Raw genomic sequence first — 57,671 nt, 5'->3', positions numbered from 1 at the left:
AATACTTGCTGAAGCTCTTCACGCAATAAAGGAAAGTGCGTACATCCCAACACAACCGTATCTGGCGGTTCAGACATTCTTAGCCAAGGCTGAACAATATGTCGCACCTCGTCTAAAGATACTTCATCACCATGCAGCTTCGCTTCAGCCAACTCCACCAGCTCCGCCGACCCCAACATTTCGATTTTGCATGAGGTCGCAAATTGCTGCACCAACTCATGTGTATAAGGACGGCGTACTGTCGCTCGCGTAGCCAGTAAGCCCACCACACCATTACGCGTTAAACGCGCCGCCGGTTTAATCGCTGGCACGACGCCAACAACCGGAAAGGCAAAACGCTCACGTAACGCCGGTAGAGAGATGGTACTCGCTGTATTGCAGGCGATGATCACTAAAGAAAGAGGATATCGCTGAGTGATCGCTTCGACGATAGCAACGACACGTTCAATAATGAACGTTTCGGTTTTCTCGCCATAAGGAAAGCCCGCATTGTCGAAGGCGTAGAGATAATGAAGATCCGGCAAAAGCTGCCGAACCTCATCATAGACGGAAAGCCCACCGACGCCAGAGTCAAATACCAGCACGGTGGGACGCAGATTAGAAGCTGTAGCTCCCGTTGAGGTAATACTCTCGTCCTGGAGTTTGATAGCCATACGCTGTCTCGTAGTCTTTATCGAACAGATTGGCAATTCTACCACGAACGGTGAGATGCGAAGTGACCGGATACGACACAGCAAGATCTACTGTGCTGTAGCTTGATAGACGACGCTGCACATTTGCGTATTCACTGGTGTTATTGTCATAACGCTTACCGAAGTATTGGTATATGACATCAACATCGAAATCATACACTGTCGCACCTAACTGATATTTTGCCTGCTCACGAGCGCGTCGAGCCAGTGTTTCACCGTCTGAATCACGACGTGCATCAAGGTAGCCCAACGTAATTTGATGGTGAACAAAACTGGTATCAAAATCTGCTGTTGCCTCAATCCCTTTCAGCGTCGCAGCTTTTACATTGTAATAACCGCCCTCATAAGTAACAGGATCGCTGGCATAATCAATCAGGTCATTGATCTGATTATGATATGCAGCAATGCGCCAATTAACTGGGCCTGTCAGACCTTCGAGTCCAGCTTCCCATTGCTTCGATTTTTCAGGTGCTAAATCTGGGTTTGAACTGATACCAAAGCGTTTTTGCCCGTAGAGTTGACCAAGCGTAGGCGCCTGGAAGCCTGTACCATAAGACAGGGTAGCTTTATAACCAGGAACAAATTCCCATCCGGCTGCAGTTTGCCAGGTGCCATGACGGCCATAATCTTCGTTGTCGTCTCCGCGCACAGAGCCTTCAAGCGTTACCGTACCCAACTGCTGCTGAGCAGTAACGTAAGCACCGGTATTATCTTGTTTATAGCTATCCGACTCACGTGGCGCACCTGAATAAAGCTGCCCAGTCGATACCAGCTGCTGCTGCTGCCAGTCCAGCCCGGCGCTAACCGTTCCATGCCCAACCGCTAAGGTATTACCCCACTGAAGATTTCGCTGCTCCATATCATCCAAACTGTTGGAGTCGGCGTAGCGGCCATCAATGCTGGCATAGTTATAGCTTTTGTACTTTTGGTAACTGGCGGAGAGTTGCGATGAGAAGTCGTCTTTATTAAAGCGTAGGCCCGTGTCAAACGAGTGATTATAGATCTGCTGCTCATCCTGGCCGCCACTATAATTCGCATCGTAATCCGAATTTGCCGAATAACCATAGCCACGAGCAAAGCCAGAAAACATGTCGTTGAACTGATGTTCCACACCCGCCCAAAACGCTTTATTACGCCAACCATCGCGATCGCGATCAATAGAATAGCCAGAATCCGGTTGAACGTTGTAGCCGTTTGTTCCCTGATAGGAACCGGCAACCGTGATACGTGTGCTATCAGTAATGTTCTGATTCACGCTGCCGCTGTATTCTTGATATTGCTTAGACCCCAAGCCAGCTGAAAGGGTGTTTTGATTTTCTGGGTTTTGCGTAATAACGTTGACGACACCGCCAATAGCATCGGCACCATATACTGCCGAGCGCGGGCCCCGGATAAACTCAATACGTTGAATAATAGAAATTGGGATCTGATTAAAATCAGAGACACCGGTAATTCCCGGCTTTGCAATCGGAACACCGTCAATCAGCACCAGCGTATGACGAGCTTCAGAACCGCGTACATACATAGAAGCGCTTTGCCCAATGCCACCACTTTGCGCAATATCTACGCCCGGCAAGCGACGCATCACCTCGACAAGGTTCTTAGATTGCCACTGCTCAATTTCTTCACGCGTTACTACGGTGGTTGAAGCCAGTACCGAAGATACCGGCTGTGCAAAACGGTTTGCGGTCACAATTTGCGTATCATCATTCTCCTGAGCGAAACCGTTTTGCGCCCAGAGAGAAATCGCCGTTGCACTGAAGGCGAACAGCGATGCTGTAGTTTTATTCATTTTTAATAGCATCCAAAAGACCAAGCAGGATGCCGCAGGCATACAATCAATAGCACGCGATGATCGTACGAGTTGCGACGTCACACCGGCAGGTCTTCGGGCTGGGAACCATAAATGGTGAAGACTTCCCATCCCGCGGGACAGTGTCTGCAAATGCAATCACCACGACATTCCTTACCGCTGCGCGTCAGCTCCAGATTTCCACTGGATTCCCTATTAACTCAGGTTGAGGCCGGCGCACGCAGTCTACGGAGTGGCGATACGGAAGTCCAGACTTCCAAACATCTTATCAGCACAACACTGGACAACAGATATTGAATGCCTACAATCGCCCGGCAAGTTTGCTATTAACCAGGATTGATCATGACGCCCGAACATCTCCCCATTGAAGAATATGACGCGCAACTGGCGGAAAAAGTCAGCCGTTTAACCACGATGATGACGCCTTTTGCTGCGCCCGAAGTGGAGGTGTTCCGTTCGCCGGTCAGCCACTATCGCATGCGCGCAGAATTTCGCTTGTGGCACGATGGTGATGACATCTATCACATCATCTTTGATCAACAGACGCGCGAACGTATCCGTGTCGATCAGTTTCCGGCGGCCAGCGAATTAATCAATCTGGTCATGCCAAAAATGATCGCCGCGATCCGTGACAATCGTACGCTTCGCCACAAGCTGTTTCAGATCGATTACCTGTCGACAATGAGTCATCAGATCGTGATTTCACTGCTTTACCATCGCAAGCTGGATGATGTCTGGCAGCAGGCGGCAAGCGAACTCCGCGATCAATTGCGCGCAGAAGGTATTGATGTTCAGCTCATTGGCCGCGCAACCAAAACCAAAATTTGCCTCGACCACGATTACGTTGATGAGCGCTTGCCGGTCGCAGGCCGCGAACTCATCTACCGTCAGGTTGAAAATAGCTTCACCCAACCCAACGCGGCGATGAATATTCAAATGCTGGAATGGGCGCTGGATGTCACAAAAGAATCGCAAGGCGATTTGCTGGAACTTTACTGCGGCAACGGCAACTTCTCGCTGGCGCTGGCGCGCAATTTCCGTCGGGTGCTAGCCACTGAGATTGCTAAACCCTCTGTAGCCTCTGCGCAATTCAATATTGCGGCCAACCAGATTGACAACGTGCAGATCATTCGCATGGCGGCGGAAGAATTTACGCAGGCGATGAACGGTGTACGCAGTTTTAATCGTCTGGAAGGTATCGATCTGAAAAGCTATGAATGCGAGACAATTTTTGTCGATCCGCCGCGCAGCGGATTAGATGATGAAACAGTGAAGATGGTGCAGGCTTATCCGCGCATCCTTTATATATCCTGTAATCCGCAAACGCTGAGCGACAATCTGCACATTTTGGCGCAAACCCATGTTGTTACGCGTTTAGCGCTGTTTGACCAGTTTCCCTATACCCATCATATGGAATGCGGCGTGCTGCTCACGCGCAAAGCCTAAAAAAACGGGAACCGCTGGGTTCCCGCTTTTACTTTTACTGATTGCGCTTCCGCTTGATACGCGTGGCAATCCAGAACACCAGCGCGACCATCAAAATAGTCGGGATAAAGTTCGATCCCATATCAGGATATTCAGCCCGTACTAATGCGCTGTAAACCAAAATTCCCAACAGAAAAAACGCGGCCGCTAAGCCGGGCATGCCATCCGGCATATTGCAGTTCAGATAGCGCTGATGCAAACACCACGCCGCTAAACCCAACGCAATAATGGGAAATATAGAGAACGGCACAAAAGCGCTGAACAGCACCGAAAACGAGCCGTTAATCGCTAAACCGGTAATAAAAGCCAATAACAGTGTGCCTTTATCGCGGGGAACCTGTTGGGTCATGGCATTATCCTTGTTTGATTACTCTTCAGTTTTATCCAATGTGACCGCCAGACGTTCTTGTTCACGGCGGTACCAGTAATAGGCGCCTTTAGCGATCATGCGTAATTGCAGCACCAGGCGATCTTCCAGCTTGCTGCGCTGATCGGCATCGATATCCAGCGCTTCCGCGCCCGCACTAAATACAATGGTGACCATTGCTTCAGCCTGGGCTTCAGTAAAGCTGCGCGGCATGCGATTTTCGACCTCAAGATAATCAGCCAGTTCAGCGATAAAATGCTGAATTTCGCGCGCAACCGCAGCACGGAAAGCGGCAGAAGTGCCAGAACGTTCGCGCAGTAACAGGCGGAATGCATTGGGGTTGTTCCCGATAAACTCCATAAAGGTGGCGACCGAGGTTTTAATGATGCTGCCGCCTTTGGCAATGCGCTGTCGCGCCTGGCGCATCAGCTGACGTAGCATTAATCCGCTCTCATCAACCATGGTTAAACCGAGTTCATCGACATCTTTAAAGTGGCGATAAAAGGAGGTCGGCGCAATGCCGGCTTCGCGGGCAACCTCACGCAAACTCAAACTGGTAAAACTGCGTTCGGCGCTGAGCTGACTGAAGGCTGCTTCAATCAGTGTACGTCGTGTACGTTCTTTCTGTTGCGCTCTGACGCCCATTCTATCGGCCTTTTGCGGTGTTGAATGGGCACTATAACAAAATTTTCAGCGTACATGAGCGCAAACTTTGTGAACGGCTGTGAACCTCACTCTTTGTCAAACTGCGTTGAAAATCGCTGTTAGAATTCAGATGTGCGCGGCGAGATGTTAGAATCCCGTTGTAAAAATGTATAAATAATAGGACGTATTGGTATGCAAAAGTCTTACGATTACGATGCCATTGTGATTGGCTCAGGACCCGGCGGTGAAGGTGCGGCGATGGGGCTAGTGAAGCAAGGTGCGCGCATCGCGGTGATCGAACGCTACCACAACATCGGCGGCGGTTGTACGCACTGGGGCACCATCCCCTCAAAAGCGCTTCGTCATGCAGTGAGTCGCATTATCGAGTTCAACCAAAACCCGCTCTACAGTGATCAGACCCGACTTCTTCGCTCCTCCTTTGCTGATATTCTTAACCACACCGAAAGCGTCATCAGCCAGCAAACGGCCATGCGCCAAGGCTTTTACGAACGTAATCGTTGTGAACTTTACCAAGGCGATGCACAGTTTGTTGATGCCAACACCATTGAAATCGAACAGCCTGACGGTTCACGCGAGCGTTTGACCGCAGAAAAATTTGTCATTGCCTGCGGTTCCCGACCTTATCACCCAACAGACGTCGATTTTACCCATCCTCGCGTTTATGATTCCGATTCCATCCTCAACCTACACCACGAACCTGGCCACGTGATTATTTATGGTGCCGGTGTCATTGGCTGCGAATACGCGTCAATTTTTCGGGGTCTTAACGTCAAGGTTGATCTGATCAACACCCGCGATCGTCTGCTGGCCTTTCTGGATCAGGAGATGTCAGATTCATTGTCTTATCACTTCTGGAACAGCGGTGTGGTGATTCGTCACAACGAAGAGTTTGAGAAAATTGAAGGCGTAAGCGATGGCGTAATCATGCATTTGAAATCAGGTAAAAAGGTGAAAGCCGATTGCCTGCTTTACGCGAATGGACGTACCGGGAACACCGATTCGCTGGCGCTGGAAAACGTTGGACTGGAAGCCGATGGCCGCGGTCTGCTGAAAGTGAACAGCATGTATCAAACTGCGCAACCGCATATTTATGCGGTCGGTGACGTTATTGGTTATCCAAGTCTTGCTTCTGCTGCTTACGATCAGGGCCGCATTGCGGCACAAGCGCTGATCAAAGGAGAAGCCTCCGCGCACTTGATTGAAGATATCCCAACCGGAATTTACACCATTCCTGAAATCAGTTCTGTGGGTAAAACCGAGCAGCAGCTGACAGCGATGAAAGTGCCTTATGAAGTCGGTCGTGCGCAGTTTAAGCATCTGGCGCGTGCACAGATCGTTGGCATGAATGTGGGAAGCCTGAAGATTTTGTTCCACCGCGAGACCAAAGAAATTCTCGGCATTCACTGCTTTGGTGAACGTGCCGCCGAGATTATTCACATTGGTCAAGCGATCATGGAGCAAAAAAACGGTGGCAACACGATTGAGTATTTCGTGAATACCACCTTCAACTACCCCACCATGGCTGAGGCTTATCGCGTCGCCGCGTTAAATGGCTTAAACCGCCTGTTTTAACGTGGTATCGAAATAGCCTTGCATGTGAGTGCGAATAGCCTCTGCCAGCTGTTCATAACGGCTGCGCAGAGGTGAACCCGGACGGTATACCAGCGCAATCGTGCGCTGAGGCACCGGCTTGTAACAAGGCAAATAACAGACGCCATCACGAATACGTTCATTTGGCACAGCCAGCGCAGGTAACAGCGTAATACCGCTGCCGGCTGCTACCATATTGCGCAGCGTTTCGAGGCTGGTCGCACGGAAATGGGTATCTTCATCAGCGCCCGCTTCAAAGCAGAAACCCATCGCCTGATCGCGTAAGCAATGACCATCTTCCAGCATCAGCAGCTTCTCACCAGCCAGATCGGACATCGGAACGCGATCACGATCGTGCCACGGATGATCCTGATACACTGCCAGCTTCATTGGCTCATCAAACAGCGGCACCTCAATAAAGGCTTCGCTCTCTTTCACCAATGCCAGAATAGCGCAATCAAGTTTGCCGCTGTCGAGCTGGGCCAACAGCTGCTGGGTTTGCGCTTCATGCAGATACATTTCTAGCTTCGGAAACGTTTTATGCAGCATAGGAATAACTTGCGGCAACAAATAGGGGCCGGTGGTTGGAATCAGTCCAATATGCAATGGACCTGACATCGCTTCACCCTGCTGGCTCGCCATCTCTTTCAGCACTTTAACTTCACGCAGCACGGTACGAGCCTGATCCACCAGCAACAAACCAGCCTGAGTGAATAAGACCTTACGGCTGGTACGCTCAAGCAGCATTACGCCCAGTTCATCTTCTAACTTACGAATCTGTCCGCTTAGCGTCGGCTGACTAACATGACATGCATCCGCAGCACGGCGGAAATGACGGTGCTCAGCAAGCGAAACCAGGTATTCCAAATCACGAATATTCATTGTTACCCTCCAAACCACGATAGCCCGTGGCGATAGATAGAATAGCAATGAACGATTAGCCCTATCAAGCTGCGATGGGAATAATGCACCCATCAAATTGAAGACCATCGCTCACGAGGAGAAAATATGTATACCAGTCAGGAAGGTAAATCGATCCCAGACGTTACTTTTCACACCCGTCAGGGCGATCGCTGGGTCGATATCACCACCGATGAGTTGTTCAAAGACAAAACTGTAATTGTGTTTTCTCTGCCGGGCGCGTTTACGCCCACCTGCTCATCCAGCCATCTGCCGCGCTACAACGAATTGCATAGCGTATTTGCACAGCATGGTGTTGACAGCATCCTGTGCGTGTCAGTGAATGACACCTTTGTGATGAACGCGTGGAAAGCAGAGCAGCGTGCTGAACATATTACCTTTATTCCTGATGGTAATGGCGAGTTCACCCGCGGCATGGATATGTTGGTTGAGAAAGCCGATCTGGGTTTTGGCCCACGCTCATGGCGTTACTCAATGCTGGTACGAAATGGCGTAATTGAAAAGATGTTTGTTGAGCCAAACAAGCCAGGCGACCCGTTTGAAGTGTCAGATGCCGACACTATGCTGCGTTATCTGGCACCAGAATTTAAAGTGCAGGAATCCGTCTCGGTATTTACTAAGCCAGGCTGCCCATTCTGTACTAAAGCCAAGCAGATGCTGCTGGATCGCGGTATTCAGTATGAAGAAATCGTGCTGGGACAAGATGCTACCACCGTGAGCCTGCGTGCCGTTTCTGGTCGCGCCACTGTGCCACAAGTGTTTATTGGCGGTCGCCACATCGGCGGGAGCGATGATCTGGAGCAGTTCCTGCTTTCAGCGTAAAAAATCTCTGTGTCAGCCGGGAGTGCTGGCCTCTGATGATGTGCCTATAAAAAAGATGTAATTCTGAAGCTAGAGGTTGGCGGGCATTTTATGTGCCCGCTTTTTTTTATCTGCGATTTACGCTAAACGCTGCTTTGCTTCCGTAATGGCGCGAGCGACCTGCTGCGGTGAAACGCCACCTTGCGCATTACGCTTGTCGAGGCAGGATTGCAGTGCAAGAATCGGATAAACATCCTCTTCAATGGTCGCACTGAACTGCTTCAGCTGTGCCAGTGACAACGCTTCTAACGCCACACCTTGCTTGATCGCCTCAACAACGGCTTCACCGACGATATGGTGCGCCTCACGGAACGGCACGCCTTTAGCCACTAAATAGTCCGCCAGCTCGGTGGAGTTTGCATAACCTTGCTCGGCCGCTTCCTGGCAACGTGGGCGTTTTATCTGAATACCGTCCAACACCAGCACAGACATATGCAGGCAGTCGATCCAGGTATCCAATGCGTCAAACAATCCCTCTTTGTCTTCCTGCATGTCTTTGTTGTACGCCAGCGGTAACCCTTTCAGGGTCATCATCATGCCCGTTAAAGCGCCCTGCACGCGGCCACATTTGCCACGAATCAATTCCAGCGCATCCGGATTTTTCTTCTGTGGCATCAGCGATGAGCCGGAGGTAACTTTGTCTGCCAGTTCAATGAAGCCAGCTTCACCGGTATTAAAGAAAATCAGGTCTTCGGCGAAGCGCGATAAGTGCACCATACCAATTGCAGCGTCAGATAAGAGTTCCAGCACGTGATCGCGATCCGAAACCGTATCCAGGCTGTTACGTGTCGCGGAGGCAAAACCTAACCAACCCGCCAACTGCTGACGATCAATTTCATACGCGGTGCCCGCCAACGCGCCACAGCCCAGCGGGCTAACGTCCAGACGCTTCAGCGTATCCTGCAAACGGCTTTCATCACGTGCCAGCATTTCTACATAAGCCAGACACCAGTGAGCAAACGTTACCGGCTGAGCACGCTGTAAATGGGTATAACCCGGCATCACAGCGTCTTGATTCGCTTCTGCCGTCACCACCAGCGCTTGCTGTAATTCACGCGTGGCGCCCAGCAGCGCTTCAACCTGCATTTTGCACCACAGTTTCAGGTCAGTTGCGACCTGATCATTACGGCTGCGGCCGGTGTGCAGTTTTTTGCCCAGCGCACCGACTTTCTCAATCAATTGACCTTCAACCCAGCTATGAATGTCTTCGGCATCGCTCTGCAAAATCTGCTCAGGATTCGCGCGTACATCCTCCAGCAACGTATTCAACGCGGCTTCTAGCTGCTGCTGTTCGTCACTGCTCAGCACGTTCACCGTCACCAACGCTTTGGACCAGGCGATTGAGCCGATGATGTCCTGCTCTGCCAGGCGATAGTCGAAGCGCAGCGAGTCGTTAAACTGTTTGAAACGTTGATCTGCTGCCTGGGTAAACCGTCCACCCCAAAGTGCCATGTGGAAATCTCCTTCAAATCGTTAAACGAAGGGCGGCATAAATGCCGCCCCTGATGTCATGCTGTGAGGCGAGGCTGACCTCGCCTGCGAATTACTTCTTCTGCTCGTTCAGGGCACGGATGCGTGAAGAGAGCGAGAACAGACGGATGAAGCCGCCGGCATGACGGTGATCGTACACTTCGTCTTCGCCGAAGGTCGCAAACTCTTCTGAATAGAGGCTGTTTGCAGAACGCTTCTGCGTGGCAGTCGCCTGGCCTTTGTAAAGCTGCAGAACCACTTCGCCATTCACTTCTTCCGCCAGCGATTCGGCTGCGGCTTGAATTGATTTACGCAGCGGTGCGAACCAGCGACCATCGTAAACAACATAAGACATTTCATGACCCAGCTGTTCACGCCATTTGAAGCTGTCGCGATCCAGAACCAGCTGCTCAATCGCACGCAGCGCGTTAACCATAATGGTGCCGCCTGGGGTTTCGTAGCAGCCGCGAGATTTAATGCCCACCAAGCGGTTTTCTACGATATCGATACGTCCCACGCCATGTTTCGCGCCAAGCACATTCAGTTTTTCCAGGCACTGGAACGGGCTCAGTTTCTCGCCGTTTACGGCGACCACACGCCCTTTTTCTACGGTCACGGTCACTTCTTCTGGCTGATCTGGCGCTTCCAGTGGATCAACAGTCCATACCCAGCAATCTTTGTTTGGTGCGTTTGCCGGGCTTTCCAGCACGCCACCTTCAGTAGAGATGTGCCACGCGTTTTCGTCACGGCTGTAGATCTTTTCCAGTGACGCGGTGGTTGGAATGTTGCGCTCTTTCAGGTAATCCAGCAGCGCTTCACGTGAACGCAGGTCCCACTCACGCCATGGCGCAACCACTTTCAACTGTGGGGCCAGCGCGGTATAGGTGGTTTCGAAACGCACCTGGTCATTACCTTTACCAGTAGCGCCGTGGCACAGCGCATCAGCACCCACTTTCAGCGCCAGCTCCACCTGTGCTTTCGCGATGATTGGACGTGCCATTGAGGTGCCCAGTAGATAAGTGCCTTCGTACAATGCGCCAGTTTGCAGCACGGGATAGACATAATCACTGATAAATTCTTCACGCAGATCAACAACGTGACATTCTGAGGCACCCGACTGTAGCGCTTTCTTCTCAACGCCTTCCAGATCGCTGCGTTCCTGACCGATATCTGCCACGAACGCGACCACTTCACAGCCGCCATAGTTCTCTTTCAGCCATGGAATGATGGCTGAAGTATCAAGGCCACCGGAGTAAGCCAGAACGATTTTTTTGATGCCTTGCGTTTGCATTTCGTAATCCTTGAATCAGAGTCGTTAAGCGAGAATCCGGGTGCCAATCGACACGCCGTTAAAAAGAGTAGGCAGTTGCTCAGCGTGACGCCAGCTGGCGATATCCACTGGGCGGCCCAGCGTGCGGGCGGCATCAAGCGCCGCGTGCACTTTAACAATCATGCCATCAGTAATGATGCCTTGGGCAATTAACTGTTCAGCTTTTTCAGCGGTCATCTCTTCGATGCGCTGACCTTTGCCGTCCAGAATACCGCTGACATCTGATAGCAAGACTAAATCGGCACCGATAGTTGCAGCCAGCGCGGTCGCGGCTTGGTCGGCATTGACGTTCATCAGCTCGCCGCTGTCGGTAATACCGATTGAACTGACAACGGGCATATATCCCGCATTCAGCAAGGTATTGAGTAACGCAGGATTGCCTGGCGTGGCATTGCCAACATGTCCTAGCTCTTCATCGAACTGCGCCACATTCACTAAACCGGCATCACCCAAACAGAGGCCCACAGAATTAATGCCATATTTTTTCGCCCACGCCAGCAGCGTTTTGTTGGCGGTTCCTGCCAACGCACCGGTGATGATGTCGATTTGGTCGGCAGGCGTGACGCGCAAACCGTCTTTTTTCTTTACCGGCAACGCGAGTTTTTTCATCAGCTCATCCACCAGGCAACCGCCACCGTGAACGATGATCAACGGGCGCTGATGCGCGGTGCGGTAAGTCAACAGCGCATCGAACAAACGGGCCAGCGCTTCTTCGCTGTCCAACAACACGCCGCCAAGCTTGATAATTAAGGGATTGCTCATCGTTAATTCACTCGTCCGTTAAATCAGTGACTGCGTTTCAGGGAAGCCGAAACGAATGTTCATGCATTGCACCGCCTGCGACGCAGCACCTTTCAGCAAATTGTCTTCGGCTGCGACCACAATTAAATGCTCGCCCTGTACGGCAAAACCAATATCACAATAAGGCAGACCAACCACCGCTTTCAACGCCGGAACGCCTTCTTCGTAAACCCGCACCAGCGGTTTGTCGTGATAGGCGTTATGGAACGCTTCCGCGATATCTTCGCGGCTCACGCCTGCTTTCAGGCGGCAGGTAATTGTGGCCAAAATTCCACGCGGGAAACTGCCGAGATGTGGGGTAAAAATCACCGGCGTACCAAGATGCGCCACGATTTCGGGGTGATGACGATGATTAAACAGTCCGTAAGGCTGCAAACTCACTTCGCAAAAGCTGGTGCCCACGTTGGCTTTACGCCCTGCACCGCTCACGCCGCTGGTCGCGTTGATCACTGGCCATTGCGCCTCATTCAGCAGGCCTGCATCCAATAGCGGTTTCAACGCCAGCTGAGATGCCGTTGGGTAACAACCCGGCACGGCGACCAGCTGCGCTTCTTTAATTTTCTCGTGCTGAAATTCAGCCAGGCCGTAAACTGCTTTATCCAGCCAGTCGCCATGCTGATGAGTAAAACCGTAATATTGGGTATAGAAGTTGCCATCGTTAACGCGGAAAGCGCCTGACAAATCGAATACCACGCAGCCGGCCTTAAGGAATTCCGGCGCCAGATCATGGCTAACTTCGTGGGCAGTCGCCAGGAACACCACATCGACTTTATCTGCCCACTCAGCTGCACTGCTGAGCGGTTGCAGCGGCAGATCAACCACACCTTTTAGCTGTGGATGAAGTTCAGATAAGCGCTTTCCGGCGTCAGGGCTTTGCGCTGAAACCGCCAAAGCGGTTATGTTCATATGTGGATGGCGATTCAGGAAGGTGGCAAGCTCTACGCCAGCGTAACCACTGGCACCAACGATCAGCGTATTCAACATCAGGCTGTATACCTTTTTACAGTCACACGTTCCGGGTCGCGGCCTTGCCCCGTTGCCCACGATGTCGTTTGCAGAAAATTTAGGTTCACATGCAGACGACGTTTATGTATTTTTATTCACTATTAATGCATGAATATTGATACATCCTAACTCAAGGACCGTCAACAGTGAAGTCAAAATTACCGCCTTTTATCGAACTGTACCGCCAGTTGATCGCTACGCCATCAATCAGCGCAACCGACGCTGCGCTGGATCAGAGTAATGAAACTTTAATCAATTTGTTGGCCGGCTGGTTCCGTGACCTCGGCTTCAGCGTTGAAGTGCAGCCGGTACCCGGCACGCGCAATAAATTCAACATGCTGGCCCGCACCGGAAGTGGGGCTGGCGGGCTGCTGCTCGCCGGTCACACCGACACCGTCCCCTTCGACGATGGGCGCTGGACGCGCGATCCCTTCACGCTAACTGAGCATGACAACAAGCTCTACGGTTTAGGGACTGCCGATATGAAAGGCTTTTTTGCTTTCATTCTCGATACGCTGCGTGATGTGGACGTGACCACTCTAAGCAAACCGCTCTACATTCTGGCCACCGCTGACGAAGAAACCACCATGGCGGGCGCTAAGTATTTTTCTGAGTCGACTCAGTTGCGTCCAGATTGCGCGATCATCGGCGAGCCGACTTCGCTGAAACCCGTACGCGCTCACAAAGGCCATCTTTCCAATGCGATTCGTGTTCAGGGCCAGTCGGGCCACTCCAGCGATCCTTCTCGCGGCGTGAATGCGATTGAGCTGATGCATGATGCCATTGGTCATTTAATGCAGCTGCGTAACACGTTGAAAGAGCGTTATCACCATGACGCATTTGCGATTCCCTATCCAACCATGAACTTTGGCCATATTCATGGTGGTGATGCGGCAAACCGCATTTGTGCCTGCTGTGAACTGCACATGGATATTCGTCCGCTGCCGGGCCTGACACTGAGTGATTTAGACGAATTACTTAACGACGCGCTGGCACCCGTAAGTGCGCGCTGGCCGGGTCGCATTACGGTAGGCGAACTGCATCCGCCGATTCCCGGATATGAGTGCCCTGCCAATCATGAACTGGTGAAAGTGGTGGAAAAATTGCTGGGTACGCCGACTGAAGTGGTGAACTACTGCACCGAAGCGCCTTTTATTCAGCAATTGTGCCCAACCCTGGTTTTAGGCCCAGGATCAATTAATCAGGCACACCAGCCAGATGAATTTATTGATACTGCATTTATTAAGCCGACTCGTGAGTTGATAAATCAGGTCGTGCAGCATTTTTGTCACTGATTAACATCAAATGGGGCATTTCACTGTATTAACAGCAAAATGCCCCGTCATTCTGTGGGATTTAGCAATAAGAATAACTTATCCCGCTTCCTGTCAGTTAAATTCTATGAATTTCCGTCATTTAGCTGCACGTTTGCTTCACTTTAAGTCAATTGACGAATGAAGCATTACGTGGCTAGATAAAAGACGATGTTATGCCCATTGGGTGATTATCCAAACAATTTCAGATTGCAGAAAGGCAGCAACTGAGCGAATCCTCAGAAGCGACACGCGGTTGTGACTGAGAAAAGTAAAAGTTGTCTGCTTTTTTTTGCGGCCTGAAAACGGCTGGGTGTAGAAGTTTATTAAGACGATAAGGGTGTCAGGGTCAAATGAACGAACAATATTCCGCAATGCGAAGTAATGTCAGTATGCTCGGCAAACTGCTCGGGGATACGATTAAGGATGCGCTTGGAGAGAACATCCTCGACCGGGTGGAAACCATCCGCAAACTGTCCAAGTCATCCCGTGCAGGAAATGACACTCATCGCAAGGAACTGCTGAACACGCTGCAAAATTTGTCTAATGACGAACTTCTGCCCGTCGCGCGTGCGTTTAGTCAGTTCCTTAACCTCACCAATGTGGCTGAACAGTATCAAACTATTTCTCACAGCGGCGAAGGGGCGAACCACCCAGAACTGCTGAAAAAAACTTTTGAAAGCCTCAAGCAGCAGAAAGACATTAGCGAAAGCGCTATCCGTGAAGCCATTGAATCGCTGTCGCTGGAATTGGTGCTGACAGCGCATCCAACCGAAATTACGCGCCGCACGCTGATTCACAAGCTGGTGGAAGTGAACAGCTGTTTAAAGCAGCTTGATCACAGCGACATTTCCGATTACGAGCGCAACCAAATCATGCGCCGCCTGCGCCAACTGGTCGCGCAGGCATGGCATACTGATGAAATTCGTAAATATCGCCCAACGCCTATCGATGAGGCCAAATGGGGCTTTGCGGTGGTGGAAAACAGCTTATGGGAAGGCGTACCGGCTTTCCTGCGCGAGTTGAATGAACAGGTTGAAGAAGCGTTCGGCATCAAACTTCCGGTGGATTTTGTGCCGGTGCAGTTTACGTCGTGGATGGGTGGCGATCGTGATGGTAACCCTAACGTTACCGCCGCAATTACGCGTCATGCCATGCAGCTAAGTCGCTGGAAAGCTGCGGATCTGTTCCTGCGTGATATTGGTGTGCTGATTTCCGAACTGTCGATGTCAGAATGCAGCGATGAAGTGCGCGACCTGTGTGGCGATCCCGAAGCGATTGAGCCCTATCGCATGATTCTGAAGCGCATCCGCAGCCAGTTGATGTCGACGCAATCCTTTCTTGAACGTCGCCTGAAAGGCGAACGTCTGCCGCGCCCGGCTGATTTGCTGGTTTCCAACGATCAACTCTGGCAACCGCTGTTCGCCATTTATCAATCGCTACAGCAATGCGGCATGGGCATTATCGCCAACGGTCAGTTGCTGGATACGCTGCGCCGCGTGAAATGTTTTGGCGTGCCGCTGGTACGTATCGATCTGCGTCAGGAAAGCACGCGCCACACTGAAGCGATTGCTGAAGTTACGCGCTACCTCGGCCTTGGTGATTATGAAAATTGGTCAGAAGCGGACAAACAAGCGTTCCTGATCCGTGAACTCAACTCCAAGCGTCCGCTGCTGCCACGAAGCTGGGAGCCAAGTGACGACACGCGTGAAGTGCTGGAAACCTGCCGCGTTGCCGCTGAAGCGCCGCAAGGTTCAATTGCTGCTTACGTGATTTCAATGGCGAAAACGCCCTCTGACGTGCTGGCCGTGCACCTTCTGTTGAAGGAAGCAGGTATCAATTACGCCATGCCGGTTGCACCGCTGTTTGAAACGCTTGATGACCTGAATAACGCCAATGATGTCATGAGCCAGCTGCTCAGCATTGACTGGTATCGCGGCTTCATTCAGGGCAAGCAGATGGTGATGATTGGTTATTCCGACTCGGCGAAAGATGCCGGCGTAATGGCCGCCAGCTGGGCGCAATATCAGGCGCAAGATGCCTTAATCAAAACCTGTGAAAAAGCCGGCATTTCGCTGACGCTGTTCCACGGACGCGGCGGCACGATTGGCCGTGGTGGTGCACCAGCGCATGCTGCCTTGCTGTCACAGCCGCCGGGCAGCCTGAAAGGTGGCCTGCGCGTGACTGAACAGGGCGAGATGATCCGTTTTAAATACGGTTTGCCGGAAGTGACTATCGCCAGTCTTTCGCTCTACACCGGTGCCATTCTGGAAGCGAACCTGATGCCGCCGCCAGAACCAAAAACGGAGTGGCGTAACATTATGAATCAGCTCTCTGCTGACTCTTGCGCCATGTACCGCGGTTACGTGCGGGAAAACCCAGATTTTGTCCCGTACTTCCGTTCGGCAACACCGGAACAAGAATTGGGCAAGCTGCCGCTGGGTTCGCGCCCGGCGAAACGCCGTCCAACCGGCGGCGTCGAGTCGCTGCGTGCAATTCCATGGATTTTTGCCTGGACACAGAACCGCTTGATGCTACCCGCCTGGCTGGGTGCTGGCGCGGCGCTGCAACAGGCGATGGAAGCGGGCCATCAAGATCAGCTGGAAGCGATGTGCCGTGACTGGCCTTTCTTCTCAACGCGTCTCGGCATGTTGGAAATGGTGTTCTCTAAAGCTGACTTATGGCTGGCGGAATATTACGATCAACGTCTGGTCGACAAATCGCTGTGGCCGCTGGGTAAACAGCTGCGCGATCAACTCGATTCTGATATCAAAGCGGTGCTGACCATCGCCAACGATGCGCATCTGATGGCGGACCAACCGTGGATTGCCGAATCCATTGCGCTGCGTAACGTCTACACCGATCCACTCAACGTTCTGCAAGCTGAACTGCTACATCGCTCACGTGCGCAGGAAGCGCGCGGTGATGAATCGGATGCTCGCGTTGAACAGGCGCTAATGGTGACTATTGCAGGTGTGGCGGCAGGTATGCGCAATACCGGTTAATGATGATGGAACGGGGATTGCGATTCGTCGCTCCCCTTCTTCGCTATTCCCTCTTGTAGGTAATCTGCTGAGATTAAGAAACAAAAAAGCCGGGCAATCTTATTGCCCGGCTTTTTTATAACAGAAAAGTTATACCGCGATGGCTGGACGCACACCCAAGGTATGGCAGATCGCATAACTCATTTCGGCACGGTTCAGCGTATAGAAGTGGAAATCTTTCACGCCTTCGCGTGACAAGATCTTCACCATGTCCATGGCGATGTTGGCACCCACCATTTTGCGCGTTTCAGCGTCATCCTCCAGACCCGCAAACATGGCACTCATCCAACCCGGTACACGCACGTTAGTCATCGTGGCGAAACGCTGTAACTGCTTGAAGTTAGAAACAGGCAGAATGCCCGGTACGATTTCAACGTCAATACCGGTTGATACGCAGCGGTCGCGGAAGCGCAGATAACTTTCAACGTCGAAGAAAAATTGCGTAATCGCACGGTTCGCACCCGCATCGATTTTACGCTTCAGGTTGATCAAATCAGCCTGCGCACTCTTGGCTTCCGGATGCACTTCCGGGTAAGCCGCAACAGAAATATCGAAATCACCGACTTCTTTTAGCAGCGATACCAGATCGCAGCCATACATTTCTGGCTTGCCACCGCCAGGCGGCAGGTCACCGCGCAATGCCACAATATGACGAATACCGTTGTTCCAGTAATCCTGCGCAATAGCGCGTAACTCATCACGCGTAGCATCAACGCAAGTCAGATGCGGGGCCGCTTCCAGGCCGGTGCGATCTTTGATGCCTTTAATAATGCTGTGAGTACGATCGCGTTCGCCCGAATTCGCGCCATACGTTACCGAAACGAATTTCGGTTTCAAGCTGCTCAGACGATCGATAGAGTTCCACAGCGTCTCTTCCATTTCGCTGGTACGAGGCGGAAAGAATTCAAAAGAGACATTAATTTGCCCGTTCAGCTCTGCCAGGCTTTGATTTAGCGCTTCGCGCTGATTGGCATGAAAGAAACTCATCCTGCTACCTCATCGATCACTTCGGTTAACTATCGGACTGCGAACATCCATACGTTTAGACGTCCAGATGCTCAAAATGAACGATTCCTGGCGAAGCGTCAACTTATAAATGATTTAAAACGGTGACAAATATTCAAACAACATGAGTGAAATTCATCTGGAGGCGGCAACATGAAGTGAAGGCAGGCGACGAATGCGCCTGCCTTAAAGATTAAAGCAGTTGAGAAAGGCGGTTGATATCAGACTGAATTGCGCCCGCAGTAACGTCGCGTCCTGCGCCGGGTCCACGAATCACCAGCGGATTATCACGATACCAGCGACTTTCGATGGCAAAGACATTGTCACATGGCAGCAGCGAAGCCAGCGGATGCTCTGGGCGCACCGCTTCGACGCCCACGCGCGCCTTGCCATTCGCGTCGAAACGCGCCACATAGCGCAGCACTAAACCCATCTCCTGTGCGGCTTCAAACCGCTGCAGCATCTGCTCATTCAGTTCTTCGCCATTCTCAAAGAAATGGTCGATTGAATCTTTTTCACAGTTGCGCGGCACCAGGGACTCCACTCGAACCTGATCGGGTTCGATGTTATACCCCGCTTCGCGCGCCAGAATCACCAGTTTGCGCATCACGTCCTGACCAGAAAGATCAACGCGTGGATCGGGTTCGGTTAAACCTTGCTGCCAGGCCTGATCCACCAGATCGGTAAACGGAACCGTGCCGTCAAACTGCAGAAACAGCCAGGACAGGGTGCCAGAGAAGATACCGCTTATCGATAAAATAGTATCGCCGCTGTCGCGCAAGTCGCGCACCGTATAGTTAATCGGTAAACCCGCGCCGACAGTCGCGTTGTAAAGCCAGTGGCGACCCGTTTTGGTAAAAGCATCACGAATTTGACGCCAGGTTTGACTGTCAGATGCACCTGCCACTTTGTTTGCGCTAATCACGTGAAAACCGTGGCTGGCAAAATCAAGATACTGCTGCGCCAACGGTATGCTGGCGGTGACATCTAACACCACCAAGTCATCAAACGGGTGCGCGCGCATCCACAAGAATAAGGACTCTTCATCGCGCTCTTCCGCTTCGTCGTCAAAGAAAGCCAATGCGCGGCTGGCATCAAGCCCTTCATAACTCAGCAGGCTGCGGCGGCTGTCTGCCACTCCCGCCAAAACAAATTCAAAGCCGGTACGCGCAGAAAGCGTTTCTTGATCGCGCGCGAACAACTCTAGCCAGCGTGAACCGATATTACCTTTACCAAACAAAATCAGGCCGATGCGTTTCTCTGCCCTAAACAGCGACTGATGCAGGCCTTGGATCAGATGTTGGGTTGGGCCCACGCGCAATACCGCGACCACACTGATGTGATCTTCTGATTGCCAGACGAATTCAACCGGCTGATCTTTCAGTTGCTGCCAGAAGCGATGCGTATGCAGCGGGTTACGCGTCACGCCTGCGCCTACCAACGCCACCAATGCTAAGCCATCACGCAGCTGCAAATGACCCGGTAAACCGGCATCTTGCAAAAGCATAAAGGCGCTATTGACCACTTCTGAGGTATAGCAAAGCTGTAACAGCTGACGATCGGGATGCACACCAACCGCCAACGGGCGCAATTGCGCACGCTTCAGCAGCAGATCGATTTCTTTGTGCAGAATGGCAAAATCATGTTGTTCTGGCAGTTGAATTTCAACCAAACAAACATCGTCATGGCTGGTGACAATACGAGCACCTGTGCCGGATGCCAGCACGCGCTCAATACGTGTGGAACCTTGTTCGGGTTGATAGCTACAGCGTAATTGCAGGTCGATATCGCTACCGGAAACGGGCTGCAAGGTGCGAGTGTGCAATACCGGCGCGGCAAGACGTGCCAGTTCGCTGGCTTCATCGAGACGTAATAGCGGCAGCAAGCAGGCATCAGAAACTTTACGAGGATCCGCACTGTAAACACCGGCGACATCGCTCCAGATGGTGACGCGACCCACACCCGCTAGCGCACCGATTTGGGTGGCGGAATAGTCGGAGCCGTTACGGCCCAGCAGCACCGTTTCACCCGCCTCGTTACGACAGATAAACCCGGTCACGACGATGCGCTTATGCGGATGCTGCGCCAGCAACGATTGCAGCAGCGGCCACGATTTACCTTCATCTACTTGCGGTTGTGCTGCACGCTCTGCACGCAGAAAATCACGCGCATCCAGCCAGCAGGCTTCAATGTCATGCTGACTCAGCACCGCCGCCATTAACCGCGCTGACCAAACTTCACCGTGGCCCACTACTTCTGCGTAGACCGCTTCGGTGATGTTGCCATCCAGCAGCCCGGCGAGTTTTTCTAAATCACGAATGAACCGGGTAATAAGGGATGCGGCAATTTCAACAGGCAGCAGCGCGCTAATCAGTTCGCTTTGATAACGTCGTAAAGCCTGTTGCACTTGATGCGCCGACAGCCGATCGCTTTGGCTCAGCTTCAGCCAACTGATCAACTGGTTGGTGGTTGAACCTGCCGCCGAAACCACCATCAAGTCGCCCGCCTGGCTGTAGTCCGCCATAATATTGGCTACACGCTGATAGCAACGCGCATCCGCCAGGCTACTGCCACCAAATTTGTGCAACTGCTTACTGTTCGGCGTTCCCGCGCCTGCTGAAATCGTCATGCTTAACCCTCGGCAGCGATCCGGAATGCATTATCCAAATCGGCGATTAAATCTTCGTGATCCTCGATACCCACAGAAACACGCAGCAGCGTTTCGGAAATACCCGCTGCTGCACGCGCTTCCGCTGACATGCCGGCGTGCGTCATGGTCGCGGTGTGAGAAATTAAACTTTCTACGCCGCCAAGTGATTCTGCCAGCGTAAACAACTGTAATGCTTTTAGAAAACGGCGCAGCAATACTTCGTCACCGTCAATTTCAAAACTTAGCATGGCGCCAAAACCGCGCTGTTGACGTACCGCATGTTCGTGCCCGGCGTTTTCCGGCAGCGAAGGATGATACAGCTTTTTCACTAATTTCTGTTGCTTTAGGTAATCAACAATTGCGAGTGCATTACGTTGTGCCGCAGCAATGCGTGGCGATAATGTGCGCAGGCCACGCAATAATAAATAGCTGTCAAAAGCAGCGCCGGTAACGCCAATATTGTTCGCCCACCAGGCAAGATCGGTTGCCAGTTGTGGCTCTTTGGCAATCACCGCGCCCGCCACCACATCGGAGTGGCCATTCAGGTATTTAGTACAGGAATGCACCACCAAATCTGCGCCCAACGCCAACGGATTTTGTAATGCAGGACTCAGGAAGGTGTTATCGACCACGCTGAGGGCACCCGCTTCACGCGCGGCTTCGCAAATAGCAGCAATATCGACCACGCGCAGCAGCGGGTTGCTCGGGCTTTCTATCAACACCAGTTTTGGTTTTTCATCCAGCGCAGCCTGTAAGGCGGCTTTATCGCCTTGATCAACAAACTTCACGCGATAAGCACCGCGTTTGCTCAGGCTATCGAACAAGCGGTAGCTGCCACCGTAACAATCGTGTGGTGCGACTAACAGATCGCCTGGCTTCAGGAACACCGTTGTCACCAAATGAATCGCTGACATACCGGTATTGGTTAATACCGCGCCTGCGCCCCCTTCCAGTTCGGCTAACGCGCGCTGCACTACATCACGCGTAGGATTTCCACGGCGTGAATAGTCATGAGCGCGTGGCTCGTTAAAATCAAGGAAGTTATAAGTGCTGGAGAGGTGAATCGGGGGGACAACGCAGCCATATTGCTCGTCATCATTCAAACCGCTGCGAACTGCGATGGTTGCCTGTTTACGCGTCATGGTGCTAACTGTTCCTGAAGTGTGGAATAAGAAGGCAACAGGATAGCACTCCTTAATTAGACGTCAATACATCTGGACATCTAAATGTCTTTGCGTATAGATTGAGCAAAATCGCAATACCCGCTAAAATTACGCGTCATTGCCTGGCGTTCAAGATTGATTTACACCGGTTGAACGGAGAAAAACCCGCCATTAAGGGGTCAGGCATTAAAAAATCAGGCATAATTCACTGATTTCCTAACATTTAACTTTTATTGATTAAGGTAACCCATGGCTGAATGGAACGGCGAATATATCAGCCCGTACGCTGAGCACGGTAAAAAGAGTGAGCAGGTTAAAAAGATTACAGTGTCTATCCCGTTGAGCGTGCTGAAGATTCTGACGGATGAACGTACCCGTCGTCAGGTGAATAACCTGCGTCACGCCACCAATAGTGAACTGCTGTGCGAAGCCTTTTTACATGCCTTTACCGGGCAACCGCTGCCGGACGACGTGGATTTGCGCAAAGAACGCAGTGATGAAATTCCAGAAGAAGCGAAAAAGATCATGCGCGATATGGGTATCAATCCAGACACCTGGGAATACTAAATCGTTACGCATAAAAAAACCCAGCCGAAGCTGGGTTTTTTCTTGCCGTCGAATCGAACAGATTCGAATGCCGTAATCTTATTTTTTGCTGCCTGGTACGCTGAAGCGCTTGTTAAAGCGGTCAACACGTCCACCAGTGGTCACTTCACGCTGCTTACCGGTATAGAACGGGTGGCATTGGCCACAAACGTCCAGGTTCAGCTCGTGAGTCAGCGTAGAACGGGTGTGGATCACGTTACCGCAAGTACAGTTGATGGTAACTGCTTCGTATTTTGGGTGAATACCTTTTTTCATGGGAAACCTCATTTAAGGCCGTGTCGCTCTCCGCGCCAGGTTTTAAACCCGCGCAGCACCACACGCTGTTGAACAATTAATGGTGTACCCCGACGAGTACTTTCTCATCGAAGGCGGCATATTATACAGAACATTATGACTTGCTGCAAATATCACCTGATATACCCGCCTAATCTCCCAGCTGGTACACTACGTTTCCTCAATGATTGAACCGGAAAGAGATTGCTATGCCCGTTGTTCAGGTTGCCCTGCCCGTTCCTTTACCCCGCCTGTTTGATTATCTGCCGCCGCAAGGTACGCAGCCCGTCATCGGTGGGCGGGTGAGCGTGCCGTTTGGCAATCGGAAAATGATTGGCATCGTAGTCGCGCTGCGTGAAACCAGCGATCTGCCTGAAGCACAATTGAAAAAAGTGGCGGAGGTGTTGGATAGCGAATCGCTGTTCCCGCCTTCGTTATGGCGCATCCTTAACTGGGCGGCAGGATATTATCATTCTCCGCTCGGTGAAGTATTAAGCCATGCGCTGCCGGTTTTGCTGCGTCAGGGCAAACCTGCACAGGAGACGCCGCTGTGGCAATGGCAACTTACTGAACAAGGTCGTGCAACATCGCCCGAAAGCCTGAAGCGTGCGCCAAAACAGCAGCAGGCGCTGGCGTCTTTACGCCAAAAACCGCTTTATCGTCATCAGGTCAGTGAACACGATCTGACTGATGCCGTGTTGCAGGCCTTACGCGCTAAAGGATTGTGTGATTTGCATGAGCACCAGCCGCAAATGCGGGACTGGCGTGAAAGCTTTGCCATTAAAGGTGAACGTCTGCGGCTTAATACCGATCAGGCCACCGCCGTTGGCGCTATACGTGGCGAAGATGAACACTACGCTGCCTGGTTATTGGCGGGTATTACCGGCTCCGGTAAAACGGAAGTTTATCTCAGCATATTGGAAAACGTACTGGCACGCGGCAAGCAGGCGCTGGTGCTGGTGCCGGAAATCGGTTTAACACCCCAAACCATTGCCCGCTTTCGTGAGCGTTTTGACGCGCCAATTGACGTCCTGCATTCCGCCCTGAATGACAGCGAGCGTCTGGCAGTGTGGTTGCGCGCGCGCAGTGGGGAGACGGCGATTGTGATTGGCACGCGCTCGGCGCTGTTTACGCCATTGGCCAGGCCGGGTGTGATCATTATTGATGAAGAGCACGACAGTTCCTATAAACAGCAAGAAGGCTGGCGTTATCAGGCGCGTGATTTAGCGGTATTTCGTGCCCATGAAGAAGATATTCCGATTGTCATGGGTTCCGCGACGCCCGCGCTGGAAACGCTGCACAACGTGCGTAACGGTAAATATCGTCAGCTTGATTTAACCAAGCGCGCCGGTAATGCCAAACCTGCACTGCAGCAGTTGATCGATTTAAAAGGCGTGCAACTGATTGGCGGGCTGTCGCCTGCGCTGATTGGTAAAATGCGCCAGCATCTTCAGGCCAATAATCAGGTTTTACTTTTTTTAAATCGACGCGGCTTTTCGCCTGCCCTTTTGTGTCACGACTGCGGCTGGATTGCGGAATGCCAGCGCTGCGACCGTTATTACACGTTGCATCAGCATCAACGCCAATTGCGTTGTCACCACTGCGACAGCCAGCGCCCGCTGCCCAATCAATGTCCACAATGTGGATCGACCCATTTGATGCCGGTTGGTGTCGGTACTGAACAGCTTGAACAGCAGCTTGGCACGCTGTTCCCGGGCGTTGCGATTTCGCGTATTGATCGTGATACCACCAGCCGCAAAGGGGCGTTAGAGCAACATCTTGCCGATGTGCATCGAGGTGGCGCACGCATTCTGGTCGGCACACAAATGCTGGCTAAAGGGCATCACTTCCCAGACGTCACACTGGTCTCGCTGTTGGATGTCGATGGTGCGCTGTTCTCAGCCGATTTTCGTGCCGCCGAACGCTTTGCTCAGCTTTATACCCAAGTCGCCGGGCGTGCCGGTCGCGCAGGCAAACAGGGCGAAGTGCTGCTGCAAACTCACCATCCAGAGCATCCGCTGCTGCAAATTTTGCTGCATCAAGGCTATTTTGCTTTTGCCCAGCAGACGCTTCTTGAGCGCCAGTCGGTATTTCTGCCCCCGTGGACCAGCCATGCGCTGTTCCGCGCGGAAGATCATGATAATCAACAGGCTGCTGAATTTCTCCAGCAGTTGCGAAATTTGCTGGAAGCCAGCCCGTTAAATGATAAATCGACGTGGTTGATGGGGCCGCTACCGGCGCTGCAACCTAAACGCAGCGGGCGCTGGCGCTGGCAGCTGTTAGTGCAGCATCCTTCGCGCAAGCGTTTACAGCAGTTGCTAAGCAGTTCAATGCCGCTGATTTCCACTTTACCCGCTGGGCGCAAAGTAAAATGGACGCTGGATATCGACCCAACGGAAAGCTAAGCCGCGCAGGTCTGCGAGCCAGATCGAAAAAAGTCGCATAAGTCACAATTTTTATGCAAATTAAGTAACAACCTGGCCGGGCAATCGTTAACAATGTTGCCCGGCTTGCTTTTCAGGCCAGACCAAATAAACATTCGAACGCGCATAACGCGTCAGGAGCATGTGTTGGAGCAGAATCAACAACAGCCCGCCGCCACTATGAAAGATGTGGCTGAAAAAGCGGGTGTCTCGACCGCTACCGTATCGCGCGCGCTAATGAACCCGGAAAAAGTCTCCGCAGCGACCCGACAGAAAGTTGAGCAAGCTGTCATTGCTGTTGGCTATGCGCCACATGGCTTAACGCGCAACGCCCGCCGTGGTGAAACACAAACCATTTTGGTGATTGTGCCCGATATCTGTGATCCCTTTTTCAGTGAGATCATTCGGGGCGTAGAAGTGACTGCTGCGCAAGAAGGATATCTGGTACTGATTGGCGACTGCGCGCATCAAAATCAGCAAGAAAAAACCTTTATGAATTTGATGGTGACACGCCAAATCGACGGGATGGTGCTGCTCGGTTCACAGTTGCCGTTTGATGCCAGCCTCGAAGAACAACGCAACTTACCGCCGATGGTGATGGCCAATGAGTTTGCGCCTGAGATGTCGCTGCCCACCGTTCATATTGATAACCTGACCGCCGCTTTCGAGGCCGTGAATCATCTGTTGCAGCTCGGCCATAAGCAGATTGCCTGCATCGCCGGACCTGAAACCATGCCGCTGTGCCAGTATCGTCTGCAAGGCTATGTTCAGGCGATGCGTCGCAGCGGACTCACGGTTGATCCCACCTATATTGTGCGTGGTGACTTCACTTTTGAAGCGGGCGTCGCCGCGATGAATCGATTGTTGGCGCTGCCGCAGCCACCTCGTGCGCTGTTCTGTCACAGCGATATTATGGCGCTCGGTGCCATTAATCAGGCAAAACGCATGGGATTACGCGTTCCTGAAGATCTTTCGGTCGTGGGATTTGATGATATTGAATTGTCACGCTATTGCGAACCGCCGCTAACGACAGTGACGCAGCCGCGTTACCAAATAGGTCGGGAAGCGATGCTGTTGCTGCTTGCGGAGTTGCAAGGTAAGCGGGTGAACAACGGCTCGCGCTTGCTCGATGCCGAATTAGCCATACGAGGCAGTACGGCACCCAGCAAAAAGCGTGAAAAATAAGCGCAATCTCCGTTCATTTTCAGTAGATTCTTAAGGCGAACATCGCTGGTCAAAGTACCTACCCTTAAGTAACATGGCGGGCTCCTTGCCGGGCAGAGTAAAAGCAGCAAAATTGCCCATTTGGCATTATTTTTTTGAAGGGTATCAGAACGAGAGTGGCACAAAAAGATTATGTAGGCCGCGGGCGTTCAACAGGGACGCGTCGCAAAAAAAGCCCCAGTCGTGGCAAGAAAAGCAGCAAAGGCGGATCGGGCGCATCGAAATTGATGATTGTACTGGCGGTTGCGGTGTTGGTGACCTTTGCCGGTGGTTTATGGTTCCTCGCGCATCACAAGAAAGAAGACGCGCCGGTAATTACGGATCATAAAGCCAACGGCAATGGCTTACCGCCAAAGCCTGAAGAGCGCTGGAAGTACATCAAAGAGCTGGAAAATCGTCAGGTAACGATGCCTACGCCAATTGAGCCGTCTTCAGGCGGCGAAGTGAAGTCGCAAACGCAACTGACGGATGAGCAGCGCCAGCTACTGGAACAGATGCAGGCTGACATGCGCCAGCAACCTACCCAGCTGAACGAAGTGCCGTGGAATGAGCAAACGCCAGCACAGCGTCAGGTTACGCTGCAACATCAGCAGCAGCTACAGCAAATCCAGCGTCAACAACAACAAGTTCAGCAGCAACAGCAGCGCCAACAGCAACAACTTCAGCAGCAACAGCAGCGTCAACAGCAACAACTTCAGCAGCAAGCTCAACAGCGCCAGCAGCAGGAGAGCGTGCAGCGTCAGGCACAACAAGCTCCTGTTACGCGTGAGCCCGCCGCGCAGCCGAAACCGCAAGAGGCCGCGAAGCCTAAGCCAACAGAAAAAGCGGCTTCACAGCGCTGGATGGTGCAGTGTGGTTCGTTCAAAGGAACCGATCAGGCTGAATCTGTACGTGCTGGCTTAGCCTTTGAAGGTTTTGAAAGTCGTATCACGACAGGTGGCGGTTGGAATCGCGTGGTTATCGGACCTTATAAGGATCGGGCAACCGCGGATAGCACACTCAAACGTCTGCGCAGTTCTGGACACTCAAGCTGTATTCCGCTCGCTGTCGGGGGTTGAAACCCGCTAAACCCGCCCCATATCTGTTTGCATGATACTCCGCGCCTTGTGCGCGGAGCTTTTTTCCGACTGCAATAAGGGGTCTGCCCGTGACAACAATAGTAAGTGTACGACGCAACGGCCAGGTAGTGATTGGCGGTGATGGCCAGGCTACTCTCGGCAATACCGTAATGAAAGGCAACGTTAAAAAAGTGCGTCGTCTTTACAACGATAAAGTGATCGCCGGTTTCGCTGGCGGTACAGCAGATGCCTTCACCCTGTTTGAACTCTTCGAACGTAAACTGGAAATGCACCAAGGCCATTTGGTCAAAGCTGCCGTTGAGCTGGCGAAAGACTGGCGCACCGATCGCATGCTGCGCCGCCTTGAAGCGCTGCTGGCCGTCGCGGATGAGTCTGCGTCGCTGATTATCAGCGGTAACGGTGATGTGATTCAGCCAGAAAATGACTTGATCGCAATCGGTTCTGGCGGTCCTTTCGCTCAAGCTGCGGCCCGTGCGATGTTGGAAAACACTGAGCTGAGCGCGCGAGACATCGTAGAGAAATCGCTGAATATCGCGGGTGATATCTGCATTTACACTAACCATAACGTTAATTTCGAAGAATTACCGTCCAAGGCGTAAGGATTTTAACCATGTCTGAGATGACCCCACGCGAGATTGTCAGCGAACTTAATCGCTTTATCATCGGCCAGGACAGCGCTAAGCGTGCCGTGGCTATTGCACTGCGTAACCGCTGGCGCCGTATGCAGCTTGACGAAGAGCTGCGTCATGAAGTCACACCAAAAAATATTCTGATGATCGGCCCAACGGGTGTCGGTAAAACCGAGATCGCACGTCGTCTGGCAAAACTCGCCAATGCGCCGTTCATTAAAGTAGAAGCCACTAAGTTCACCGAAGTGGGCTATGTCGGCAAAGAAGTGGATTCAATTATCCGCGACCTGACCGACTCAGCCATCAAAATGGTGCGCAGCCAGGCGATTGAAAAGAACAAATATCGCGCGGAAGAGATGGCGGAAGATCGTATTCTCGACGTACTGATTCCACCGGCGAAAAATAACTGGGGCCAGTCTGAGCAAAGCAGCGAACCGTCTGCGGCGCGTCAGTCATTCCGCAAAAAACTGCGTGAAGGCCAGTTGGATGATAAAGAGATTGAAATTGATCTCGCGGCCAGCTCAGCCGGTGTAGAGATCATGGCACCGCCGGGCATGGAAGAGATGACCAGCCAGCTGCAGTCAATGTTCCAGAACATTGGTGGTCAGAAGCAGAAGCCACGCAAGCTGAAGATCAAAGAAGCGATGAAGCTGCTGGTGGAAGAAGAAGCCGCTAAGCTGGTGAATCCAGAAGAATTAAAGCAGGATGCCATTGAAGCTGTTGAGCAACACGGCATCGTGTTTATCGATGAGATCGATAAAATCTGTAAGCGTGGCGGTCAGAATGCCGGCGGCCCAGACGTATCACGTGAAGGCGTACAGCGCGACCTGCTGCCGCTGGTAGAAGGTTGTACCGTTTCGACTAAACACGGCATGGTAAAAACTGACCATATCCTGTTTATCGCATCAGGTGCATTCCAGGTTGCCAGCCCGTCCGATCTGATTCCAGAATTGCAGGGTCGTTTACCAATTCGCGTTGAATTGCAGGCGCTGACGGTGAATGACTTCGAGCGCATTCTGACTGAACCCAATGCGTCCATCACCGTGCAGTACAAGGCGCTGATGAACACAGAAGGTGTGACAATTCACTTCACCGACGACGGTATTCGTCGCATCGCTGAAGCGGCGTGGCAGGTTAACGAAACCACCGAGAACATCGGTGCGCGCCGTTTACATACCGTGCTGGAGCGCTTAATGGAAGATGTCTCTTATGACGCCAGCGATCGCAGCGGTGAATCAGTGACAATCGATGCCGAATACGTTGGTCAGCATTTGGATCAGCTGGTCGCGGACGAAGATTTAAGCCGCTTTATTCTCTAAAGCGTTTAGTCCAATACTCATTCAAAGCCCAGCCATCCGGTTGGGCTTTTTTCTGCATACTGCTGATGCATCGCCCTTTTCATCCGGTGATGATTTTGCCAACAATCCGTAGAAAGCGATATACTTACCGCTCCTGTGGCAAACAGACGAAACCCTTATGAAATACGATACATCTGAACTCTGCGACATCTACCATGAAGAAGTGAATGTTGTTGAACCGCTTTTTTCAAACTTTGGTGGGCGCACCTCATTCGGTGGTCAGATTACCACAGTGAAATGTTTTGAAGACAACGGCTTGCTTTACGATCTGTTGGAAGAAAATGGTCGCGGTCGTGTGCTGTTGATAGACGGCGGCGGCTCAGTACGTCGCGCCTTAGTCGATGCGCAACTGGCGCGTTTAGCGGCGCAAAACGAGTGGGAAGGCATCGTGATTTACGGTTCGGTTCGCCAGGTTGATGAGCTGGAAGAACTGGAGATTGGCATTCAGGCTATTGCTGCGATTCCAGCAGGTGCGGCGGGAGAAGGCGTTGGCGAAAGCGATGTGCGCGTCAATTTTGGTGGCGTGACCTTCTTTTCTGGCGACCATCTCTATGCTGATAACACCGGTATCATTCTCTCTGAAGATCCGCTGGATATAGAATAAATCCAGAAACGAAAACGGGTGCCAGCGGCACCCGTTTTACGTATCAGCGGAGGTTTAAACCTCTTCCATTTTTCCCAGCAGCGCGCGCAGGCGTTCTTGCCAGACATGCTGCTCCTCTTTCAGATGCTGATTTTCGCGCACCAGCGCATCTTGATTGCCAGCAGCTTGCTGCGCATCGTTACGCAGGTTGTTGTTCTGCTCTTTCAGCTCTTCGATTTCCATCTGCAGCAGAGTGATGGTATCAATCGCCTGCTGTACTTTCGCTTCCAGTTTCTCAAAAACTTCAAATGACATCTTTCTGACCTCTCCTAAATCTTGCAAGGCGTTGATGATGCCAGCTTAAGCACAGAATGCTTCAGCCAGCAACGATGTTTCGATTGTATGTAGCCTCACCGCGCAAGTCCAGCAGCGCTGCCTTTTACGGCGCAGTCTGTAACACTTTTCAGCTTAACCCTAAGAATCGTGCCGTTTCGTCTTTGCGCGATCGCGCTCACCATTCCAGAACGCGCATATGATGATTAAGGAAAGCAAAAACACGCGAAAACGCGCATTTTTATGACACAGCACACAAAAATCGATTTCGCTATTTCTCGTTTATGTTCGTTAACGATAAATTTACAACAGCCCTACAATAGAGCTGGGTGACTCATGGATTGAGAACAAAAACTGATAAAATTTAACCTCGCTTCAGGAACAACATTATGAGTCAAACAACTAACACGCTCAAAGGTCAGTGTATTGCCGAGTTTATCGGAACCGGGTTAATCATTTTTTTTGGTGCAGGCTGTGTGGCAGCGCTAAAACTCGCCGGTGCCGAGTTCGGTCAGTGGGAAATTTGTATCATCTGGGGTTTAGGCGTTTCCATGGCAGCGTATCTCACTGCTGGCGTATCTGGTGCGCATCTAAATCCTGCTATCACTATCGCGCTTTGCCTGTTTGCTAATTTTGAAGGGCGTAAAGTGGTGCCCTACATCGTGGCGCAGATCGCTGGCGCTTTCTGCGCAGCAGCGCTGGTGTACGGCTTGTACTACAACCTGTTCTTAGATTATGAATCTAGCCACCAGATGGTGCGCGGCACAGTTGAAAGCCTGGATTTAGCCGGCATTTTCTCAACCTACCCAAATCCGCATATCAGCGTGGGTCAGGCATTTTTGGTTGAGATGGTGATTACGGCGGTATTGATGGCCGTAATCATGGGCCTCACCGATGACGGTAACGGCCTGCCACGCGGTCCATTGGCTCCTCTGCTGATTGGCCTTCTGGTTGCTATTATTGGTGGCGCGATGGGTCCATTAACCGGTTTCGCCTTAAACCCGGCACGTGATTTCGGACCGAAGCTCTTCGCTTGGTTAGCAGGCTGGGGTAACGTGGCCTTTACCGGCGGTCGTGATATTCCTTATTTCCTCGTGCCGATTTTTGGCCCGATTGTAGGTGCTTGTTTGGGTGCTTTTGGTTATCGCGCTCTGATTGGCCGCCATTTGCCTGGCGCAGTACAAGAACCTGCCAGCACAACAACAGAAAAACCGGTCGCACGCGCTCAGCAGCGTAAAGCGTAAGTTTCACCTTTATCATCAGGAAAGAATTTATGACTACTACCACCGATAAAAAATACATTGTCGCGCTCGATCAGGGCACAACCAGTTCTCGTGCCGTCGTTCTGGATCACGACTCTAATATTGTGGCGGTATCTCAGCGCGAATTTACTCAGATCTACCCGAAAGCGGGCTGGGTTGAGCATGACCCAATGGATATCTGGGCCTCACAAAGCTCAACGCTGGTGGAAGTGCTGGCACATGCAGACATTCGCTCTGACGAAATCGCGGCAATTGGTATCACTAACCAGCGTGAAACCGCCATCATCTGGGATAAAGAAACCGGTAAGCCGATTTATAACGCTATCGTTTGGCAAGATCCCCGCACTGCAGATTATTGTCACAAGCTGAAGAAAGAGGGACTGGAAGAGTATATCCAGCACACCACTGGTTTGGTGATTAACCCTTACTTCTCCGGCACCAAAGTGAAGTGGATTCTGGATCATGTAGAAGGCTCACGTGAACGTGCGAAACGCGGTGAACTGCTGTTTGGTACGGTTGATACCTGGCTGGTATGGAAAATGACGCAAGGACGGGTGCATATCACTGATTACACCAACGCCTCACGTACGATGATGTTCAACATCCATAAGCTGGAGTGGGATCAGCGCATGCTGGATATTCTCGATATTCCACGTGAGATGCTGCCAGAGGTTAAATCCTCTTCTGAAGTTTACGGCCAGACCAACATCGGTGGTAAAGGCGGTACGCGTATTCCAATCGCCGGTATTGCAGGTGACCAGCAAGCAGCGCTTTACGGCCAGCTGTGCGTGCAACCTGGCATGGCAAAAAATACTTACGGCACCGGCTGCTTCATGCTGATGAACACCGGCACCGAAGCAGTGACCTCAACGCATGGTTTGTTGACGACCATCGCTTGCGGTCCACGTGGCGAAGTTAACTATGCGCTGGAAGGTGCAGTATTCATTGGTGGTGCGGCGATTCAGTGGCTGCGTGACGAGATGAAGCTGATCAGCGATGCCGCTGACTCTGAATACTTTGCAATGAAAGTCAAAGACAGCAATGGCGTTTATATGGTGCCAGCCTTCACCGGTTTGGGTGCACCTTATTGGGACCCGTATGCACGCGGCGCATTGTTTGGCCTGACGCGTGGTGCTAATGCCAACCACATCATTCGCGCGACGCTGGAATCGATCGCTTACCAAACGCGTGATGTGCTGGAAGCGATGCAGAACGATGCCAACACCCGTCTGCAGGCGCTGCGTGTCGATGGTGGCGCTGTTTCGAATAACTTCCTGATGCAGTTCCAGTCCGACATTCTCGGCACGCGTGTTGAGCGTCCAGAAGTGCGTGAAGTGACTGCGTTGGGTTCTGCTTATCTGGCAGGTCTGGCCGTCGGCTTCTGGAAAGACCTGGAGGAAGTGCGCGCCAAATCAGTGATTGAGCGTGAATTCCGTCCAAGCCTTGAAACCACCGAGCGTAACTTCCGTTATGCCGGTTGGAAAAAAGCCGTTGCTCGCGCGCAAGCGTGGGAAGAACAAGAGTAATGCTGTCAGCCCGCGACGCTTGTCGCGGGCCTTTTTCCCGCCCTCTCCCCGCTGTGCTACACTGCTCGCCTGTTTTTTGTCAGGTGCATGCCATGAAACGAGAACTTGCCATTGAATTTTCCCGCGTAACCGAAGCTGCCGCCTTAGCGGGATACAGCTGGTTAGGCCGCGGCGATAAAAATGCTGCCGACGGCGCAGCTGTCCACGCAATGCGTCACGTGTTAAACACCATCAATATCGACGGCCAGATTGTGATCGGCGAAGGTGAAATCGACGAAGCACCGATGCTCTATATCGGAGAAAAAGTGGGAACCGGTAGCGGCGACGCGGTGGATATTGCCGTCGATCCGATTGAAGGCACCCGCATGACCGCAATGGGCCAAGCCAATGCGCTCGCCGTGCTGGCCGTGGGCGACAAGGGCAGCTTTTTGCATGCGCCAGACATGTACATGGAAAAGTTGATTGTCGGCCCAGCGGCGCGAGGTCATATTAATCTCGACCTGCCTTTGGAAACCAATTTACGCAACATCGCCGCCGCGATGAACAAACCACTCGAACAATTAACCGTGTCGATTCTGGCCAAGCCGCGCCACGATGACGTGATTAAGCAGCTACAACAACTTGGTGTGCGGGTGTTTACTTTCCCGGATGGCGATGTTGCTGCGTCAATTTTAACCTGCATGCCAGACAGCGAAGTGGACGTGATGTACGGCATCGGCGGCGCGCCTGAAGGCGTGGTGTCGGCAGCGGTGATTCGTGCCTTGGATGGTGATATGCAAGGACGGCTGTTAGCCCGTCATCAGGTCAAAGGTGATAACGAACAAAACCGTTTGATTGGCGAGCAAGAGTTAAAACGCTGCGCTGAAATGAAGATTGAAGCGGGCAAGCTGCTAACGCTGGATGCGATGGCGCGTAATGACAACGTCATTTTTGCCGCCACCGGCATCACCAGCGGCGATTTGCTCAAGGGCATTACGCGCCAGGGCAATATCGCCACCAGTGAAACCTTATTGATTCGCGGTAAATCGCGCACCATTCGCCGCATCCAGTCTATTCACTATCTCGATCGCAAAGATCCGGCGCTGCATCAATTTATCCTGTGACCGGCTGGTTGCTGCTCTCCGGCTGACGCGAGAGTGGCAACCAACACAGCAGCATCACCAGCGCAGTGAAAAACATCAACATGCCAATGCTGAACTGATCGCGCTGCGGCATCAACGCTGACAGCCACGCCACCAGCCCAGCCCCTAAATTCTGTAAACCGCCAATCAATGCGCCTGCGCTGCCCGCCAACCATGCATAAGGTTCCATTGCACCTGATGTCGCCAACGGGAACAGCATACCCGCGCCGAAGAAGAATAGCGCAGCAGGCACCAGCAGCGTCCAGATGTTCATCACGCCAAACCAAGCAGGAATCCACATCAGAATGCCCGCCAGTAAACAGCTATTCACACCGCACCACATCAGGCTGTGCCATGAACGCTGTTCACGCCCGGCAAACCACGCACCAAAGAAAGCCGCAGGTATAGGCAGAATAAACAGGATGCTGACGGTTAAGCTGCTCAGCCCCAACACACCGCCCAGCAATACGCCACAGCTGGCTTCAAACACGGCAATGCCTGCCAGCGCGCCAATCAACAGAATGATGTAGCGCACGAAGTGGGTGTCGCTCAGCAAGCGGCTATAGCGCTTTAGAAAGGGTGTCACTTCGGCGCTGTAGGGCCGGGTTTCTGGCAACCAACGCGCCATCGCGCTGGTGACTGCCAGGCACAGTAACAGTAAAAAGGCGAAACAGGCATGCCAGCCAAACAGCTGCGTTAACATGGCGCCGATCACGGGTGCCAACAGCGGGCTGACCAAAATGCCCATATTCAGCAGGCTGTTTGCCTGCCGCAGCGCCTGACCTGAATAGAGATCGCGCGGCATGGTACGCGCCATCACGCCCGCCACGCCGGTTCCCATGCCCTGAATCGCGCTGCCCAGCACCAGAACGCTGAGCGAAGGGGCAAACATGGCGGTTAATGCGCCGATCATAAAGATCATCATACCGACAAGGATCACCGGGCGGCGACCAACACTGTCAGACAGCGGGCCGTAGATCAGCTGCGATCCGCCGTAGGTAATTAAATAAGCTGCCATGACGCGTTGCATCGTGCCATCGCGCACGTTTAACGCTTCCGCCATGCTGGCCATCGCCGGAACATAAATGGTTTGTGCCATCTGCCCTACCGCGACCAATACAATCAACATCACCAGTAATCGGCGATTTTCTAATTTATTCATCATTATTGTGTGAAAGGTTTATCTAGAGATTAAGGATAAAGCAGCCGTAAAAAAGGCTGATACAGGTTAATGCCGGGCAAAATATCAGGATTGTGTGACAAAGCGAGAGGCGAGGCAAAAGCGTTAAACTTGCGTGCGTCAAGTTTATGCACCAGCTTGTAAAGGTGGCGCAACAGTTTGTCGATTAGAGCCTTTGACCGGGAACAGGGTAGAAATATCAGCGTCAGGTAGCGAAGATATTCGTCAGCCTGAAAAACAACCAAGGAGTGAATATGGCCGAGTGGGTCAATGCGCAAGTAAAAGAAGTAAAAAACTGGACCGATGCGCTGTTCAGCCTTCGGGTACAGGCACCGATTGATCGCTTTACCGCAGGTCAGTTTGCCAAGCTGGCGCTGGAAATTGATGGAGAACGCGTGCAGCGCGCTTATTCCTATGTCAATGCGCCAAGCGATCCTTTGCTGGAGTTCTATCTGGTTACAGTGCCGGAAGGTAAGTTGAGTCCGCACCTGTTCGCACTGCGTCCCGGCGATCAGCTTATGATCACAAAAGAAGCCGCTGGCTTCTTTGTGTTGGATGAAGTGCCGGAATGTAAAACGTTATGGATGCTGGCGACGGGCACCGCGATTGGACCTTATCTGTCGATTTTGCAGGAGGGCGAAGGGCTCGATCGCTTTGATAATATTGTGCTGGTGCATGCGGCCCGCTATGCCGCCGACCTGAGTTTTCTCCCCCTGATGCAGCAATTGCAGCAAACCTACAACGGCAAACTGCATATCCAAACCGTGGTAAGCCGCGAAGAGATTGCCGGCTCACTCAGCGGTCGCGTACCCGCGCTTATCGAAAGCGGCGAGCTGGAACGCGCGGTAGGATTAACGCTGGATGCCGAAACCAGCCACGTTATGCTGTGCGGCAATCCACAAATGGTACGTGATACGCAGCAACTGCTGAAAGATACGCGCGGCATGCGTAAGCATCTCAAACGCAAGCCGGGGCATATGACCAGCGAACATTACTGGTAAGTGGCAGGCTTATAACGTACCGGCAGCGCAGCGGCACCGAAGCGATTTTTACCGGCGGTGCCGCGAAACAGGCCCAGATCGAGCAACAGCCCAACAAAAATGATGAAAGGAATGGCGCGCCCCACCAGCCACGGCAGTACGCCATCAAGCATGCTCCAGTTCCCCGCCACCAGCATCCACGCGACGATCACCAGAAATGCCCAATAGCCAGGACGATTGCGATCGTGAAGGCGTTTTACCAGCACCGCACTGGCGGGCCAAAGCAGACAAACCACGCCAAACGCGGCCATCTGCGTATCAAGTAAATCATTCCCGGCGAGAACAAATAACAATGTGGTGGTTAACAGCCAAACAGCCTGCCAGATCCAAAAGTCACGCCGTCCTAATCGTCCACGATACGAGAAACACCATTGTTGTAATGTCATGCTTTATCACCCAGAAATAAATTTAATCTGCCTTGCTTTTTGACCTTGCGGATAAAAACCGGTCTAATTTGGGGCTGAGTTTACTGGTTAGGGTCGACAAAATGAAGAATTTGCCTGGCGCACTGTTGTTGAGTCTTGCGCTGACGGTTCCGGCATTTGCCGCCGATCCACAACCGTTGGATCGGGCTGAACATATGCCCGCCGCGCCTTATCTTTTATCTGGCGCGCCTACCTTTGATATGACTATCGGCCAGTTTCGCGAAAAATATAACACTACTAATCCTGAACTCCCGCTGCTGGAGTATCGTGCCATTGATAACCGGGACGATAAAAGCAATCTGACGCGTGCCGCCAGTAAGATCAGTGAAACACTGTACGCTTCTACTGCGCTGGAACCGGGAACCGGGAAGATCAAAACCCTGCAAATTACCTGGTTGCCGCTGCCCGGACCGGATCAGAACGCATCACAAACCAAAGCCATGGATTATATGACGGCGATGTTGCGCTTTTTTGTTCCCGGTTTAACGCCTGAAGAAGGACGTAAAAAACTGACAGAATTATTGAGCGACGGCAAAGGTTCACACTACTTTGCCCACAACGAGGGCGCGCTGCGCTTTGTCGTCTCTGACAGCGGCGATAAAGGGCTCACCTTCGCCATCGAACCGGTGAAACTAACGCTCGCCAACCCTTGATCGGGCAGGCAAAAATGACGAAAAGCAAAGCTATCAACACATTTGATCTCTATACTGTCTGGCAGACAACGCTGCCTGCTGGCAGTGCTATTTCATGAACGCGTTATGCGGAGGATAGAATGCGACATCCACTGGTTATGGGTAACTGGAAGTTGAATGGTAGCAAGCAGATGACCGCCGAATTGATCGAAGGTCTGCGCAAAGAACTGTCTGGCGTTGAAGGTTGTGGTGTAGCCATTGCGCCACCGACGATTTACCTCGATCAGGCAAAACATGCCATCTCCGGTAGCCACATTGCTCTGGGTGCTCAGAACGTGGACGTGAATCTGTCTGGCGCATTCACCGGTGAAGTTTCAGCGGACATGCTGAAAGACATCGGCGCGAAATACATCATCATCGGTCACTCTGAGCGTCGTACATACCACAAAGAGAGCGACGAGTTCATCGCGAAGAAATATGCAGTGCTGAAAGCTGCGGGCTTGATCCCTGTTCTGTGCATTGGCGAAACCGAAGCAGAAAACGAAGCCGGTAAAACCGAAGAAGTTTGCGCACGTCAGATCGACGCCGTGCTGGAAACTCAGGGCGCAGAAGCCTTTAAAGATGCCGTTATCGCTTATGAACCTGTTTGGGCTATCGGTACTGGCAAATCTGCCACACCAGCACAGGCACAGGCCGTTCATAAATTCATTCGCGACCATATCGCGAAGAAAGATGCCGCGATTGCTGAACAAGTGATCATTCAGTACGGCGGTTCTGTTAACGACAAAAATGCGGCCGAACTCTTTACTCAGCCAGACATCGATGGCGCGCTGGTTGGCGGCGCTTCACTGAAAGCCGATGCTTTCACCGTGATCGTCAAAGCCGCTGCAGCAGCGAAAAACGCGTAATACCCGTAATACCCGATGAGAGGCGGCGGCTACGTCGCCTTTTTTATTGGCCGCAATAATTTACAACTGTGATCCTGCAACTCTTCCGCCGAACCACTGTTCAATAATAGCCAGTTGCGCTCAATCGCCATCAGCACCAATCGTCCATCTGCTAAGCTCGCCAGCGCCAGGCCATATTTCCCCATTTCATGCCGAGCATTCGGCACCTCCGCTGCCAACTGCATAAAAACGCTCTGCTGCGCCAGTTCTGCGGTTGTCAGCGTGCGCAGTAAATAGCGATGGCTATGTAGCGTCTCTGTTTGCCATTCGCTGTTTAGCCTGGGAGCCAGCACGTTGAGACGCTGTCGCACATCCGGCCGTAAACAGGAGATATGAATATGCAGCTGGTTTTGTGTGCGTCCATATTCAGCGTTAATTGCCAACGATAAGGTGTTGTCAGTAATCGGTGCGGCATAACGTTGTGCTAATAAATGGCGTTGAGCCCAGGCGAAAGAAAAATAGTTTGGCGTGGTGGGATTAAGCAGTTGTGGACTTTCAATACCGGTGATTTTCGCTAAGGGGATAAGCAAGTATTGCAGCGGGCCATTGCGATCTTTCAGCATTGCATAGCCTTGAGCGAGATCAACGCGTTCACAAGGTTTGGGCTGCCCTGTTTGCTGCAAATGTGGTACACACTTTTCGCTGACGATTTGCCACAAGGCATCGGAATTTTTCTTGAAGTGAAAAGCCGCAATGAGCATTGCCGTAATCACTAGCGCGAGCAAACATGTAATCAGACTAAAGGCATGACGGCTTCCCTGCATAGCAAGGTTTCCTCTTTTCTCCACCAGTCCGCATCCTCACCTGCTGGCATGTTAATGTCACGCTTAAAACAAAAAACCCCTACTCGCAGAACTTCCGCTTTCGGGGTTTAACTGAACTAACAGACGTTATTCAGGCTTCATCACCTGATCGTAAGTACCGCCGTCAGTGAAATGCGTTTTCTGTGCTTTTGTCCAGCCACCAAACTTGTCGTCGATAGTGAAAAGTTTTACTGGAGCAAAACTGCTGGCAAATTTCTTCGCAACTTCAGCATCGCGTGGGCGGTAATAATTCTGCGCCGCGATGGTCTGGCCTTCTGGGGAATAGAGATACTTCAAATATTCATCAGCAACTTTGCGCGTATCTTTCTCATCAACCACTTTGTCGACGACCGATACAGTAGGTTCTGCCAGAATTGACTCGCTTGGCGTGACGATCTCAAACTTATCTTTGCCCAGTTTGTTTACCGCCAGATAAGCTTCGTTTTCCCAGGCAATCAGCACATCGCCAATGCCACGTTCTACGAAGGTGTTAGTGGCGCCACGCGCACCTGAATCCTGCACTTCAACGTTCTTAAACAAGGCTCTTACGTACGCTAACGCTTTAGCCTGATCGCCATTATTGTGATCTAATGCCCAACCCCATGCAGCCAGATAGTTCCAGCGTGCACCGCCTGATGTTTTCGGGTTTGGCGTGATAACAGAAACGCCCGGTTTGATCAGGTCGTTCCAGTCATGAATACCTTTTGGATTGTCTTTACGCACCAGAAATACAATGGTGGACGTGTAAGGCGCAGAATTATCGGGTAGACGCTTGATCCAATTTTTATCGATGCGGCCACGTTCTGCAATTGCATCCACATCAGATTGCAGCGCCAACGTGACGACATCAGCACGAATGCCATTGATCACTGACGTGGCTTGCTTACCTGAACCGCCATGTGATTGACGAACCACCACGTTGTCGCCCGTTTCCTGTTTGTAGTGCGCACTGAATGCTTTGTTGTACTGTTCGTACAATTCACGCGTTGGATCGTAGGAAACGTTTAATAACTGAATATCCTTCGCCAATACGCTGGTAGAAGCCAGCAAAAGGGTAAAACCAATACTCCACTTGTTCATTGCGCACTCTCCCAATATCGTTATGAGATAAGCGTGACATAAACCATTCCAGAGCTAAAAGAATTAAAAACCAGCTGATATAACTTAGGGGAATATAAGGCGAGGATGGCAGGGCGCACTCTATAGCGCGCCCTGAAAAAGTTAGTAAAGCTGTTTAGCAGTATCTAACCAGTCACGTTTGAAGGGGCGCTTCATATTTTCAATGGCATCGATAATGTCATGATGCACCATTTTTTCATTCTGAATGCCCACGCAACGGCCACCATATCCCTGCATCAGCAGTTCAATGGAAAAAGCGCCCATGCGTGACGCCAGAATGCGGTCATAAGCACAAGGTGCGCCGCCACGTTGAATATGGCCAAGCACAGTGGAGCGCGTTTCACGCTTGGTTTCCGTTTCAATGAAGCGCGCCAGATCGTCGATATCACAGATGTGCTCGGTGATCGCAACAATGGCATGTTTCTTACCTTTCGCGATGCCCGCTTTGATTTCCGCAACCAACTCTTCACGCGTGTAAGGAATTTCAGGCAATACGATGAATTCACAACCGCCAGCAATAGAAGCCGCAAGTGTCAGATCGCCGCAATGGCGTCCCATGACTTCTACAATCGAAATGCGCTGGTGCGACGAAGAGGTATCACGTAAGCGGTCAATTGCTTCTACAACAGTTTCCAACGCGGTGAAATAACCGATCGTGTAATCGGTACCGGCAACATCGTTATCGATAGTGCCTGGCAAACCGATGCAGGGAAAACCCATTTCAGTCAGGCGTTTTGCGCCCATATAAGAACCGTCACCGCCGATCACCACTAACGCATCAATGCCGCGCTTTTTCATGTTTTCGATGGCAATTTGGCGAACTTCGTCGTTACGGAATTCCGGGAAACGCGCCGACCCCAAGAAGGTGCCGCCACGGTTGATCATGTCAGAGACGCTGTAGCGGTCAAGATTGATCATCCGATCTTCATACAAACCCAAATAGCCGTCATAGATACCAAAAACTTCCAGTCCTTCACTCAGCGCGGAGCGAACAACGCCGCGAATGGCTGCGTTCATGCCTGGAGCGTCGCCGCCGCTGGTTAATACACCAATTTTTTTGATCATGACAACCTCTGGATTGTTCAAAACTAAGGGTTAATCCTGCCTGTCGAGCGCCGGTAAGCTAAATTTTTCGATAAGCGCGACACGTGATGGCAGATAGTATATCAAAGGCTTGCTGCTGAATTGATTCAGGTCAGACAAGTTTTCACTAATTTTTGCAGCATTGTTAGCGTCACGTCATTTTCTTTCGTACTAAGTTGATTATTTTAGTTAAAACCCGAAAGAATCCTGGCGCTCGAACGGTACCACAGAACAAGGATCCTGATGGATTATTACGTCAGAACCGGGAAATTCCTTCAGTAAGGCTTTTTCAACTTGATCGGCAACGCGGTGCGCCTGCACTAACGGCAGCTGATCTTCCAACTCCAGATGCAGTTGAATAAATTTAGTCGGCCCGGATTGGCGCGTGCGTAAATCGTGCACACCCTGAACGCCAGGCCAATGTGTGGCGATGTCCAGAATCTGCTGTCTTTCTTCCTCCGGTAAAGCACGATCAAGCAGTGCCTGAACGGCATCATTCGCCATACGCAAGGCGCTATAAAGGATGAAAACACCAATCCCCAAGGCAAAGAGTGCATCGGCCCGAACAAAACCGTAGCTGCTCAACACCAAGGCCACCAGAATTGCGCCATTCATAATCACATCAGATTGATAATGAAGCATATCGGCGCGAATTGCCTGGCTACGTGTTTTACGTACTACCCAACGCTGGAAAGCGACCAACGTTAAGGTTGAGAACAGTGCAACAACCGTGACAACAATACCGACGATAGGCGCGCGCATGACATTGGGTGAGGCAAGATGTTGCAGGCCAGTAAGGAACAAAAAAAGTGCGGAGCCGGAGATAAACATGCTTTGTGCCAGCGCTGCTAGCGATTCCGCTTTGCCGTGACCAAAGGTGTGATTGGCATCTGCAGGTTGTAACGCATAACGCACCACCAGCAAATTAGTCAGTGATGCAGCAATATCCACCAGCGAATCGACCAAGGCAGCCAACAGGCTTACAGAACCGGTGTACCACCATGCAAATATCTTCACAATCAATAAGATGGTCGCAAGAATAGTAGCTGACAATGCTGCGCGTTTAACTAATCGAGCATAGGTGGGTTGCATATCAGGCTCCATGTGCGCGCCAATGAAGGCGTGTACCCAAACTGGGACAATCGCTCAAGTTTAACACTCGTGCTGCCGCTACGCATGAAACCGGCTTAAACAGATAAAAATGGCTGAGATAACGAAGAGGAAGTGGTTCTTTGAAAAACGTGGATAAAACATGCCCCGGCCAGGGAAGAGGTCGGGGCTGATTGCTTACTTTCATAAGCGCCAAATTAAAGTGCAGATTTGGCAAGGTCAGGTCTAACGACGAGCGTGACTATTTGCTTTTGCCGCCTTTTTTCCCTGCCTCGGAGGCTTTTTCGCGATCGTTTTTAAAGTTACCGCCGCCGCCACCGCTGCTCTGACCGCCTTTTTTGCCAGCTTCAGATGCTTTCTGTGGATTCTCTGCGAAATTACCTGAACCACCACGATGCTCTGCCATAATTTACTCCGTTAATAGATTCATTTTGGAATACATGATGTGGTTGATGCTCTCCGTTATCCCGGGGTATATCGCCTTCCTTGCTGCAACGGAATTAAGTATAGAAGATGAGCACTGCGCCGCAAGCGCAGCGAGGGAATGTTAACTCACTGTATTTATTACATAAAAAAGTTAGCGATAGCAACTAACTCATTACTTATTAACGGTTTAAAATTTCAGAGAATAGTTGGTATTAATTTTTACGCTTTATTGAAATATAAAAAGACAGCAAAAAAGCGAACCGCCAAAGCAATGTTAATAAGGTGAATTTGCGCACGGCTTATCAGGAGGGTTAAGTAAGTTATTTCGCCAGGTAAGAGAGTTATGGCAAAAATTAAGCAAAAAAAACCCCGCCATCATGGCGGGGAAGACAGGGATGGTGTCTATGGCAAGGAAAACAGGGATACTATGTTACTGGTTACTGCCGGTACTACTCACTGCTTGCAGCGATGACGCTGACTGCAAATTCGATAACTCGCGCATTTCGCTAAGCCGACGTTGATAATTCTTCTGTAACGTCGCTTGCTGAGCAGGTGTGAGCAAGTGATACATTTGGTTGCGAACTCGTGCCATTTCGACCTGCTGTTCAATCTGAACTTGGGCGATTTTTTCCGCTTTTTCACGGATGGCCGCTTCGTTAAACTTATCTGCAGTCACCAAGTCATGCATGGCTGCAACATCATCAATACTTATCGCCGGACGTTCATGCCGAGCCTGTTGCATCAGGTCACGCATCTGTTGCCGTTGTTGTTCAGTCAACTCGATGCCATCGAACATGTGGCTTTGCGGATTTTGCGTCATACTGCCTGTCGTCAATCCGCTGTGATGCATCTCGTCAATCGTCGTGGTGTCTGCTGCTCCTGCGCTGGCGTGATAAATAACCAACGCTGAGGCAAGGACAACGACGGTTACTTTGCGCATCGTTTACTCCAGTTCGTTCCGTTTTGCGATTCAACGAGAGCCAGTGTACGGCGAAAGCTGCAAACATCCGTCAGGGGGTGTAAAACTACGTAAAGCGATGGATTGGTGCTGTAGGAACACGGTATTTTGCCTGCGGAGGGCTACAAAAATGAATAAAATCCTGTTGGTAGATGATGACCGCGAATTAACTTCGCTTTTAAAAGAACTGTTGGAAATGGAAGGGTTTGAAGTGGTCGTGGCCAGCGATGGTGAACAAGCGCTGAACCTGCTCGATAACTCAATTGATTTACTTTTGCTCGATGTCATGATGCCGAAGAAGAACGGCATCGACACCTTAAAAGAACTGCGTCAGCAATATCAAACACCCGTGATCATGTTGACCGCACGCGGCAGCGAGTTAGATCGGGTGCTGGGCCTGGAATTAGGTGCGGACGATTACTTACCGAAGCCGTTTAACGATCGTGAGCTGGTTGCGCGTATTCGTGCCATCCTGCGCCGTTCCAACTGGAGCGAACAGCAGCAACAGCATGACAACAGTTCACCGACGTTAGAGGTAGATTGCCTGCGTTTGAATCCGGGTCGTCAGGAGGCCAGCTTCGATGATGTGACGCTGGATCTCACCGGCACAGAGTTCACCCTGCTCTATCTTTTGGCGCAACATCTTGGTCAAGTTGTTTCACGTGAGCATCTGAGCCAGGAAGTGCTGGGTAAGCGCTTAACGCCGTTTGACCGTGCCATTGATATGCATATCTCTAACTTACGTCGCAAACTGCCTGAGCGCCGCGATGGGCATCCTTGGTTTAAAACTTTACGGGGACGCGGCTATCTGATGGTTTCGGCATCATGATTGGAAGTTTGACCACCCGCATCTTCGCCATTTTCTGGTTAACGCTGGCATTGGTGTTGATGCTGGTGTTAATGGTGCCCAAGCTGGATTCGCGTCAGATGACCTCGCTAATGGAAAGTGAACAGCGGCAAGGCTTGATGATAGAACAGCATGTGGAAGTCGAATTATCGCAAGATCCCCCTAATGATTTGATGTGGTGGCGTCGGCTCTTCCGCGCGATAGAGAAATGGGCACCACCGGGTCAACGCCTGGTGCTGGTTACCAGCGAAGGCCGGGTGATTGGTGCGCAACACAACGAAATGCAGGTGATTCGTAATTTTATCGGGCAATCCGATAATGCCGATCATCCGCAGAAGAAGAAGTATGGTCGTGTAGAGCTTGTGGGACCCTTCGCCGTGCATGATGGTGAAGATAACTACCAGCTCTATATGATTCGTCCTGCGACCAGTTCCCAGCTCGACTTTGTGAACCTGCTCTTTGACCGCCCGCTCTTGTTATTGATTGTCACTATGCTGATCAGCTCGCCGCTGTTGCTGTGGCTGGCGTGGAGCCTGGCGCGTCCGGCGCGTAAATTAAAATACGCAGCAGATGAGGTAGCAAGTGGCAATTTGCGTCAGCATCCGGAACTGGAATCTGGTCCGCAAGAATTTCTGGCAGCGGGCTCCAGCTTCAACCAAATGATCAGCGCGCTTGAGCGCATGATGAACGGTCAGCAACGCTTACTCTCAGATATTAGCCATGAGTTACGTACACCGCTTACCCGCCTACAACTGGCGACAGCGTTATTGCGCCGCCGTCATGGCGAAGGTAAAGAGTTGCAACGTATAGAAACGGAAGCACAGCGTCTGGACGGCATGATTAATGACTTACTGGTGCTGTCGCGTACTCAGCACAAAAATGCATTAATCAGTGAAGCGATGAAAGCCAATCATCTGTGGAATGGCGTGTTGGAAGATGCCAAATTTGAAGCAGAACAGATGGGCAAAAAATTAGATATTCCTTATCCGCCTGGCCCATGGCCGCTTTATGGCAATCCACATGCGTTGGAAAGCGCGCTTGAGAACATCGTACGTAACGCATTGCGTTACTCTAATTCTCAGATCAGCGTGAGCTTCTCGGTGGATATATCAGGGATTACTGTTCACGTTGATGATGATGGCCCTGGCGTGAGCGCAGAAGATCGCGAACAGATTTTCCGTCCGTTCTATCGCACTGATGAAGCACGCGACCGTGAATCGGGTGGAACCGGTTTAGGCTTAGCCATCGTTGATACCGCTATCCAGCAACATCACGGTTGGGTAAAAGCTGATGACAGCCCGCTGGGCGGCTTACGACTGACAATGTGGTTACCGCTCTACTCCTCTGCTCGTCAATAATTTGCTATGCTTCGGCCCTCGTTATCGGGGGCCTTATGCTAAACATTGTTTTATTTGAACCAGAAATCCCACCTAATACCGGCAATATCATCCGCCTTTGTGCAAACACAGGCTTCCAGTTGCATTTGATTGAACCCTTGGGTTTTACCTGGGATGACAAACGACTGCGCCGTGCCGGACTCGACTATCACGAATTTACCGCTATCAAGAAGCACGCCGATTATCAGGCATTTTTAGCCAGTGAAAGTCCTGAGCGACTGTTTGCCTTAACGACCAAAGGAACGCCTGCACACAGCGCTGTGGCGTATCAGAAGGGAGATTACTTGCTCTTCGGCCCTGAAAGCCGTGGCTTGCCCGCTGGAATTTTGGATGCCCTGCCCGCACAGCATAAAATCCGCATTCCTATGATGGCAGAAAGCCGCAGCATGAATTTGTCGAACGCAGTGTCGGTGGTGGTATACGAAGCGTGGCGCCAACTCGATTATGCTGGCGCGCTGATTAAAGGCTAAATGCCGTCGCCAAACTGGAAGCCCGCCAGACTGCCATTGAAGTGCTGATCCATATCCATTGATGGTTTTTCACTGCCGGGCTTACCAACGATGCGTGCAGGCACGCCTGCTGCGGTGGTATGTGGCGGAACGGGCTGCAACACCACCGAACCGGCACCAATTTTTGCGCCACGTCCGATTTCGATATTGCCAAGGATTTTCGCGCCAGCACCAATCATCACCCCTTCACGAATTTTTGGATGGCGATCGCCGCTGGTTTTACCGGTTCCCCCAAGCGTGACTGATTGCAGAATCGACACATCGTTCTCAATCACTGCCGTTTCACCAATCACAATACCGGTCGCATGATCGAGCATGATGCCGTGGCCAATATTTGCTGCTGGATGGATATCTACCGCGAATGAGACTGAAACTTCATTCTGCAAATAAACCGCTAGCGCACGTCGTCCCTCTTTCCACAGCCAATGACCGATGCGATAAGCCTGCAAAGCGTGGAAGCCTTTGAGATAGAGCAGCGGCGTGGAGTATTTGTCTACGGCTGGATCGCGCTGACGCACCGCCTGAATATCGTAAGCCGCAGAGGTAATCATTGAAGGATCTTCGCGATAAGCTTCTTCAACGATTTCACGGATAGCGATTGCTGGCATGATGGGGTTAGACAATTTATTTGCCAGCATGTAGCTCAGCGCGCTGCCGAGATTCTCATGCTTAAGCAATGTCGCATGGTAAAAGCTGGCCAGCATGGGCTCACAATCGGCCAATGCACGCGCTTCTGCTTTGATATTATTCCAGACCAGTTCTAACTCATCAGACGACATTGCTGTTTTCTCCCGATAAAAAAAGCGCCTGAATTGGCGCTACAGGTGATTACGCTTCGCTCCCTGCTTAGCTGCTGCTGTTTTCGTCCTTCCTTGTACGCCCCAGCAGACTCAATGCTGCATCCCGCGCCGGTTTTTCGCAATATAGCACCTGATAAATCTGCTCAGTTATCGGCATTTCTACACCAACACGAGCGGCTAATGCTTTGACTTCCTTGGTATTTCTGTATCCCTCTACAACTTGTCCGATAATGCGTTGCGCACTGTCAACATCCTCGCCTTGCCCCAGCATCATGCCAAAACGACGGTTACGTGACTGATTATCGGTACAGGTCAGCACAAGATCACCTAATCCTGCCATTCCCATGAAGGTGGTAGGATCAGCGCCCAATGCCGCTCCCAGGCGGCTCATTTCTGCCAATCCGCGAGTGATTAAGGCCGTACGCGCATTGGCACCAAAGCCGATACCATCAGAAATACCTGCACCAATCGCGATAACGTTTTTCACTGCGCCGCCCAACTGGACGCCAATGAAATCAGGATTGTTATAGACGCGGAAGCTTTTGCCGCAATGCAGCTTTTGCTGCAAATCTTCAGCGAATTGCGCATCGGTAGAGGCCAACGCAATCGCTGTAGGCATTCCTGCCGCCAGTTCTTTCGCAAATGTTGGACCCGAAATCACCGCCAGCGGAATCGCATCGCCCAAGATCTCGCGTGCTACATCTTGCAGTAAACGCCCGGTTTCCTTTTCCAAACCTTTGGTCGCCCAGACGATTCGAGAATCATCACGCAAATGCGGTTTGATTTGCGTGAGCACGTCGCCAAAAACATGGCTCGGCACCACGACTAATAGATCGCGACTGGCAGCAATGGTTTTTACCAGATCGGGTTCAAGCGCAAGAAAGTCAGGAAAAGGCACATCGGGCAGGAAAGCGGTGTTACAGCGGTCAGATTGGAGTTGCGCCAGATGCGCAGGGTTGTGTCCCCACAACAATACCGGATGGCCGTTGCGGGCCAGGGTAATCGCCAAAGCGGTGCCGTACGAGCCGGCACCGATGACGCTAATCGAAGCGTTATTTGTCATCAGGCATCCTGATGTGGTTCAGCGCCTTCTTCACCTTGTTGCTGCTGCAGATAGTTCATGAACAGCGCATCAAAGTTAACCGGCGCCAGGTTAAGCTGCGGGAAAGTACCACGTGAAACCAGGCTGGTGATGCATTCACGGGCATACGGGAACAAGATGTTCGGGCAGTATGCGCCCAGACAATGTGCCATCTGTGACCCATCAATGCCGCTGATAGTGAAAATACCGGCCTGCTGAACTTCGCACAGGAACGCCGTTTCTTCACCTACGGTTGCGGTCACGGTCACACGCAGCACCACTTCATAAACTTCGTCAGCCAGCTGTGAAGATGCAGTGTCCAGATCCAATTTTACGTCCGGTTCCCACTCTTTCTGGAAAACCTGCGGCGCATTTGGCGCTTCAAAAGAGATATCTTTGGTGTAAACGCGTTGAATCTGGAATTGCATTTCGTTGGTGTTGTGTTCTGACATGTAACTAAGTCCTGTGAGTTAGAATGTTCAGCGTAAACTACGCCTGCAGTAACGGATCTAAACCTTCGCGGAAATCGAGCGCGATAAGGTCGTCGCAGCCGCCAATGTGCTGCGCATCAATAAAAATCTGAGGAACGGTGGTGCGGCCGCTGCGTTTGATCATCTCTTCACGTTTCGCCATGTCCCCATCAATGGGAATCTCCTGGTACGTTACGCCTTTTTGACTTAACAGCGCCTTTGCCCGGTGGCAGTAAGGACAGGTTGTTTTGGTGTAAATCTCGATGTTCGCCATGGTGTGCACCTCAGTAAGTTTATTTACCGCGTACTAACGGCAGATTTTCGCCGCTCCAGCCGCTTACGCCATCTTTCAATACAGTAACCTGCGTAAAACCCGCAGCACTCAGGTGTGCAGCAGAATCAGCAGCACTTTGGCCTGTCGCACACACCACAATTATGGGTTGCGCTTTATGCTTTTCTAGTTCACCTAAATTGCCTTTTTTGAGCTCAGCCGCTGCCACGTTCACTGCGCCTGAAATGTGTCCCCTGCGATAATCATCGCGCGAACGCACGTCTACAACTACCGCGTCCTCTTTGTTAATCAGGCGGGTTGCTTCACCGCGGCTGATAGTTTTTACCTTAGAGAACATTCCTTTAACGGTAGTCACAATCACCAGAACGAGTAAAACGACCCATGCCAGACTCAGGATGGGGTGATTGCTTGCAAACTGCATAATTTCTTGCATGAGGGGTAACGACTCCAGACCGGGCTAATAAGCTAAAACAAGGGTTCTGAGTATACCTGCGCCACTTCGCATGTACAGACGCTAAGCGGTCAGAGTTAATATTTGTGCATCATTTTCCAAAAAAAAACGCCGAATGGCAAAAATGACGTAACGCTTATGCCGGGTTTGGTCTAAAACAGACATGTTTGGAAAAGCAAATGCTGGTCCGGCGCACTGGTAAGCGGCTGTTCATCGTGGAATAATCATTGGCCTATGAAGGGAAAAACAACCGTTTTACACACAAGGACCCGTCACAACGGAGATAACCTGCCGTTGTTAACATACTTGTCCACCCTCTCCTTCAGCCTGCTTTGCGCGGGCGCGCTGTTGTTGCCCGTTACCGCACAAAGTGCTGACGATAATAAATCGCAACTGCAATCTATTCAGCAAGATATTGCTGAAAAAGAAAAAATCGTCAAAGCGCAAAAAGTGCAGCGCAGTAAGTTGCTCGATCAGTTACAAAGCCAGGAAAAGGTGATTGCTCAGGCCAGTCGTCAACTGCGTGAAACACGCAATAGCCTCTCTGCTTTAAATAACGAAATCACTCAACTCGCCGCCTCAATTACGCGTCTGGAAAAGCAACAACAGCAGCAAGAAACGCTGTTATCTCAACAGCTGGATGCCGCCTTTCGACAAGGCCAGCACAATGGCGTGCAACTCCTGCTAAGTGGAGAAGAGAGCCAACGCAACGAGCGCATTTTGGCTTATTTTGGCTATCTCAACGATGCCCGCCAACAGAGCATTGAGGAGCTGCAAAAGACCCGTCAGGATCTGGATCAGCAACGCAACGCGCTACAGCAAAAGCAGCAACAGCAAAAATCCCTGCTCGCACAGCAGCAAGGTCAACAAGATAAACTTCAACAAGCGAGTACTGCGCGTAAGAAAACCTTGAGCGCGCTGGAAAATTCGCTGGAGAAAGATCAAGCTGACCTGGTTGAAATGCGCCAGAACGAAAGCCGTCTGCAAGACAAAATTGCCAAAGCTGAACGTGAAGCTCGTGAACGAGCGGCACGAGAAGCGCGTGAGGCAGAGAAAGTGCGCCAGCGTCAGGCGCAGGCTAAATCGAAAGGTTCCAACTACCAACCCACACAGAGCGAACGCGAGCTGATGGCGCGCACCGGCGGTTTAGGGCGTGCCGGTGGACAAGCATTGTGGCCTGTTCGTGGCCGCGTAGAACACCGCTTCGGTGAGCAACTGCAAGGTGAACTGCGCTGGAAAGGGCTGGTTATCGACGCACCGGAAGGAACGGAAGTCAAAGCCATCGCTGATGGCCGTGTTTTGATGGCTGACTGGCTGCAAGGTTATGGGCTTGTGGTGGTCATTGAGCATGGTAAAGGCGATATGAGTCTTTATGGCTACAACCAGAGTGCGCTTGTGAGTGTGGGTGCTCAAGTGAAGGCAGGACAGCCTGTCGCTTTAGTGGGCACCAGCGGCGGCCGCGGCACGCCATCGCTCTATTTTGAAATCCGACGTCAAGGAAAGGCCGTCAACCCACTCCCGTGGTTAGGAAAATAAGTTTTGCTTCAACTCCGAAAACTCCCCGCTATTGTGAGCGGTTTATTGCTTAGCTGCGTCGCTCACGCAGGCAAACTTGCCATTGTCATTGATGACTTTGGCTATCGTCCTGCCGAAGAGAAAAAAGTGTTGCAGATGCCGCCCGAGATTTCAGTAGCGGTGCTGCCTAACGCGCCGCATGCGCGCGACATGGCAACGAAAGCGCACCAAAGTGGTCATGAAGTTTTGATTCACCTGCCGATGGCACCGCTGAGTAAGCAGCCACTGGAAAAAGATACGTTAACACCAGAGATGAGCAGCACCGAAATTGAGCGAATCATTCGCAACGCGGTGAATAACGTGCCTTATGCGGTGGGGCTGAATAACCATATGGGCAGCAAAATGACCTCCAGCCTGTTTGGCATGCAGAAAGTGATGCAGACGCTTAACCACTACAATTTTTACTTTCTCGACAGCATGACGATTGCTAACAGCCAATCCATACCGGCCGCGCAAGGCACCAAGGTCCGCGTGCTGAAGCGCCGTGTTTTCCTGGATGACAGCCAGGATATTACTGCCATACGGCAGCAATTTAGTCGCGCAGTAAAGCTGGCGCAGCGCGATGGCTACGCCATTGCGATAGGCCATCCACATCCCAATACGGTGCGGGTTTTACAGCAAATGCTACCCACCTTACCTGCAGATATCACGCTTGTTCGCCCAAGCCAGTTATTGAATGAACCACTGCACAGTGGCACGCCTTCACAAGGTAACAAGCCGCCGATCACCAAGCCCGTGCAACCTCATTTCCAACCGCCAGGCTTGTGCAAAATTAAGCAGCCGCTAGCGCCTGTTCCGGCCACACGTGCTCTGGGTACGATTATCGACAGCATCAAGACCAGCTATATTATTGAACTTATAAATCGCTTAAAGTAAATTGCGTTTGTATATACTAAAATATTAGCGCAAGCCTTTTATCTTTTCGTGAAAGCGGCCTTCATGAATACAGATTGGAACTTTTTCGTAACAACACAGTCAGAATGACAACACATTTGGGTATGATTTAGAAAATGAATAAAATATGGAAAATAAGACTCATAAATTTCTTCATTTCACTTTACTCTTATTTATTTGATGATAGAAAAAAGCCTGCATTAGATAATCATATTGATTTCAGCAGAATTGCCATTTTTTCAACCACTGCATTGGGCGACCTTCTTTTTAACACTCCCGCGATTAAAGCAATAAAGCAACGTTACCCCAAAGCAAAGATAATTTTTGTCACAAGCGATAAAAATAGTCAGCTGATTAATAATAGCCCGTGGTTTGATGAAGTTGCCATCTGGGATAACAAAATAAAAAATGCATATGCGCTCATAAAAAAGTTGAGGTCATTTAAACCTGAACTCACTGTTATTCTTCACTCTTATATAGGTTATGACGTTTTTTGCGCGAAATTTTCAGGCACAAAATACATTATCAGAGATAATTTCAAGCGAGACACTATTGCCTTCAATAAATGGATTGATCTGTACTCTTCTTCCACAGACGTGCATGTCATTCAAAGAAAATTAAATCTAATTGAAAAACTAGGCTGTGATATAAACGACACCAGCATGGAATTCCCCGTTAAAATAATGGAATCCTCTGTCGATAAAAATAAGCTACGTTTTGGTTTCCAAATGGGTGCATCTCAGAGAATGCGTTGCTGGCCTGTAGAGAGCTTCGCTAAGTTAGCAGTCAAACTACTGTCTTCTTACCCTCAAGCGGAAATAGTGCTCACAGGGGCACGTCAGGATTCATTGCTTGAAAAGGAGCTTTATAGTTATTTACCAAAAGAGTTCCATAGTCGCGTCACTTCATATATCGGAAAAACAAACCTACTTGAATTGATTCGATTAATTAAATCATTACAGGTTTTAGTCACAGGTGATACCGGTCCTCTTCATATCGCTATTACAGCCAAAACACCGACAGTCAGCCTGTATGCCAGTGCAAACCCTAAACATACTGGTCCTTATCAAGACATGGACATCCATAAAATAATTCAGATGTCATCTTATGATAAAGATAATGTATCGCAACCGCTCAGCAAGATCTCTGCAGATAGGGTTTTTCATGAGATATCTGATTTAATTAAATAACTAAAAAGCCTGGCCATGACATGGCCAGGCTTTTTTAGGCTTTACGCTTAGCGGCAACAACAGCCAGTGGCAGCCAAAAAAGCATCCACGCCTCCCCTGGCGAACCAAGGACAAACATACCCTGCGTCAAAAAGAATAATAACGAAAATATGTACAATACCGCTTCTAGCGTCATTGCTTCATGATAGCGTTTATAAGCTTGGGACAACCCCCATAAAATCAATGAAATAAGGCATAAAACACCAATAATCCCTCCCTTTAAAAAGGTGGAAAAATAAACGCTGTGGGTCGTTGTGATGTTTTGCCCAACACTATTAGTGAACTCAAGCTGTTTATCAAAACCCCAGCCAAACCAAAAGTGCTCTTTTGCCAAAGTGAACGCATTTTCCCAAATACCAAACCGTATGAAGCTTTGCTTATATGAATCTGTCATTCGCGAATAAAATTCACTACCATATCCCGTTAACTGCATAAACAAAAAGATGATAAGTAAAGATAAAACCAGATAGATAATATGTTTTAAATGAACATTTTTATATTTTGTGACAAGCAGCAGCATCGCTACACATAATGCCAGTAATGGACCACGGCTCTGCGTTAGAAGCAAACCAATAAACAATAAAATCGCTGCAAAATATAGCCAATGCTTGCCGGTTTCTCTTATGATAATCAGGCAACTAATTATCCCAATGGCAAAATAACCACCTAAATCGATGACGTTAGATGGCGCTAAGGAAAAGCCATTTTCAAGTCTGTTCGTAAGTATTGTATTTTTATCCACTAATAACAAAGTCAGAATCAAAAGAACAAAGCATCCAGAAAAGATCAGGTAGTGCAGAGTGAGAACACTACGGTTATTGACAACGTAACTAACCATAGACACGAAGAAAAGAAGATAAAGCGTGTGCTTAAAGCTTGAGAAAAAATTTTCCGGATTAGAAGACCATAGGTTGCTCAGACTAAAGTAAAGCAAAAATACACTTATAAGAATGAGTCCCAAAAAAAGATCTTTATCAAAATCAGTAAAGAAACCCAGCTTATCTTTACTCTTTATTAGCAGGAAAAACGCCATTAATATAATTGAGGCATGAAAGAGGTTATTTACCTTTCCAACTTCAGTGAATACAGGGAGCAAAGCCAAAAAAAACATAAAACAGTAAGCAGATAAACTCCTTATATTATCTGCGCGAAAATCATACTTCATCGATGCTAATCCTCTTAAAAACCTCATCACCTAATGCACTGTTCAATGACAAATTATAGACTTTGCAGTTCTCATCTTTCATAATTCCACTTGCATAGAGAAAAGAAGGATAGATCAATGTCTCGTAATTGCCTGCCAAAAAGCTTGGTAACTTATTAGCCTCATCTTCATAAAATCTTGGTTTAGAAAAGTTATTCATATCTAACCCCGCAATAAATATATCCTTTCCTCCTAAATAAAATGCAATCTGTAATGCCCAATAGGTAACAGTCCCCGCATCGACTATTCCCTTTCGGATATCTTTTGAGTAGCCGATGTGTTTATTCTTACTATCAAATAAAAAATCAGCACATCCTGAAAAAAAATCAGCGCATTTATTTGAAGGAATGCTTTTATCAAAGATCCTATAACGGATATCTTCTACAATTGCTAATCGGCAAGATATGTTCTCTACTGTTACAAACTTAAGCATTTCATTGAGACACAAAACCGTAGTAAAAAGTATCAATCCTTTATTCGCTAATATAGCTGAGACCAGTTCAGGTTTTTTTTCTACAAACCCGCGATCTACGATAACGTAATAGTCAAAATTGATGCTTCCCATCAGGGTGTAAGCGCCGTTCACGCCTAGCGTACTCATTCCTGATAGTTTTGATAAAGTTAAATCCTTAACAGAGGGTCCAGTCGCTATAATAGACAACGGAACATTAAGGGTTCCTTTCAATTTAGAAAGATCCTCAATGTTTATGTTTTTTTTCTTATAAGAAATCGAAGCAATATGACCTTCTGGCGCACGCGTTATGGTTATATGAGGCCAAAGATTTTCGTTATGGCGGAATTCACGTGAATGGGTATAGCGATAAATTTGCTTAAATAGCGATCCCATTCAGATTAAATCCCTTAACTTTTCCATTACTGATGTAGCGTCGATATTTTTCATATCGTTCTCAACCGCTTTAATCACGTATTGATTCTTGCCATAACCACCAATTAACCCCGGATCGGTTGGGCCATATAAAGTGATATTAGGGCGATCAAGCGCAGCGGTAAGATGACTTAAACCGGTATCTACGGATACCACTGCACACGCGCCAGCCAGCTGTTGCGCTACGGCTTCCAGCGATAGCTTCGGTAAGACTTCAACATACTCGAATCCTTCCGCCAAACGCTGTGCCCGCTGATGTTCATGCTCGGCGCCCCAAGGCAATTTCACACGTAAACCCATTGGCTGAACCAGCTCAATCAATCCACGCCAGTGATCTTCCGGCCAGTGTTTGTTATCACGTGTGGTGGCATGCAGAAAGATTAAATAAGGAGCGGTATCTTCTGTCGCGATCGTCGAGAAATGACCGGCAATAGCATAATCGCCCTGCGTCTGTGGCTTTTCGTAACCAAGACTTTTAGCAAAAAGTTCTCGCGTACGCTCAACAGCGTGCTGCTTCTTACTCACTTCATGGCGTATGTCGTACCACCAGCTGGCGAAAGGTTCACGCGCGCTGCGACTATCCTGACCATGTTTCACACCTTTTGACAGGCGTGTCACCAGCGCAGCACTTTTAATCAGCCCTTGTGCATCAATCACAATATCGTACTGACGTGACTGCAATTCTCGCTTGAACAACACGCGCTCTTCACGCTGTTGACTCCCAAACCAGTGTTTACGCCAGCGGCGAATTGCCACCGGCAGCACTTTATCTACCGCTGGATGCCAGCCTGGAATCTGAGCAAAGTTCTCTTCCACCGCCCAATCGAAACGAATGCCAGGAATGGCGTGCATCGCATCCGTTAGCGCGGGCAATGTGTGCAGAACATCGCCCATTGAAGAGGTTTTAACAATCAGGACGTGCATGACATCTCCTGCTCGCTATTCAATAACTCATTTAATTCCTGATGAACGCGAACTGGTTGAATGTCGATCATGCTTTGATGATAACCCTGCTCTGCGTCGCCTTTACGTACTTTGTGATAGCCCGTAATCAGGCGAATCACCCGCGCTTGCCTGGCGAGCGGTGGTGTGAAGTCTGGGCTGCTCGGTCCATACAACGCCACTAACGGCCGGTTTAGTGCAGCGGCGATGTGCATCAAACCAGAATCATTACTGACTACTGCACGGCAATGCGCCAGCAGAATCACTGCTTGTTCCAGCGACGTATCGCCTGACAAATTACGGCAATGGGAACGAGCTTCGTCAGGTAATGCCGCAATGATCTCTTCACCGGTAGGACGATCTTTTGCCGAGCCGAACAGCACCACTTGATAGCCTTCAGCGATGAGTTGCTGCGCCAACGCGGCATAATGGTAGTGCGGCCAACGTTTAGCTGGACCAAACTCAGCGCCAGGGCAGAAGCCCACAATAGGACGATCGGCAGAAAGCTGAAACTGCGCTGCCGTTTCAATTTTTTCCTGATCTTCAACCTGCAACTGCGGCCACAACAAAGGCTGCGGCAGCTGTTTTGCTGAACTGACTGGCGTGTCATAGCCCAGCGCAACATAGCGTTCGACCATCAACGGAAAAGCCGCTTTGTCCAGTTTACGCAGATCATTTAGCAGGCCGTAACGCATTTCCCCACGCCAACCAACGCGACGTTTAATTCCTGCAAAGAACGGCACCAACGCAGATTTAAAGGAGTTAGGCAGCACATAGG

General features: G+C 50.7%; 55 protein-coding genes and 1 riboswitch (2 of these 56 cut by a window edge). Of the genes, 24 read left to right on the top strand and 31 right to left on the bottom strand.

Annotated features, from left to right (window positions below; genetic code table 11):
* A protein-coding gene (gene murI / locus SC127_RS07820) for a glutamate racemase (RefSeq protein WP_215848198.1) crosses the window boundary here: on the bottom strand, nt 1-653 show its 5' portion. It extends 199 nt beyond the left edge of the window; only the first 653 of its 852 coding nucleotides appear in the window; it begins with the start codon at nt 651-653; its stop codon lies beyond the left edge, outside the window.
* Nucleotides 598-2,484, bottom strand: a complete 1,887-nt coding sequence (gene btuB, locus SC127_RS07815) for a TonB-dependent vitamin B12 receptor BtuB (protein ID WP_332625916.1) — start codon at nt 2,482-2,484, stop codon at nt 598-600. Before btuB ends, murI begins: the two co-directional genes overlap by 56 nt.
* A gap of 70 nt (nt 2,485-2,554) precedes the next feature.
* Nucleotides 2,555-2,735, bottom strand: a riboswitch (cobalamin riboswitch).
* A gap of 112 nt (nt 2,736-2,847) precedes the next feature.
* Between btuB and trmA the strand changes: the two genes are divergently transcribed.
* On the top strand, nt 2,848-3,951 hold the full coding sequence (gene trmA, locus SC127_RS07810) for a tRNA (uridine(54)-C5)-methyltransferase TrmA (RefSeq protein ID WP_215848196.1): 1,104 nt from the start codon (nt 2,848-2,850) through the stop codon (nt 3,949-3,951).
* A gap of 34 nt (nt 3,952-3,985) precedes the next feature.
* Here trmA and SC127_RS07805 read toward each other — a convergent pair whose 3' ends face one another.
* Complete coding sequence (locus SC127_RS07805) at nt 3,986-4,339, bottom strand: YijD family membrane protein (RefSeq protein WP_332625915.1); 354 nt, start codon at nt 4,337-4,339, stop codon at nt 3,986-3,988.
* Nucleotides 4,340-4,357: 18 nt separating this feature from the next.
* Nucleotides 4,358-5,002 carry an HTH-type transcriptional repressor FabR gene (fabR, locus tag SC127_RS07800; RefSeq protein WP_215848194.1) on the bottom strand — a complete coding sequence of 215 codons (645 nt, stop codon included), beginning with the start codon at nt 5,000-5,002 and terminating at the stop codon, nt 4,358-4,360.
* Between the two features lie 192 nt (nt 5,003-5,194).
* Between fabR and sthA the strand changes: the two genes are divergently transcribed.
* Nucleotides 5,195-6,595, top strand: coding sequence for a Si-specific NAD(P)(+) transhydrogenase (sthA, locus tag SC127_RS07795; RefSeq protein ID WP_215848193.1), 1,401 nt, complete (start codon nt 5,195-5,197; stop codon nt 6,593-6,595).
* Here the strand turns inward: sthA and oxyR are convergent.
* The gene (oxyR, locus tag SC127_RS07790; protein ID WP_215848192.1) at nt 6,578-7,495 is read right to left on the bottom strand and encodes a DNA-binding transcriptional regulator OxyR; all 918 of its coding nucleotides are present in this window, start codon (nt 7,493-7,495) and stop codon (nt 6,578-6,580) included. The two genes, sthA and oxyR, sit on opposite strands and share 18 nt — an antisense overlap.
* A gap of 126 nt (nt 7,496-7,621) precedes the next feature.
* Here oxyR and SC127_RS07785 point away from each other — a divergent pair, with 126 nt between their 5' ends.
* On the top strand, nt 7,622-8,356 hold the full coding sequence (locus SC127_RS07785) for a glutathione peroxidase (RefSeq protein WP_215848191.1): 735 nt from the start codon (nt 7,622-7,624) through the stop codon (nt 8,354-8,356).
* A 117-nt stretch (nt 8,357-8,473) separates the two neighbouring features.
* On the opposite strand, the gene argH is transcribed toward SC127_RS07785, so the two are convergent.
* The 4 genes from argH to argC form a co-directional block, all read right to left on the bottom strand.
* On the bottom strand, nt 8,474-9,847 hold the full coding sequence (argH, locus tag SC127_RS07780) for an argininosuccinate lyase (RefSeq protein ID WP_332625914.1): 1,374 nt from the start codon (nt 9,845-9,847) through the stop codon (nt 8,474-8,476).
* Between the two features lie 91 nt (nt 9,848-9,938).
* Nucleotides 9,939-11,156 carry an argininosuccinate synthase gene (locus SC127_RS07775; RefSeq protein WP_215848190.1) on the bottom strand — a complete coding sequence of 406 codons (1,218 nt, stop codon included), beginning with the start codon at nt 11,154-11,156 and terminating at the stop codon, nt 9,939-9,941.
* A gap of 24 nt (nt 11,157-11,180) precedes the next feature.
* Nucleotides 11,181-11,957 carry an acetylglutamate kinase gene (argB, locus tag SC127_RS07770; RefSeq protein WP_332625913.1) on the bottom strand — a complete coding sequence of 259 codons (777 nt, stop codon included), beginning with the start codon at nt 11,955-11,957 and terminating at the stop codon, nt 11,181-11,183.
* An 18-nt stretch (nt 11,958-11,975) separates the two neighbouring features.
* Nucleotides 11,976-12,980, bottom strand: a complete 1,005-nt coding sequence (gene argC, locus SC127_RS07765; protein ID WP_332625912.1) for an N-acetyl-gamma-glutamyl-phosphate reductase — start codon at nt 12,978-12,980, stop codon at nt 11,976-11,978.
* A gap of 167 nt (nt 12,981-13,147) precedes the next feature.
* Here argC and argE point away from each other — a divergent pair, with 167 nt between their 5' ends.
* On the top strand, nt 13,148-14,296 hold the full coding sequence (gene argE, locus SC127_RS07760; protein WP_215848188.1) for an acetylornithine deacetylase: 1,149 nt from the start codon (nt 13,148-13,150) through the stop codon (nt 14,294-14,296).
* A gap of 371 nt (nt 14,297-14,667) precedes the next feature.
* Entirely contained in the window at nt 14,668-17,319 is a 2,652-nt protein-coding gene (gene ppc, locus SC127_RS07755) for a phosphoenolpyruvate carboxylase (protein ID WP_243080008.1), read from the top strand.
* A gap of 129 nt (nt 17,320-17,448) precedes the next feature.
* On the opposite strand, the gene metF is transcribed toward ppc, so the two are convergent.
* From metF to metB, 3 genes are all read right to left on the bottom strand, one after another.
* The gene (gene metF / locus SC127_RS07750) at nt 17,449-18,345 is read right to left on the bottom strand and encodes a methylenetetrahydrofolate reductase (protein WP_215848187.1); all 897 of its coding nucleotides are present in this window, start codon (nt 18,343-18,345) and stop codon (nt 17,449-17,451) included.
* Nucleotides 18,346-18,556: 211 nt separating this feature from the next.
* The gene (locus SC127_RS07745; RefSeq protein ID WP_332625910.1) at nt 18,557-20,992 is read right to left on the bottom strand and encodes a bifunctional aspartate kinase/homoserine dehydrogenase II; all 2,436 of its coding nucleotides are present in this window, start codon (nt 20,990-20,992) and stop codon (nt 18,557-18,559) included.
* A gap of 2 nt (nt 20,993-20,994) precedes the next feature.
* Nucleotides 20,995-22,155 (bottom strand): cystathionine gamma-synthase, encoded by a 1,161-nt coding sequence (gene metB, locus SC127_RS07740; protein ID WP_243080006.1) that lies wholly within the window; start codon nt 22,153-22,155, stop codon nt 20,995-20,997.
* Nucleotides 22,156-22,425: 270 nt separating this feature from the next.
* Between metB and metJ the strand changes: the two genes are divergently transcribed.
* On the top strand, nt 22,426-22,743 hold the full coding sequence (metJ, locus tag SC127_RS07735; RefSeq protein WP_215848185.1) for a met regulon transcriptional regulator MetJ: 318 nt from the start codon (nt 22,426-22,428) through the stop codon (nt 22,741-22,743).
* Between the two features lie 78 nt (nt 22,744-22,821).
* Here metJ and rpmE read toward each other — a convergent pair whose 3' ends face one another.
* Nucleotides 22,822-23,037, bottom strand: coding sequence for a 50S ribosomal protein L31 (gene rpmE, locus SC127_RS07730; RefSeq protein ID WP_215848184.1), 216 nt, complete (start codon nt 23,035-23,037; stop codon nt 22,822-22,824).
* 227 nt (nt 23,038-23,264) lie between these two features.
* Here rpmE and priA point away from each other — a divergent pair, with 227 nt between their 5' ends.
* The 6 genes from priA to rraA all read left to right on the top strand — a co-directional run bounded on the left by priA (nt 23,265) and on the right by rraA (nt 30,372).
* Complete coding sequence (gene priA / locus SC127_RS07725) at nt 23,265-25,460, top strand: primosomal protein N' (protein WP_332625909.1); 2,196 nt, start codon at nt 23,265-23,267, stop codon at nt 25,458-25,460.
* Between the two features lie 165 nt (nt 25,461-25,625).
* Nucleotides 25,626-26,663, top strand: a complete 1,038-nt coding sequence (gene cytR, locus SC127_RS07720; RefSeq protein ID WP_332625908.1) for a DNA-binding transcriptional regulator CytR — start codon at nt 25,626-25,628, stop codon at nt 26,661-26,663.
* A gap of 155 nt (nt 26,664-26,818) precedes the next feature.
* A complete protein-coding gene (gene ftsN / locus SC127_RS07715; RefSeq protein WP_243080003.1) occupies nt 26,819-27,760 on the top strand; it encodes a cell division protein FtsN in 942 nt (313 codons plus the stop codon).
* Nucleotides 27,761-27,849: 89 nt separating this feature from the next.
* The gene (gene hslV, locus SC127_RS07710; protein ID WP_215848181.1) at nt 27,850-28,380 is read left to right on the top strand and encodes an ATP-dependent protease subunit HslV; all 531 of its coding nucleotides are present in this window, start codon (nt 27,850-27,852) and stop codon (nt 28,378-28,380) included.
* 11 nt (nt 28,381-28,391) lie between these two features.
* The gene (hslU, locus tag SC127_RS07705) at nt 28,392-29,729 is read left to right on the top strand and encodes an HslU--HslV peptidase ATPase subunit (RefSeq protein ID WP_215848180.1); all 1,338 of its coding nucleotides are present in this window, start codon (nt 28,392-28,394) and stop codon (nt 29,727-29,729) included.
* A 157-nt stretch (nt 29,730-29,886) separates the two neighbouring features.
* Nucleotides 29,887-30,372, top strand: coding sequence for a ribonuclease E activity regulator RraA (gene rraA / locus SC127_RS07700; RefSeq protein WP_215848179.1), 486 nt, complete (start codon nt 29,887-29,889; stop codon nt 30,370-30,372).
* Nucleotides 30,373-30,426: 54 nt separating this feature from the next.
* Here the strand turns inward: rraA and zapB are convergent, their stop codons facing one another.
* Entirely contained in the window at nt 30,427-30,666 is a 240-nt protein-coding gene (gene zapB / locus SC127_RS07695) for a cell division protein ZapB (RefSeq protein ID WP_193406104.1), read from the bottom strand.
* 407 nt (nt 30,667-31,073) lie between these two features.
* On the opposite strand from zapB, the gene SC127_RS07690 reads away from it, so the two are divergent.
* From SC127_RS07690 to glpX, 3 genes are all read left to right on the top strand, one after another.
* Nucleotides 31,074-31,928 (top strand): MIP/aquaporin family protein, encoded by an 855-nt coding sequence (locus SC127_RS07690; protein WP_243080002.1) that lies wholly within the window; start codon nt 31,074-31,076, stop codon nt 31,926-31,928.
* A 29-nt stretch (nt 31,929-31,957) separates the two neighbouring features.
* On the top strand, nt 31,958-33,472 hold the full coding sequence (gene glpK, locus SC127_RS07685; protein ID WP_332625907.1) for a glycerol kinase GlpK: 1,515 nt from the start codon (nt 31,958-31,960) through the stop codon (nt 33,470-33,472).
* A 92-nt stretch (nt 33,473-33,564) separates the two neighbouring features.
* Nucleotides 33,565-34,575, top strand: coding sequence for a class II fructose-bisphosphatase (glpX, locus tag SC127_RS07680; protein ID WP_215848178.1), 1,011 nt, complete (start codon nt 33,565-33,567; stop codon nt 34,573-34,575).
* Here the strand turns inward: glpX and emrD are convergent.
* Nucleotides 34,565-35,758: a multidrug efflux MFS transporter EmrD gene (emrD, locus tag SC127_RS07675; protein WP_279234075.1), complete on the bottom strand. Its 1,194-nt coding sequence runs from the start codon at nt 35,756-35,758 to the stop codon at nt 34,565-34,567. The genes glpX and emrD overlap by 11 nt on opposite strands.
* 269 nt (nt 35,759-36,027) lie before the next feature.
* Between emrD and fpr the strand changes: the two genes are divergently transcribed.
* Nucleotides 36,028-36,774, top strand: a complete 747-nt coding sequence (fpr, locus tag SC127_RS07670; protein ID WP_243080000.1) for a ferredoxin--NADP(+) reductase — start codon at nt 36,028-36,030, stop codon at nt 36,772-36,774.
* Here fpr and SC127_RS07665 read toward each other — a convergent pair.
* A complete protein-coding gene (locus SC127_RS07665) occupies nt 36,765-37,199 on the bottom strand; it encodes a DUF805 domain-containing protein (protein ID WP_215848177.1) in 435 nt (144 codons plus the stop codon). The genes fpr and SC127_RS07665 overlap by 10 nt on opposite strands.
* A gap of 101 nt (nt 37,200-37,300) precedes the next feature.
* On the opposite strand from SC127_RS07665, the gene SC127_RS07660 reads away from it, so the two are divergent.
* Together SC127_RS07660 and tpiA are read left to right on the top strand one after the other, a co-directional pair.
* The gene (locus SC127_RS07660) at nt 37,301-37,891 is read left to right on the top strand and encodes a YiiQ family protein (protein WP_215848176.1); all 591 of its coding nucleotides are present in this window, start codon (nt 37,301-37,303) and stop codon (nt 37,889-37,891) included.
* 119 nt (nt 37,892-38,010) lie between these two features.
* The gene (tpiA, locus tag SC127_RS07655; RefSeq protein WP_215848175.1) at nt 38,011-38,778 is read left to right on the top strand and encodes a triose-phosphate isomerase; all 768 of its coding nucleotides are present in this window, start codon (nt 38,011-38,013) and stop codon (nt 38,776-38,778) included.
* A 29-nt stretch (nt 38,779-38,807) separates the two neighbouring features.
* Here tpiA and SC127_RS07650 read toward each other — a convergent pair whose 3' ends face one another.
* The 6 genes from SC127_RS07650 to cpxP form a co-directional block, all read right to left on the bottom strand.
* Nucleotides 38,808-39,581, bottom strand: a complete 774-nt coding sequence (locus SC127_RS07650; RefSeq protein ID WP_332625919.1) for a CDP-diacylglycerol diphosphatase — start codon at nt 39,579-39,581, stop codon at nt 38,808-38,810.
* 126 nt (nt 39,582-39,707) lie between these two features.
* A complete protein-coding gene (locus SC127_RS07645; protein WP_215848173.1) occupies nt 39,708-40,700 on the bottom strand; it encodes a sulfate ABC transporter substrate-binding protein in 993 nt (330 codons plus the stop codon).
* A gap of 141 nt (nt 40,701-40,841) precedes the next feature.
* A complete protein-coding gene (gene pfkA / locus SC127_RS07640; protein WP_243079998.1) occupies nt 40,842-41,804 on the bottom strand; it encodes a 6-phosphofructokinase in 963 nt (320 codons plus the stop codon).
* A 207-nt stretch (nt 41,805-42,011) separates the two neighbouring features.
* Entirely contained in the window at nt 42,012-42,914 is a 903-nt protein-coding gene (gene fieF, locus SC127_RS07635; RefSeq protein ID WP_243079997.1) for a CDF family cation-efflux transporter FieF, read from the bottom strand.
* Nucleotides 42,915-43,173: 259 nt separating this feature from the next.
* Nucleotides 43,174-43,338 (bottom strand): general stress protein, encoded by a 165-nt coding sequence (locus tag SC127_RS07630; protein ID WP_243079996.1) that lies wholly within the window; start codon nt 43,336-43,338, stop codon nt 43,174-43,176.
* 450 nt (nt 43,339-43,788) lie between these two features.
* Complete coding sequence (gene cpxP / locus SC127_RS07625; RefSeq protein ID WP_215848171.1) at nt 43,789-44,298, bottom strand: cell-envelope stress modulator CpxP; 510 nt, start codon at nt 44,296-44,298, stop codon at nt 43,789-43,791.
* Nucleotides 44,299-44,446: 148 nt separating this feature from the next.
* Here cpxP and cpxR point away from each other — a divergent pair, with 148 nt between their 5' ends.
* From cpxR to trmL, 3 genes are read left to right on the top strand one after another with little or no spacing between them, the layout of a single operon-like run.
* On the top strand, nt 44,447-45,145 hold the full coding sequence (gene cpxR, locus SC127_RS07620) for an envelope stress response regulator transcription factor CpxR (protein ID WP_243079995.1): 699 nt from the start codon (nt 44,447-44,449) through the stop codon (nt 45,143-45,145).
* The gene (gene cpxA, locus SC127_RS07615) at nt 45,142-46,521 is read left to right on the top strand and encodes an envelope stress sensor histidine kinase CpxA (RefSeq protein ID WP_215848169.1); all 1,380 of its coding nucleotides are present in this window, start codon (nt 45,142-45,144) and stop codon (nt 46,519-46,521) included. The genes cpxR and cpxA overlap by 4 nt, the downstream gene beginning before the upstream one ends.
* A 35-nt stretch (nt 46,522-46,556) precedes the next feature.
* A complete protein-coding gene (gene trmL / locus SC127_RS07610) occupies nt 46,557-47,030 on the top strand; it encodes a tRNA (uridine(34)/cytosine(34)/5-carboxymethylaminomethyluridine(34)-2'-O)-methyltransferase TrmL (RefSeq protein ID WP_215848168.1) in 474 nt (157 codons plus the stop codon).
* On the opposite strand, the gene cysE is transcribed toward trmL, so the two are convergent.
* The 5 genes from cysE to SC127_RS07585 all read right to left on the bottom strand — a co-directional run bounded on the left by cysE (nt 47,027) and on the right by SC127_RS07585 (nt 50,145).
* Entirely contained in the window at nt 47,027-47,848 is an 822-nt protein-coding gene (gene cysE, locus SC127_RS07605; RefSeq protein ID WP_215848167.1) for a serine O-acetyltransferase, read from the bottom strand. The genes trmL and cysE overlap by 4 nt on opposite strands.
* Before the next feature lie 67 nt (nt 47,849-47,915).
* A complete protein-coding gene (gene gpsA / locus SC127_RS07600; RefSeq protein WP_243079994.1) occupies nt 47,916-48,932 on the bottom strand; it encodes an NAD(P)H-dependent glycerol-3-phosphate dehydrogenase in 1,017 nt (338 codons plus the stop codon).
* Nucleotides 48,932-49,402 carry a protein-export chaperone SecB gene (gene secB, locus SC127_RS07595; protein WP_215848165.1) on the bottom strand — a complete coding sequence of 157 codons (471 nt, stop codon included), beginning with the start codon at nt 49,400-49,402 and terminating at the stop codon, nt 48,932-48,934. Before secB ends, gpsA begins: the two co-directional genes overlap by 1 nt.
* A gap of 37 nt (nt 49,403-49,439) precedes the next feature.
* Nucleotides 49,440-49,694, bottom strand: coding sequence for a glutaredoxin 3 (gene grxC / locus SC127_RS07590; RefSeq protein ID WP_215848164.1), 255 nt, complete (start codon nt 49,692-49,694; stop codon nt 49,440-49,442).
* A gap of 19 nt (nt 49,695-49,713) precedes the next feature.
* A complete protein-coding gene (locus tag SC127_RS07585) occupies nt 49,714-50,145 on the bottom strand; it encodes a rhodanese-like domain-containing protein (RefSeq protein ID WP_215848163.1) in 432 nt (143 codons plus the stop codon).
* A gap of 252 nt (nt 50,146-50,397) precedes the next feature.
* On the opposite strand from SC127_RS07585, the gene envC reads away from it, so the two are divergent.
* The 3 genes from envC (at nt 50,398) to SC127_RS07570 (ending at nt 53,822) form a co-directional block, all read left to right on the top strand.
* A complete protein-coding gene (envC, locus tag SC127_RS07580) occupies nt 50,398-51,699 on the top strand; it encodes a murein hydrolase activator EnvC (protein ID WP_332625904.1) in 1,302 nt (433 codons plus the stop codon).
* Nucleotides 51,700-51,702: 3 nt separating this feature from the next.
* The gene (locus SC127_RS07575; RefSeq protein ID WP_243079992.1) at nt 51,703-52,614 is read left to right on the top strand and encodes a divergent polysaccharide deacetylase family protein; all 912 of its coding nucleotides are present in this window, start codon (nt 51,703-51,705) and stop codon (nt 52,612-52,614) included.
* Between the two features lie 134 nt (nt 52,615-52,748).
* Nucleotides 52,749-53,822: a glycosyltransferase family 9 protein gene (locus SC127_RS07570; RefSeq protein ID WP_243079991.1), complete on the top strand. Its 1,074-nt coding sequence runs from the start codon at nt 52,749-52,751 to the stop codon at nt 53,820-53,822.
* Nucleotides 53,823-53,856: 34 nt separating this feature from the next.
* Here the strand turns inward: SC127_RS07570 and SC127_RS07565 are convergent, their stop codons facing one another.
* The 4 genes in view from SC127_RS07565 to rfaF are tightly spaced (each overlapping or abutting the next) and all read right to left on the bottom strand, a layout consistent with a single transcriptional unit that may run on beyond the window.
* Complete coding sequence (locus tag SC127_RS07565) at nt 53,857-55,026, bottom strand: O-antigen ligase family protein (protein ID WP_243079990.1); 1,170 nt, start codon at nt 55,024-55,026, stop codon at nt 53,857-53,859.
* Nucleotides 55,016-55,912: a sugar glycosyltransferase gene (locus SC127_RS07560; protein ID WP_332625903.1), complete on the bottom strand. Its 897-nt coding sequence runs from the start codon at nt 55,910-55,912 to the stop codon at nt 55,016-55,018. Before SC127_RS07560 ends, SC127_RS07565 begins: the two co-directional genes overlap by 11 nt.
* Nucleotides 55,913-56,875 carry a lipopolysaccharide heptosyltransferase RfaC gene (gene rfaC, locus SC127_RS07555; RefSeq protein WP_243079988.1) on the bottom strand — a complete coding sequence of 321 codons (963 nt, stop codon included), beginning with the start codon at nt 56,873-56,875 and terminating at the stop codon, nt 55,913-55,915.
* Nucleotides 56,863-57,671, bottom strand: partial view of an ADP-heptose--LPS heptosyltransferase RfaF gene (rfaF, locus tag SC127_RS07550; RefSeq protein WP_243079987.1) — the 3' portion only. The gene runs 250 nt beyond the window's last position; the window shows 809 of its 1,059 coding nt (coding positions 251-1,059); its start codon lies beyond the right edge, outside the window; its stop codon occupies nt 56,863-56,865. Before rfaF ends, rfaC begins: the two co-directional genes overlap by 13 nt.

Source organism: Pantoea sp. T14, from assembly GCF_036663535.1.
GTDB lineage: Bacteria > Pseudomonadota > Gammaproteobacteria > Enterobacterales > Enterobacteriaceae > Pantoea > Pantoea phytostimulans.
Note: the sequence above shows the minus strand (reverse complement) of the source record. Positions and strands in the feature narration are given on the sequence as shown.

Excerpts from the sequence above, each read along its gene's own strand:
- priA (WP_332625909.1), top strand. The coding sequence starts at position 23,265 with ATGCCCGTTGTTCAGGTTGCCCTGCCCGTTCCTTTACCCCGCCTGTTT.
- fieF (WP_243079997.1), bottom strand. The coding sequence starts at position 42,914 with ATGCAACCCACCTATGCTCGATTAGTTAAACGCGCAGCATTGTCAGCT.
- pfkA (WP_243079998.1), bottom strand. The coding sequence starts at position 41,804 with ATGATCAAAAAAATTGGTGTATTAACCAGCGGCGGCGACGCTCCAGGC.
- SC127_RS07585 (WP_215848163.1), bottom strand. The coding sequence starts at position 50,145 with ATGCAAGAAATTATGCAGTTTGCAAGCAATCACCCCATCCTGAGTCTG.
- hslU (WP_215848180.1), top strand. The coding sequence starts at position 28,392 with ATGTCTGAGATGACCCCACGCGAGATTGTCAGCGAACTTAATCGCTTT.
- argC (WP_332625912.1), bottom strand. The coding sequence starts at position 12,980 with ATGTTGAATACGCTGATCGTTGGTGCCAGTGGTTACGCTGGCGTAGAG.
- oxyR (WP_215848192.1), bottom strand. The coding sequence starts at position 7,495 with ATGAATATTCGTGATTTGGAATACCTGGTTTCGCTTGCTGAGCACCGT.
- rraA (WP_215848179.1), top strand. The coding sequence starts at position 29,887 with ATGAAATACGATACATCTGAACTCTGCGACATCTACCATGAAGAAGTG.
- SC127_RS07690 (WP_243080002.1), top strand. The coding sequence starts at position 31,074 with ATGAGTCAAACAACTAACACGCTCAAAGGTCAGTGTATTGCCGAGTTT.
- cpxP (WP_215848171.1), bottom strand. The coding sequence starts at position 44,298 with ATGCGCAAAGTAACCGTCGTTGTCCTTGCCTCAGCGTTGGTTATTTAT.
- btuB (WP_332625916.1), bottom strand. The coding sequence starts at position 2,484 with ATGAATAAAACTACAGCATCGCTGTTCGCCTTCAGTGCAACGGCGATT.
- SC127_RS07775 (WP_215848190.1), bottom strand. The coding sequence starts at position 11,156 with ATGCAAACGCAAGGCATCAAAAAAATCGTTCTGGCTTACTCCGGTGGC.
- trmA (WP_215848196.1), top strand. The coding sequence starts at position 2,848 with ATGACGCCCGAACATCTCCCCATTGAAGAATATGACGCGCAACTGGCG.
- glpK (WP_332625907.1), top strand. The coding sequence starts at position 31,958 with ATGACTACTACCACCGATAAAAAATACATTGTCGCGCTCGATCAGGGC.
- SC127_RS07785 (WP_215848191.1), top strand. The coding sequence starts at position 7,622 with ATGTATACCAGTCAGGAAGGTAAATCGATCCCAGACGTTACTTTTCAC.
- emrD (WP_279234075.1), bottom strand. The coding sequence starts at position 35,758 with ATGATGAATAAATTAGAAAATCGCCGATTACTGGTGATGTTGATTGTA.
- gpsA (WP_243079994.1), bottom strand. The coding sequence starts at position 48,932 with ATGACAAATAACGCTTCGATTAGCGTCATCGGTGCCGGCTCGTACGGC.
- SC127_RS07645 (WP_215848173.1), bottom strand. The coding sequence starts at position 40,700 with ATGAACAAGTGGAGTATTGGTTTTACCCTTTTGCTGGCTTCTACCAGC.
- metF (WP_215848187.1), bottom strand. The coding sequence starts at position 18,345 with ATGAGTTTCTTTCATGCCAATCAGCGCGAAGCGCTAAATCAAAGCCTG.
- glpX (WP_215848178.1), top strand. The coding sequence starts at position 33,565 with ATGAAACGAGAACTTGCCATTGAATTTTCCCGCGTAACCGAAGCTGCC.
- fabR (WP_215848194.1), bottom strand. The coding sequence starts at position 5,002 with ATGGGCGTCAGAGCGCAACAGAAAGAACGTACACGACGTACACTGATT.
- rpmE (WP_215848184.1), bottom strand. The coding sequence starts at position 23,037 with ATGAAAAAAGGTATTCACCCAAAATACGAAGCAGTTACCATCAACTGT.
- SC127_RS07745 (WP_332625910.1), bottom strand. The coding sequence starts at position 20,992 with ATGACGATTTCAGCAGGCGCGGGAACGCCGAACAGTAAGCAGTTGCAC.
- SC127_RS07650 (WP_332625919.1), bottom strand. The coding sequence starts at position 39,581 with ATGCAGGGAAGCCGTCATGCCTTTAGTCTGATTACATGTTTGCTCGCG.
- SC127_RS07570 (WP_243079991.1), top strand. The coding sequence starts at position 52,749 with ATGAATAAAATATGGAAAATAAGACTCATAAATTTCTTCATTTCACTT.
- cysE (WP_215848167.1), bottom strand. The coding sequence starts at position 47,848 with ATGTCGTCTGATGAGTTAGAACTGGTCTGGAATAATATCAAAGCAGAA.
- SC127_RS07660 (WP_215848176.1), top strand. The coding sequence starts at position 37,301 with ATGAAGAATTTGCCTGGCGCACTGTTGTTGAGTCTTGCGCTGACGGTT.
- argH (WP_332625914.1), bottom strand. The coding sequence starts at position 9,847 with ATGGCACTTTGGGGTGGACGGTTTACCCAGGCAGCAGATCAACGTTTC.
- secB (WP_215848165.1), bottom strand. The coding sequence starts at position 49,402 with ATGTCAGAACACAACACCAACGAAATGCAATTCCAGATTCAACGCGTT.
- rfaC (WP_243079988.1), bottom strand. The coding sequence starts at position 56,875 with ATGCACGTCCTGATTGTTAAAACCTCTTCAATGGGCGATGTTCTGCAC.
- trmL (WP_215848168.1), top strand. The coding sequence starts at position 46,557 with ATGCTAAACATTGTTTTATTTGAACCAGAAATCCCACCTAATACCGGC.
- metB (WP_243080006.1), bottom strand. The coding sequence starts at position 22,155 with ATGACGCGTAAACAGGCAACCATCGCAGTTCGCAGCGGTTTGAATGAT.
- SC127_RS07565 (WP_243079990.1), bottom strand. The coding sequence starts at position 55,026 with ATGAAGTATGATTTTCGCGCAGATAATATAAGGAGTTTATCTGCTTAC.
- SC127_RS07560 (WP_332625903.1), bottom strand. The coding sequence starts at position 55,912 with ATGGGATCGCTATTTAAGCAAATTTATCGCTATACCCATTCACGTGAA.
- metJ (WP_215848185.1), top strand. The coding sequence starts at position 22,426 with ATGGCTGAATGGAACGGCGAATATATCAGCCCGTACGCTGAGCACGGT.
- SC127_RS07665 (WP_215848177.1), bottom strand. The coding sequence starts at position 37,199 with ATGACATTACAACAATGGTGTTTCTCGTATCGTGGACGATTAGGACGG.
- SC127_RS07630 (WP_243079996.1), bottom strand. The coding sequence starts at position 43,338 with ATGGCAGAGCATCGTGGTGGTTCAGGTAATTTCGCAGAGAATCCACAG.
- argB (WP_332625913.1), bottom strand. The coding sequence starts at position 11,957 with ATGAGCAATCCCTTAATTATCAAGCTTGGCGGCGTGTTGTTGGACAGC.
- envC (WP_332625904.1), top strand. The coding sequence starts at position 50,398 with ATGAAGGGAAAAACAACCGTTTTACACACAAGGACCCGTCACAACGGA.
- cpxR (WP_243079995.1), top strand. The coding sequence starts at position 44,447 with ATGAATAAAATCCTGTTGGTAGATGATGACCGCGAATTAACTTCGCTT.
- tpiA (WP_215848175.1), top strand. The coding sequence starts at position 38,011 with ATGCGACATCCACTGGTTATGGGTAACTGGAAGTTGAATGGTAGCAAG.
- zapB (WP_193406104.1), bottom strand. The coding sequence starts at position 30,666 with ATGTCATTTGAAGTTTTTGAGAAACTGGAAGCGAAAGTACAGCAGGCG.
- sthA (WP_215848193.1), top strand. The coding sequence starts at position 5,195 with ATGCAAAAGTCTTACGATTACGATGCCATTGTGATTGGCTCAGGACCC.
- fpr (WP_243080000.1), top strand. The coding sequence starts at position 36,028 with ATGGCCGAGTGGGTCAATGCGCAAGTAAAAGAAGTAAAAAACTGGACC.
- cpxA (WP_215848169.1), top strand. The coding sequence starts at position 45,142 with ATGATTGGAAGTTTGACCACCCGCATCTTCGCCATTTTCTGGTTAACG.
- SC127_RS07805 (WP_332625915.1), bottom strand. The coding sequence starts at position 4,339 with ATGACCCAACAGGTTCCCCGCGATAAAGGCACACTGTTATTGGCTTTT.
- ppc (WP_243080008.1), top strand. The coding sequence starts at position 14,668 with ATGAACGAACAATATTCCGCAATGCGAAGTAATGTCAGTATGCTCGGC.
- grxC (WP_215848164.1), bottom strand. The coding sequence starts at position 49,694 with ATGGCGAACATCGAGATTTACACCAAAACAACCTGTCCTTACTGCCAC.